General features: G+C 51.1%; 47 protein-coding genes and 1 riboswitch (2 of these 48 running past the window's edge). Of the genes, 13 read left to right on the plus strand and 34 right to left on the minus strand.

Annotation, left to right across the window (positions count from 1 at the left end; genetic code table 11):
- From JNE38_RS29770 to JNE38_RS29835, 14 genes are all read right to left on the minus strand, one after another.
- Nucleotides 1–262 carry the 5' end (the start) of a VanZ family protein gene (locus JNE38_RS29770; RefSeq protein WP_203354617.1) on the minus strand. The gene continues 278 nt to the left of window position 1, outside the view, so only the first 262 of its 540 coding nucleotides appear in the window; it begins with the start codon at nt 260–262; the stop codon falls past the left edge of the window.
- Between the two features lie 7 nt (nt 263–269).
- Nucleotides 270–1,154, minus strand: coding sequence for a D-alanyl-D-alanine carboxypeptidase family protein (locus tag JNE38_RS29775; protein WP_238933512.1), 885 nt, complete (start codon nt 1,152–1,154; stop codon nt 270–272).
- A 94-nt stretch (nt 1,155–1,248) separates the two neighbouring features.
- Nucleotides 1,249–2,349 (minus strand): sensor histidine kinase, encoded by a 1,101-nt coding sequence (locus JNE38_RS29780; RefSeq protein WP_203354618.1) that lies wholly within the window; start codon nt 2,347–2,349, stop codon nt 1,249–1,251.
- Complete coding sequence (locus tag JNE38_RS29785; RefSeq protein ID WP_203354619.1) at nt 2,339–3,025, minus strand: response regulator transcription factor; 687 nt, start codon at nt 3,023–3,025, stop codon at nt 2,339–2,341. The genes JNE38_RS29780 and JNE38_RS29785 overlap by 11 nt, the downstream gene beginning before the upstream one ends.
- Nucleotides 3,026–3,420: 395 nt before the next feature.
- Nucleotides 3,421–4,809 (minus strand): class II fumarate hydratase, encoded by a 1,389-nt coding sequence (gene fumC / locus JNE38_RS29790; RefSeq protein WP_203354620.1) that lies wholly within the window; start codon nt 4,807–4,809, stop codon nt 3,421–3,423.
- 126 nt (nt 4,810–4,935) lie between these two features.
- Complete coding sequence (locus JNE38_RS29795) at nt 4,936–5,613, minus strand: MgtC/SapB family protein (RefSeq protein ID WP_203354621.1); 678 nt, start codon at nt 5,611–5,613, stop codon at nt 4,936–4,938.
- Between the two features lie 199 nt (nt 5,614–5,812).
- Nucleotides 5,813–7,174, minus strand: a complete 1,362-nt coding sequence (locus tag JNE38_RS29800; protein ID WP_203354622.1) for an MATE family efflux transporter — start codon at nt 7,172–7,174, stop codon at nt 5,813–5,815.
- Between the two features lie 120 nt (nt 7,175–7,294).
- Nucleotides 7,295–9,004, minus strand: a complete 1,710-nt coding sequence (locus JNE38_RS29805) for an adenine deaminase (RefSeq protein ID WP_203354623.1) — start codon at nt 9,002–9,004, stop codon at nt 7,295–7,297.
- A gap of 18 nt (nt 9,005–9,022) precedes the next feature.
- Complete coding sequence (locus JNE38_RS29810) at nt 9,023–10,084, minus strand: ABC transporter ATP-binding protein (protein WP_203354624.1); 1,062 nt, start codon at nt 10,082–10,084, stop codon at nt 9,023–9,025.
- 15 nt (nt 10,085–10,099) lie between these two features.
- A complete protein-coding gene (locus tag JNE38_RS29815; protein ID WP_203354625.1) occupies nt 10,100–10,888 on the minus strand; it encodes an ABC transporter permease in 789 nt (262 codons plus the stop codon).
- A gap of 5 nt (nt 10,889–10,893) precedes the next feature.
- Nucleotides 10,894–11,715: an ABC transporter permease gene (locus JNE38_RS29820; RefSeq protein ID WP_203354626.1), complete on the minus strand. Its 822-nt coding sequence runs from the start codon at nt 11,713–11,715 to the stop codon at nt 10,894–10,896.
- Nucleotides 11,716–11,741: 26 nt separating this feature from the next.
- Nucleotides 11,742–12,674, minus strand: a complete 933-nt coding sequence (locus JNE38_RS29825) for a nucleoside hydrolase (RefSeq protein ID WP_203354627.1) — start codon at nt 12,672–12,674, stop codon at nt 11,742–11,744.
- A gap of 86 nt (nt 12,675–12,760) precedes the next feature.
- Complete coding sequence (locus JNE38_RS29830) at nt 12,761–13,834, minus strand: ABC transporter substrate-binding protein (protein ID WP_203354628.1); 1,074 nt, start codon at nt 13,832–13,834, stop codon at nt 12,761–12,763.
- 272 nt (nt 13,835–14,106) lie between these two features.
- A complete protein-coding gene (locus JNE38_RS29835; protein WP_203354629.1) occupies nt 14,107–14,463 on the minus strand; it encodes a DUF2294 domain-containing protein in 357 nt (118 codons plus the stop codon).
- Between the two features lie 215 nt (nt 14,464–14,678).
- A riboswitch (SAM riboswitch) is annotated at nt 14,679–14,782 on the plus strand.
- A gap of 131 nt (nt 14,783–14,913) precedes the next feature.
- Here JNE38_RS29835 and JNE38_RS29840 point away from each other — a divergent pair.
- The 6 genes from JNE38_RS29840 (at nt 14,914) to JNE38_RS29865 (ending at nt 19,797) form a co-directional block, all read left to right on the plus strand.
- On the plus strand, nt 14,914–15,744 hold the full coding sequence (locus JNE38_RS29840) for a MetQ/NlpA family ABC transporter substrate-binding protein (RefSeq protein WP_203354630.1): 831 nt from the start codon (nt 14,914–14,916) through the stop codon (nt 15,742–15,744).
- A gap of 37 nt (nt 15,745–15,781) precedes the next feature.
- Nucleotides 15,782–16,819 carry a methionine ABC transporter ATP-binding protein gene (locus tag JNE38_RS29845; RefSeq protein WP_203354631.1) on the plus strand — a complete coding sequence of 346 codons (1,038 nt, stop codon included), beginning with the start codon at nt 15,782–15,784 and terminating at the stop codon, nt 16,817–16,819.
- On the plus strand, nt 16,819–17,481 hold the full coding sequence (locus JNE38_RS29850) for a methionine ABC transporter permease (RefSeq protein ID WP_203354632.1): 663 nt from the start codon (nt 16,819–16,821) through the stop codon (nt 17,479–17,481). Before JNE38_RS29845 ends, JNE38_RS29850 begins: the two co-directional genes overlap by 1 nt.
- An 88-nt stretch (nt 17,482–17,569) precedes the next feature.
- Nucleotides 17,570–18,946, plus strand: a complete 1,377-nt coding sequence (locus JNE38_RS29855; protein WP_203354633.1) for an FAD-binding oxidoreductase — start codon at nt 17,570–17,572, stop codon at nt 18,944–18,946.
- A 120-nt stretch (nt 18,947–19,066) separates the two neighbouring features.
- Nucleotides 19,067–19,510, plus strand: a complete 444-nt coding sequence (locus tag JNE38_RS29860; protein WP_203354634.1) for a hypothetical protein — start codon at nt 19,067–19,069, stop codon at nt 19,508–19,510.
- The gene (locus tag JNE38_RS29865) at nt 19,498–19,797 is read left to right on the plus strand and encodes a YxcD family protein (RefSeq protein ID WP_203354635.1); all 300 of its coding nucleotides are present in this window, start codon (nt 19,498–19,500) and stop codon (nt 19,795–19,797) included. The genes JNE38_RS29860 and JNE38_RS29865 overlap by 13 nt, the downstream gene beginning before the upstream one ends.
- A gap of 73 nt (nt 19,798–19,870) precedes the next feature.
- On the opposite strand, the gene JNE38_RS29870 is transcribed toward JNE38_RS29865, so the two are convergent.
- The 7 genes from JNE38_RS29870 to JNE38_RS29900 form a co-directional block, all read right to left on the minus strand.
- Nucleotides 19,871–20,755, minus strand: coding sequence for an IS3 family transposase (locus tag JNE38_RS29870; RefSeq protein ID WP_203354636.1), 885 nt, complete (start codon nt 20,753–20,755; stop codon nt 19,871–19,873).
- The gene (locus JNE38_RS29875) at nt 20,695–21,021 is read right to left on the minus strand and encodes a helix-turn-helix domain-containing protein (RefSeq protein WP_203354637.1); all 327 of its coding nucleotides are present in this window, start codon (nt 21,019–21,021) and stop codon (nt 20,695–20,697) included. Before JNE38_RS29875 ends, JNE38_RS29870 begins: the two co-directional genes overlap by 61 nt.
- Before the next feature lie 142 nt (nt 21,022–21,163).
- A complete protein-coding gene (locus JNE38_RS29880; RefSeq protein ID WP_203354638.1) occupies nt 21,164–22,882 on the minus strand; it encodes a GMC family oxidoreductase in 1,719 nt (572 codons plus the stop codon).
- 174 nt (nt 22,883–23,056) lie between these two features.
- Nucleotides 23,057–24,025 carry a siderophore ABC transporter substrate-binding protein gene (locus tag JNE38_RS29885; protein ID WP_238933770.1) on the minus strand — a complete coding sequence of 323 codons (969 nt, stop codon included), beginning with the start codon at nt 24,023–24,025 and terminating at the stop codon, nt 23,057–23,059.
- Nucleotides 24,026–24,158: 133 nt separating this feature from the next.
- Nucleotides 24,159–24,917, minus strand: a complete 759-nt coding sequence (locus JNE38_RS29890; RefSeq protein WP_203354640.1) for an iron ABC transporter ATP-binding protein — start codon at nt 24,915–24,917, stop codon at nt 24,159–24,161.
- Entirely contained in the window at nt 24,911–25,855 is a 945-nt protein-coding gene (locus tag JNE38_RS29895) for an iron chelate uptake ABC transporter family permease subunit (protein ID WP_203354641.1), read from the minus strand. Before JNE38_RS29895 ends, JNE38_RS29890 begins: the two co-directional genes overlap by 7 nt.
- On the minus strand, nt 25,852–26,805 hold the full coding sequence (locus JNE38_RS29900; protein ID WP_203354642.1) for an ABC transporter permease: 954 nt from the start codon (nt 26,803–26,805) through the stop codon (nt 25,852–25,854). Before JNE38_RS29900 ends, JNE38_RS29895 begins: the two co-directional genes overlap by 4 nt.
- A 254-nt stretch (nt 26,806–27,059) precedes the next feature.
- On the opposite strand from JNE38_RS29900, the gene JNE38_RS29905 reads away from it, so the two are divergent.
- Nucleotides 27,060–27,665 carry a PadR family transcriptional regulator gene (locus JNE38_RS29905; RefSeq protein WP_203354643.1) on the plus strand — a complete coding sequence of 202 codons (606 nt, stop codon included), beginning with the start codon at nt 27,060–27,062 and terminating at the stop codon, nt 27,663–27,665.
- 57 nt (nt 27,666–27,722) lie between these two features.
- On the opposite strand, the gene JNE38_RS29910 is transcribed toward JNE38_RS29905, so the two are convergent.
- A complete protein-coding gene (locus tag JNE38_RS29910) occupies nt 27,723–29,093 on the minus strand; it encodes an MATE family efflux transporter (protein ID WP_203354644.1) in 1,371 nt (456 codons plus the stop codon).
- Nucleotides 29,094–29,291: 198 nt separating this feature from the next.
- Between JNE38_RS29910 and JNE38_RS29915 the strand changes: the two genes are divergently transcribed.
- On the plus strand, nt 29,292–29,651 hold the full coding sequence (locus JNE38_RS29915; RefSeq protein WP_203354645.1) for a response regulator: 360 nt from the start codon (nt 29,292–29,294) through the stop codon (nt 29,649–29,651).
- Nucleotides 29,652–29,672: 21 nt separating this feature from the next.
- Here JNE38_RS29915 and JNE38_RS29920 read toward each other — a convergent pair whose 3' ends face one another.
- Nucleotides 29,673–35,669, minus strand: coding sequence for an AAA family ATPase (locus JNE38_RS29920; RefSeq protein ID WP_203354646.1), 5,997 nt, complete (start codon nt 35,667–35,669; stop codon nt 29,673–29,675).
- A gap of 125 nt (nt 35,670–35,794) precedes the next feature.
- On the opposite strand from JNE38_RS29920, the gene JNE38_RS29925 reads away from it, so the two are divergent.
- A complete protein-coding gene (locus tag JNE38_RS29925) occupies nt 35,795–36,385 on the plus strand; it encodes a cupin domain-containing protein (protein WP_203354647.1) in 591 nt (196 codons plus the stop codon).
- Between the two features lie 148 nt (nt 36,386–36,533).
- On the opposite strand, the gene JNE38_RS29930 is transcribed toward JNE38_RS29925, so the two are convergent.
- From JNE38_RS29930 to JNE38_RS29960, 7 genes are read right to left on the minus strand one after another with little or no spacing between them, the layout of a single operon-like run.
- Nucleotides 36,534–39,002 carry a GAP1-N2 domain-containing protein gene (locus tag JNE38_RS29930; protein ID WP_203354648.1) on the minus strand — a complete coding sequence of 823 codons (2,469 nt, stop codon included), beginning with the start codon at nt 39,000–39,002 and terminating at the stop codon, nt 36,534–36,536.
- On the minus strand, nt 39,002–40,267 hold the full coding sequence (locus JNE38_RS29935) for a TRAFAC clade GTPase domain-containing protein (RefSeq protein WP_203354649.1): 1,266 nt from the start codon (nt 40,265–40,267) through the stop codon (nt 39,002–39,004). Before JNE38_RS29935 ends, JNE38_RS29930 begins: the two co-directional genes overlap by 1 nt.
- A 12-nt stretch (nt 40,268–40,279) precedes the next feature.
- Nucleotides 40,280–40,915 (minus strand): beta-mannanase, encoded by a 636-nt coding sequence (locus JNE38_RS29940; protein ID WP_203354650.1) that lies wholly within the window; start codon nt 40,913–40,915, stop codon nt 40,280–40,282.
- 19 nt (nt 40,916–40,934) lie between these two features.
- Nucleotides 40,935–42,224 carry a vWA domain-containing protein gene (locus JNE38_RS29945; RefSeq protein ID WP_203354651.1) on the minus strand — a complete coding sequence of 430 codons (1,290 nt, stop codon included), beginning with the start codon at nt 42,222–42,224 and terminating at the stop codon, nt 40,935–40,937.
- The gene (locus tag JNE38_RS29950) at nt 42,221–44,569 is read right to left on the minus strand and encodes a hypothetical protein (RefSeq protein ID WP_203354652.1); all 2,349 of its coding nucleotides are present in this window, start codon (nt 44,567–44,569) and stop codon (nt 42,221–42,223) included. The genes JNE38_RS29945 and JNE38_RS29950 overlap by 4 nt, the downstream gene beginning before the upstream one ends.
- A gap of 29 nt (nt 44,570–44,598) precedes the next feature.
- Nucleotides 44,599–47,988, minus strand: coding sequence for a tubulin-like doman-containing protein (locus tag JNE38_RS29955; protein ID WP_203354653.1), 3,390 nt, complete (start codon nt 47,986–47,988; stop codon nt 44,599–44,601).
- 13 nt (nt 47,989–48,001) lie between these two features.
- Nucleotides 48,002–49,792: a vWA domain-containing protein gene (locus JNE38_RS29960; protein ID WP_203354654.1), complete on the minus strand. Its 1,791-nt coding sequence runs from the start codon at nt 49,790–49,792 to the stop codon at nt 48,002–48,004.
- Nucleotides 49,793–49,972: 180 nt separating this feature from the next.
- Between JNE38_RS29960 and JNE38_RS29965 the strand changes: the two genes are divergently transcribed.
- Genes JNE38_RS29965 through JNE38_RS29975 form a run of 3 tightly spaced genes read left to right on the plus strand, consistent with a single transcriptional unit; the run spans nt 49,973 to nt 52,809 of the window.
- Nucleotides 49,973–50,122, plus strand: coding sequence for a hypothetical protein (locus JNE38_RS29965; protein WP_203354655.1), 150 nt, complete (start codon nt 49,973–49,975; stop codon nt 50,120–50,122).
- Nucleotides 50,119–51,054 carry a hypothetical protein gene (locus JNE38_RS29970; protein WP_203354656.1) on the plus strand — a complete coding sequence of 312 codons (936 nt, stop codon included), beginning with the start codon at nt 50,119–50,121 and terminating at the stop codon, nt 51,052–51,054. Before JNE38_RS29965 ends, JNE38_RS29970 begins: the two co-directional genes overlap by 4 nt.
- A 15-nt stretch (nt 51,055–51,069) precedes the next feature.
- A complete protein-coding gene (locus JNE38_RS29975) occupies nt 51,070–52,809 on the plus strand; it encodes an SH3 domain-containing protein (protein ID WP_238933513.1) in 1,740 nt (579 codons plus the stop codon).
- A 111-nt stretch (nt 52,810–52,920) separates the two neighbouring features.
- Here JNE38_RS29975 and JNE38_RS29980 read toward each other — a convergent pair whose 3' ends face one another.
- Nucleotides 52,921–53,853 carry an esterase/lipase family protein gene (locus JNE38_RS29980; RefSeq protein WP_203354657.1) on the minus strand — a complete coding sequence of 311 codons (933 nt, stop codon included), beginning with the start codon at nt 53,851–53,853 and terminating at the stop codon, nt 52,921–52,923.
- Nucleotides 53,854–54,081: 228 nt separating this feature from the next.
- On the opposite strand from JNE38_RS29980, the gene JNE38_RS29985 reads away from it, so the two are divergent.
- The gene (locus JNE38_RS29985) at nt 54,082–55,713 is read left to right on the plus strand and encodes a family 10 glycosylhydrolase (RefSeq protein WP_203354658.1); all 1,632 of its coding nucleotides are present in this window, start codon (nt 54,082–54,084) and stop codon (nt 55,711–55,713) included.
- A 78-nt stretch (nt 55,714–55,791) separates the two neighbouring features.
- On the opposite strand, the gene JNE38_RS29990 is transcribed toward JNE38_RS29985, so the two are convergent.
- The 3 genes from JNE38_RS29990 to JNE38_RS29995 form a co-directional block, all read right to left on the minus strand.
- Nucleotides 55,792–56,889, minus strand: a complete 1,098-nt coding sequence (locus tag JNE38_RS29990) for a nitric oxide synthase oxygenase (RefSeq protein WP_203354659.1) — start codon at nt 56,887–56,889, stop codon at nt 55,792–55,794.
- A gap of 110 nt (nt 56,890–56,999) precedes the next feature.
- The gene (locus JNE38_RS31030) at nt 57,000–57,125 is read right to left on the minus strand and encodes a hypothetical protein (protein WP_275296667.1); all 126 of its coding nucleotides are present in this window, start codon (nt 57,123–57,125) and stop codon (nt 57,000–57,002) included.
- A gap of 212 nt (nt 57,126–57,337) precedes the next feature.
- Nucleotides 57,338–57,671 carry the 3' portion of an ABC transporter permease gene (locus JNE38_RS29995; RefSeq protein ID WP_203354660.1) on the minus strand. It continues 458 nt past the right edge of the window, so 334 of the gene's 792 nt are visible here — the last part of the coding sequence; the start codon falls outside the window, past its right edge; the stop codon is at nt 57,338–57,340.

Below are 57,671 nucleotides of genomic sequence, written 5' to 3' on the forward strand. Positions count from 1 at the left end.
CAATGAAGTTCACGATTCGCACGCCTTCGCTCATGTTCGCTAGGTAGTTTCTGATTTCATGGAAAGGAATGAGGTTTCCCCGGATCAGCAAACGCTCCCAGATCAGCTCCGGGTGCGATAGACTCAAAGACATCGAGGCAAACAACGCTTTCCATTCAATCGGTCCAAATTTAAACAAAAGGATTTTGACGACAAGCCATAGATACAGGATAAATGCGATGCTTGTAACAGTTGCCGTCCACATTGCAGCACCTTTTTTCATCGATGGATCAAAACCCCTTTTCCAACAGTTTTTTCGTTTCTGTAAAACGCGCCACTTCGGTGTCCGCACCCATGATGACAGAGATCAGTCGGCGCTCCCCCCGCTTGGCCGTGCCTGTAAAGCAATAGCCCGCCTCGTCCGTAAAACCTGTCTTAAGTCCGTCCAAGCCTTGCACACGAAGGGACTCGTTGTTCGTCAATAACATCAGATTGGTGTTGGATACCTTTTCTTTGGTTGAGCTCAGCTGTACCCGCGTCTCCGAGGTCAGCTGAATGATTTCCGGGAAGTCATTGACCAGGCGGAAAGCCAGTTGTCCAACATCCCTGGCCGTCATCTGATTTTGACCATAGCTGTAGACCAGCCCCGTCGCATTTACAAAACGGGAAGACAAAAGTCCGAGCTCTTCTGCTTTTCGGTTCATTTCCTCTGCGAAATCGGCCGTACTGCCTGCGAGATGTTCACCGATCGCCACGGCGGCATTGTTCGCGGACCCCACTGCCATTGCCTCGTATAAATCGCTCAGCGGGTACGCCTCTCCCGCTGCCAGACTCACTCTCGCCCCCTCAGCCGTCGCTGCATTTTCGGAGACATGCACCAGATCGTCCCACGAGACGCGACCTTCCCGGATCGCTTCCAGCAGCAGATATTCCGTCATCATTTTCGACATGCTCGCTACTGGATAAGGTGTATCTGCATCCTGTTCGTACAGGACTTCGCCGGTCTGCGCATCCACCAAAACGGCTGCCCGCGCTTGGAGCGTGAAGAATGCCCGATCCCACCGACGAAAGACGCTATCCTTTTCCTCTCCCGCAAAGATCCAAGCCCACATGGATGAAATCCCCGCCAATATGCTAAACAGCAGAAATACTCTGCCCCACCTGATCCTTCTCACGAAAAAAAGCCTCCTCACACGTGTTCTCTCACTGCAAGGATAGGCTTTTGGATTAAACAAACTCAAAATCGTTTCTAAAGAAAGAGTAAAGAGATTATGAAGCTCGAGGCAAAGTGACGGTAAAGGTCGTCCATTCGGGTGTACTCGTCACGGAAATGGTTCCGTGATGCAAGTCGATGATGCTCTTGGCGATGGCCAGCCCCAGTCCCGATCCCCCTGTCTCCTGGGAGCGGGAGGCTTCTACCCGATAGAAGCGTTCGAACAAATTGGGAATCGCCTCAGGCGGGATGGGACTGCCGTTGTTTGCCACCGAAAAGGCTGCACCATCCGGAGCCTCATACAGCCGGACGGCAATGATCGTGCCGTCTCCACCGTATTTGATCGCGTTGGAAATCAGGTTTTCCAGCACCCGCACGAGCTTGTCGGTATCGCCCCACATCTCCACCTTTTCGTCGGGCGTGTCTACCTGCAGCTGCAAGCCCGCTTCATGTGCAGCGATCCGAAAGCCTACCGATACCTGCTCGACCAGCTCCACGAGGTCAAACTGTGTACGGTTCAAATAGGCGCCACGGTTGCGGACCTTGGTATACTCGAACAAGTCGCTGACCAGGACGTTCATTTGCTTGGCTTTTTCGTAAGCGATGTGGGTGTACTGTCTGATTTGCTGCTCATCCTGGTATTTGCCTTGCTCGATCAGTCCCAGATACCCCATGATCGAGGTCAGCGGCGTCCGCAAATCATGGGAGACGTTCGTGACAAGCTCGTCCTTGGATTGCTCCAAGCTCCTCTCCTCTTCCATCGCATCCAGCGTGCTTTTGACCAGCGCATGGATGCTGTCCACTACATCCCCCAGGCTGCCATTGGGTCTGATGGATATTTGATGATCGTAGTTCCCCTTTGCGATGTAATGAAGCTCTTCGATGATTCTCTCCATCTGCTTTTGCTCCCAATATTTGCGGATGCGGACGATCGTCCAGGCAGCAAACAAACCGGTCGCCAAGAGCACGATCGGAATCTTGAAAGTCTCGATGCCAAAGGTGCTGCGGATCTTCCAGACGTACTCTTTGACTTCGGGGATTCGATACAGGTAGTTGTTGGCGAAGAATGACGCTGTCTGAAACACCGCGAAAAAGATGAGCAAACCGAGAAACAGGTCGAGCAGGATCCTCAGGAAGTCCCGGACGTTAAGCTTCAATTTTATAGCCTACCCCCCAGACCGTCTGGATCACCTTTTCCCCATTTGTCGCCTTCTCCAGCTTTTCACGCAGATTGCTGATATGCACCATCACGGTCTTGTACGACACGTAATTATCCATCTTCCAGCATCGGTCAAAAATCTCTTCCGAACTGAAGACACGATTGGGATGGCTGGCAAGCAAAAAGAGAATGGAAAACTCCAGCGCCGTCAGCTTGATCGGAATTCCTTCCTTGGTCTGTGCGACATGGCTTTGCTTATCAATGATGAGGGGTCCTACCTCGATCACATTGTCCTTTTGCTGCATGGCATTGCTGTAATTGGCGCGTCGCAAAAGAGACTTGACCCGTGCGATGACTTCGAGGGGATTAAACGGCTTGGCTACGTAGTCGTCCGCCCCTGTCATCAGCCCCATGATCTTGTCCATGTCGTTTGTTTTGGCGCTCGCCATGAGGATCGGGATTTGAGAATGCTTGCGAACGCGTTTGGTCACTTCCAGGCCATCGAGTGCAGGCATCATGACATCGAGGATGACGAGGTGAAATTCCTTTTGATCGAGCTTTTCGAGAGCTTCCAGCCCGTCGAATGCCTTCTCGATTTCATAGCCTTCATTGCCGAGATATATGGCCAGCAGATCCACGATTTCCTTGTCGTCGTCTACAATTAAAATTCTCATAGCCTCTTTCTCCTATTTCCGATAATTGTAAGTCCACTATAGCAGAGAAAGGTAAAGAAAACATAAAGAGGGGGGAAAGATAGAAATCATCTGATTCTGGCTGTTGAGGAGGGTCGGGCGGAAAAAGGAGAACACGATTCAGGTTCATAGGGGCACCCCTTGGAAGCTGTTTCTGGCCAGCTCCGTTCCAAAAGCGGAACGGCGTCCAAAAGCGGTTTGGACTGCGGGTATCTCAAGTTGGACGCTCGGGCGTGTTCCGCTTTTTCCACTCCGCTTGGGTCGTGCCCCTAAGACCTTGCGCTTTTTTCTCCTTTTTCCTGGGGATCTGGATAAAAACAAAGACCGATAGCAAGTGCTACCGGCCATTACCTGGTAATGCTTTGGGTTACTCAACCCTACTCTTTCGGATGTATCATCTGCTCCGGACGGACGACCTGATCGAATTGCTCCTCGGTCAGCAGATTGCTTTTGATGGCTGCTTCCTTGAGGGTGAGGCCTTCCTTGTGGGCGAGCTTGGCGACGGCTGCTGCATTTTCGTAGCCGATGTGCGGATTGAGAGCCGTCACGAGCATCAGGGAGTTGTTCAGGTTTTTCTGGAGGATGGGCAGATTGGGCTCGATTCCCACTGCGCAATTGTCGTTGAAGGAATGCAAGGCATCCGACAGCAGCATGGCAGATTGCAGGAAGTTGTAAATGATCACGGGCTTGAACACGTTGAGCTCGAAATTCCCTTGGCTCGCCGCAAAGCCGATCGCCGCATCGTTGCCCATGACTTGGCAGACCACCATCGTCATGGCTTCGCTTTGCGTGGGGTTTACTTTTCCCGGCATGATCGAGCTTCCAGGCTCATTGGCAGGGATCGTGATTTCACCAATCCCGCAGCGTGGTCCACTGGCCAGCCATCTGACGTCATTGGCGATCTTCATCAGATCGGCTGCCAGAGCCTTCAAGGCACCGTGGACATGCACCAATTCATCGTGGCTGGTCAACGCGTGAAACTTGTTGGCTGCTGTAAGAAACTTCTTGTTCGTGACCTGGCTGATTTCGTCCGCGACCATCTCCCCAAAGCGAGGATGTGCATTGATTCCCGTACCTACCGCCGTCCCGCCTATCGCTAGCTCTCGCAAATACTCGGCGCTTTCCGCGATCATTTTTTCGCTTTTGGCCAGCATTTGCACCCATCCGCTGATCTCCTGCCCCAATGTCAGAGGGGTCGCATCCTGCAAATGCGTCCGCCCGATCTTGATGATGTCCATGAACGCCTCGCTCTTTTGGCGCAGCGTTTCCTTGAGGACAGCTACAGCTGGCAGCACATGATCCTCGATGGCGACCAGAGCGGCCATGTGCATCGCTGTCGGAAAGGTGTCATTGGAGCTCTGCGACTTGTTGACGTCGTCATTGGCATGAATGCGAGCGGCACTCCCTTTTTCCTCCAACAGCTGGTTGGCGCGATGAGCAATGACCTCGTTGACGTTCATGTTGGACTGCGTTCCGCTGCCTGTTTGCCAGACGACGAGAGGAAAATGCTCGTTCCATTTCCCTGCGATGATTTCATCAGCAGCCTTGATGATCGCTTCGGCCTTTTCCGGGTCCAGCTTGCCCAGCTTTTGATTAACCGCAGCTGCACTCTTTTTCAGGATGGCAAACATGTGGATGACCTGGAGCGGCATCTTCTGTCCGCCAATTTTAAAGTTCTGAAAGCTGCGCTGTGTCTGTGCGCCCCACAATTTATCTGCAGGAACCTGAATTTCTCCTATCGTGTCCTTCTCTATTCTATAGTCCATCTCTCATCCTCCTTTTCATCTATTACCCACCTTTATGATGTCCGGTTTTTGCCTATGCAACAAGAAAATGCAAAAAGACCCATGCCATCCCCCGCGGATGCATGAGTCTATCGATTCCTTGGCTTGCTATTGACTCTCAACCTCTACGGTCACGACATGCTCGACCGATTTGAGAGAGCTGTATATATCGGTCGTGTACGTATCCTCGGATGCGATGATCATCATTTCCAGCTTTTGCTGACCTTGATCCACATCCTTTACTTTGACCCGCTTGACCTGCAAATTCAAATGCTTGATCTGCCTGAAGACATCGTCCAGATTGACGAGTCCGTCCACGATGATCTTGATGGACAAATCCCGTTGGCGCAGAGAGCGCGGTCCGATCCATTTGAGTATCAGCGGGAACAGGTTGATCGCCAAAATGATCAGGATTGCCGCAGTGACTGCTTCAAAATAAAAGCCGGCGCCGACCGCGATGCCTAGTCCTGATGCCGCCCAGACCATGGAGGCCGTAGTCAGTCCGGAGATCACATCGTTGCTCCGGCGCAAAATAACGCCAGCCCCGAGAAAACCGACACCGCTGACAATTTGCGCAGCCAGGCGAAGGGGATCCATGTTGGTGTGCCCAGGCAAGGAAAATCGATGTACCGATTCAATGGAAACGATCGTGATCAGGCAACTCGCCACCGAAATGACCATGCTCGTCTTCACACCGAGTGGTTTGTGCTTCAGCTGCCTGTCCATTCCGATTAAAAGACCTAAAAATAGTGCAACCCCCAGCTTTATCAAGAAATCGTAGGCCATCCTACTTCTCCTCCCATCCGCACGTCATGTTAGCTTTTCTCCCACAACCTGATATAGAAAGTATATACGCTACTCCTAGAAAATAGGAGTAAAATTTTTCACGATGTTCACACCTATTGTAAACGCGCTTTCTGAGCTTCATGCAAAAGGCGGAAAATCCTTGTGAAAAAGGATCCTCCGCCGTGAGATAACGAGACCGTTATGGAGAGTCATGCAATCTGATCATCTTATTTTGCAGCTTCAGCAAACGCCCAAACAAGAACACGGCCCCTGCTGCCAGACCAGTGATCAAGCCAATCCAGTAACCGAATGCGGCCAGCGGAGTCAGCTGTGCCAGCGCATAGCCAAGCGGAAGCCCGATCACCCAGTACGAGATGAGCGCCACGACAAAGGTCACCGTCACGTCCTTGTAGCCGCGCAGGACCCCTTGGATGGGCGCCGCTACCGCATCGGAGATCAAGAACAGAATCGAATACATCAGGAAATGCTGGGTGAGACGGAGCACTCCTTCGTCCGTCGTATAGAAGCCCGCTACCTGTTCATTGAAGACTAGCAGCATGACCCCAAACAGCAGTGCCAGGACAACAGCGACTCCGATGCCCAAATAGCTGTATTGCCGCGCATCCCGGAATCGGTTGGCTCCGACCTCGAAGCCGACCAAAATCGTCAGCGCCATCGAAATGCTGAGCGGCACCATGTAGATGAACGAGGCAAAGTTCATAGCCGCTTGGTGAGCCGCGATCGTGACCGTGCTGTACTCGCTCATGAACAGCGTCACCGCAGCAAAAATGCTTACTTCGAAGAAAATGGAAAAACCAATCGGCAGCCCCAGCTTGAGAAGCTCCTTCCAAGCAGAGAGGGAAATCCGATAAAGCTTCGCGAACAGGCCGTACTCCACAAACGGATGCACACGCTGAACCACAAACAGACTAATCAACAATATGCACCAATACGTAATGGCAGAAGCATACCCTGCCCCCACCCCGCCAAGTCGGGGGAATCCCAGGTTCCCGAAGATCAGCACATAGTTCAGAAATACATTGATCGGCAGCGAAAACAGCGTGATGACCATGGTTACCCGGGTTTCTCCGAGTGCATCAATGAAACAGCGAATGACGGTATAAAGAAACAGCGGAATGATTCCGATCGCAATCGCATGTAAAAAGTCGCGCGCAATCTGATGTACGGTAGGCTCCAGATCCATCAGCTGCAGAACCGGATTTAGCACCAGCGCCCCGACGATGATGACGGCGACAGCAATGGCCACGGCCACATATAAGGCTTGAATCACGGTAAAGGGCACTCTCTCCCTGCGGTTTGCCCCGATCATTTGTGCCACCATGGGGGTCACCGCCATCAAAATACCCGTCAAGCCAGCTTGAACAGGCGCCCAAAGGCTCGCACCGATAGCTACCCCTGCCAAATCAACGGGACTCGCATGTCCGGACATGATTGTATCGAAAAACGTCATGGAAAAAAGAGCCAGTTGCGAAATGAGAATCGGCAGCAGCACGACCAAAAATTGTCGCCATTTTTCTTTGGTCGAAAAGGTTTCGTTCATTTTCTATTTTTCCTCGCCCTGTATGATTTTGTAAACACACAAAATACTATTATAGCAAAAATTTGTGAACTATGCTGAGTGAATAAAAAGAAAACCCGGGAAATCCTCCCGGGCCCGCTTTTACATCAACAATAACGGCACCACTTTGCCTGCATTCACATCAATCAGCCCGATATCCGTGATCTTCAGGGCAGGACTCACCGGCAAGGAATGCGTACTGATCGACATGATCGGGTTGTAATGCTGATACCCGAGGGACTCCATGGCGCGACGCAGCTGCTCGACTTCATTCGCCGTTTTTTCCAGCGGCTCCTCCGTCAGGATGCCTCCTACCGGCAAGTGGAGGCTGGCGATGACTTCCCCGTTTTCTACCACGTAGAAGCCGCCCTGATTGCGGATGACTTCATTCGCCGCCACCATCATATCGTGCGGATTGTGGCCGACGACCAGAAGATTGTGGTTGTCATGCGAGTAGCTTGTCGCCACGGCTCCTCGCTTGATCGTATCCCCGCTGATCAGCCCGTAGCCGCGATTGCCGTTTTTCCCATAGCGTTCAAACACGGCGATCAATCCATAAGGGCTTTCCTGCCAGCAAAGCTTGCCATCCGCCACCTCGACGATCCCGCGATGGTCCTCGGTAAACGTGGATCCGTTCTGCACCAGCATCACGCGGCAAGGATAGCGGTTGTCCGGAGCGTCTGTGCGAACCTCAAAATCCGCCTCGGTCAGAGGCTCCAGCTGGATGCTCTCGTAAAAATGAGGGGGAAATTGCCGCTGCGACGCCGTCTGGCGGTATTCCTCCTGCGCATCGTACGCTTTTTTCCCGTTCTTGTACACTTGATCAATGGTCAGCTCGCGCAAGTCGGATACCAGCAGAAAATCGGCAATCTTTCCAGGCGCGATCGCTCCCCGGTCATGCATGTTCATTCTTTTCGCAGGGGTATAGGTGCTCGCATAGATCGCACGCTCCGGCTCCATCCCCATCGCAATCGCCTTTTTCACGAGATGGTTCAGATGCCCGCGAGCGTGCAGCGAATCCGTCATGACGTCATCTGTGACAAAGCAGAAATGCTCAGAAACGTCTTGCTTGATCAAATAGTCCATGACTTCCTCGGTCATCGATTTCTCCTGAATTTCGAGGAACATCCCTGCTGCGATGCGGGCCTCCATTCCTTCCGGCGTTTGATGCGTATGGTCTGAATCGACCCCCGCGAAAAGCATCTGGTGCAAATCCAGATCGAGCAGCTTTGGCACGTGTCCCTCGATCACCAGATGCGGATACTCTTTGCGAATATGTCGGAGAATTTGGTTCGTCTTGCAGTTCGGGTCAGAGATTACATCCACGTAGTTCATGATCTCTCCCAGGCAGATGATCTCCTCCGAGCGCAGCAGCTCATCGATGTCCGCGATCTCTACCGATCCGCCTGTCGTTTCCATCGCCGTCGCGGGAACCGAGCTCGGAATCGCATACTTCATGTCGACGACACAGTCGCGGCTGGCCCGAATCATTTCCTTGATCCCCTCGATGCCGAACACATTGGCCATCTCATGCGGCTCTGGTACGATCGTGGTCACCCCGTTTTGAATCAAGCCAAAGGAAAAGGTCTCAGGCGTGACCATCGTACTCTCAATATGCAGATGGATGTCCACCAGCCCCGGAATCAAGTAGCGGCCTTTTCCCTCCAGAACATCACGTGCCTCAAACGAATCCGTACCGCGCTTTCCTATATAAACAAACCTTCCATCCAGAACAGCTGCGTTTCCTTCGATAAACCTTTTGAAATAGCTGTTGTAGACCTGCACATTCTGAATCAGCAAATCGACCTTCATGAAAAACCCCTCCTGTCGTTAGTCCACCAGCACCAGTTTGTCTTTGGGGAACAGCAGATTGACCTTTTGGCCGCTCTTGTAGGGGGTCTCCATTTCTTGATTCACCGTGAAATCTCCCAGATCGGTCTCGACGACGTATTGGTAGCTGCGTCCCAGGAACGTGCTGACTTTGACGCTCCCTCTCAAGCGATTCATAGCGTGATCCTGCGATTCCTCTGTTGTCACAATCAGGTCATCCGGCCGCAGGGCGCATTTTTTGCCGGATGCACTCGCTGTACCCGGATGATTCGCCGCGATGAAGGTGTGCTCGCCTACTCGCAGGCTGATTTCCCCGTTTTGCGTAGACCGCTCTGCAAACGTAATGAAATTGGTAAACCCAATAAAGCGGGCGATGAACTCCGTCTTCGGATATTTGAAAATCGTCGCAGGATCGTCCAATTGCTCGATAATCCCTTTGTTCATGATCGCCACCTGATCGGAAATGGAGAAGCACTCCTCCTGATCGTGGGATACGTACACAGTCGTGATGCCCAACTCCTGCTGAATGCGGCGGATTTCGACCCGCATGTTGATGCGCAGGTTTGCATCCAGATTGGAAAGCGGCTCGTCAAACAGCAGCAGGTCCGGCTGGATGACCAGCGCACGGGCAATCGCTACGCGCTGTCTTTGCCCACCGGAAAGCTCTTTCGGATGACGCTTTTCAAACCCGTTCAGGCTGACAACATCCAGAATGTCCATCACACGTTTCTTCACTTCGGATTCGTTGACTTTTCGCAGGCGCAGACCGAATGCTACGTTGTCAAACACGGACAAGTGCGGAAACAGCGCATAGCTTTGAAACACAAATCCGAAATTGCGCTTGTTGACCGGAACGCGGGTGTAGTCTTTTCCATCAAACAGGAACTTCCCGTCCTTGGCTTCGAGAAAGCCAGCGATCAAACGCAGTGTCGTCGTCTTCCCGCAGCCGCTCGGTCCCAGCAAGGAAATGAGCTGGCCTTTTTCGATATTCAGATTGAAGTTTTGCAAAATGTACTGATTGTCGTAGGCAACCGATACGTTTTCCAGCGTGAGCAATGCCATGATTTGATGCCTCCGTTATCGTTTAGTAAAGTAGGAAAGCCCCATGAGACGTTCGATGATGAACATGAGAATGGCCGTCACGATCATGAGCAGCACGGAAATAGCGGCAATCGTCGGGTCAAAGTTGTTTTCCACATACGTCAGCATCTGGATCGGCAGCGTGCTTACCCCAGGTCCGGTCATAAAGACGGAAATATCTACGTTATTGAACGACTCCAGAAAGGCGATCAAGATCGCGGCAATAATTCCGGAGCGAATATTCGGAAGCACGACTTTGAAGAACGTCTCCAGACGCCCTGCCCCCAGACTCAGCGCCGCTTCCTCGACAGCAAAATCAAAGTTGGACAAGCTGGATGCGACTACCCGAATAATGAAAGGCAGCATGACGACGGTGTGCCCCACAAGCAGTCCTGCGTAAATCGGCAGGTCGTAGACCACGATGACGTACTTGAGCATCGCAAAGCCCATGACAATGCCCGGAATCAGGACAGGAGAGATGAAGATCGCATTCAACGCTGCCTTGCCCTTGAACTGAAAGCGGCTCAGCGCATACGCTGCCGGAATCCCCAAGATGAGCGCCAGCAGGTTGCCGATCAACGAGACGAACATGGACGTCTTGAAGGTCGTCATGAACATCTCTACCTCAAAAATGTTTTCATACCAGCGCCAGGAAAAGCCCTCTGGCGGAAACTTCAATACCGTTCCCGGTTCAAATGATGTAAAGGAAATGATGATGAGCGGCCCCAGCAAAAACAGAAACACCAGAAGCGTAAACAGGGCCAGCCCTCGATTTTTCTCCTGCATAGCTTCTACCCCTTCGGATTTAATTTCGTCGCCAGTTTGTTCATCAGGAAAATGACAACAAAGGTAATGACAATCATGATGGTGGCAATGACGGATGCCATGTACCAGTCATTCAAGGTAATGGCATTCTGGTAGAGGAACGTGGAGATGACCCGCTGCTTCCCACCCAGCAATGCCGGTGTCGTATAAGCGGTCAAGCTCCCTACGAATACGAGAATGCTCCCGATGATGAGTCCCGGTACGCTGAGCGGCACAATGACCTTGCGGAACGCGGTAAACTTGGACGCTCCCAAGCTTTCTGCGGCCTTGATCAGGTCTGGATCGATGTTTTCCATGACACCGACCAGCGTGATAATGATCAACGGCAGGAACAAATGGATCAAGCCGATCATCATCGCGGTCGGGGTATACAATATTTCCAACGGCTTTTCAATCAGTCCCATGGAAATCAGGGAGCTGTTCAAAAGCCCTTTTTTTCCGAGAATAATCATCCAGCTAAACGAGCGAACAACCGAGCTCGTCAGCAATGGGAAGATAGCCAATGCCAGCAGAATGCCTTTTTTGCGAGCACCCAGCTTGGAGATGTAATAGGCTGCCGGGAAACCCAGCAGTATGCACACAATCGTCGTAACGAGACTTACCTGCAAGGTTGTCAGCAGGATTTTGATAAAATACGGATCGGTCAGAAACTTGAGATAGCCTTCAACGGTAAAGCTCCCTTCTTGAAAGAAGGTGGACGCAATGGTCATCACGATCGGGATGATCATGAACAGCGTCAAAAACAAAACGCCTGGCAGCAACAACAGATAAAGACCCTTTTTTTTCATTCCATTAACTCCTGTTCCCAGTATCGTCAGGCTTTCAGGGCGCGGATAAAACGCTCAAAGAACGCTTCGGCATCCACGGCCAGACAGACGTTCATGTTCGGCTCCTTGTTCAACCGATTCTGGAAATCGCAGACGGTTTGCCCATCACACAGCTCACTTCTCGTTTCAATATCCACATACAGCTTTTTTGTCGTCACCAGATTGCGGTTCAAGGCGACTCCCACCGCGAGAGGATCATGCATCGCGCAGGCTCTGACGCCATTGCGCTCAAAATATCGTTCGAGGTAATCCGACGTGCTCTGTTTTACGTAGCGGGCAATCGGCGTGTCGCCAAGCTCGCGGATATGATCTTCGTTTAGCAAAACCTTTCTCGTCACATCCAGCCCAACGAGCGTCAATTCAGGAAATCCCGCGTGGAAAACGACTTTGGCCGCTTCGGGATCGACGTACATGTTGTATTCAGTGGTCGGCGTGACATTCCCGTGTTCACGGACGACGCCTCCCATGAAAATGACTTCTTTGACATGATGCACAAGCTCTGGACATTTGCGTACGGCCAGCGCCAGATTCGTCAACGGGCCTGTCATGACGAGCGTGACGTGTCCGGAATTCGCAAGTACATTTTCGATGATGAAATCTGATGCAAAGCCTTGGGTCGGTTGTGTCTGGATCGGCACATCGCGCAGCGCCCCGCCCAGGCCATCCTCACCGTGAACACGATGCTCAAAAAACACCTTCCGCAGCAGCGGCTGGGATGCTCCCTGCACGATCGGGATCTCTTTCCCCACCTGCAGCAAATCGAGAATCTTGCACGTATTTTCCGTCGCTTTTCCGAGAGAGACGTTGCCGTTTACGGTCGTGATCCCGATCAGATCAAACTCCCCGCTGCGTACCGCGAGGATGATCCCCAGCGCATCATCGATGCCTGTGTCTACATCCAGTATGATCTTTTGCTTCATCAGTGGGCCTCCCTAGCATTTGGTGAAGGCGACAAGGGCATCGCTCCTTTGGCGTACACCCTTGTCGTCCTATCTATTTTTCCTGCTTATTGGGTAATTTCACGGTTCCAACGGTCAATCCATGCTTTGGAATGCTCGTTCACGAATTTCATGTCCAGCTTGTGCAGCTTGCTGATGGTTTCTTCGCCATACGTTACGCCTTTTGCTTCCTCGTCAGTCAGCTTCACGCCGGTGTTTACAGGGGAATCGACTTTCGCTTTTGCGGATTTCTCCTGAACTTCCTTGCTCAATTGCCAGTTGATGAAGTCTTCTGCGAGCTCTTTGTTCTTGCTGCCTTTTACGATGTTCACGGTGTTCATGACCGCGTAGCCGCCCTCTTCCGGTGTCACGAACTTCGCTTCTGGAACAGCCGCCTGGATGTCTTTGAAGTACATTTCCATGATCGGGCCTGCTGCGATTTCTTCTTGGCTGAACATGTTTACATATTCAGAGGTCTTGTCGTAGTATTTCACGACGCCTTTGTTCGCTTCTTTCATTTTCGCGAATGCTTGGTCTTCATTGAATTCTTTGCTGCCTGCCACTTGGGAAGCCGCATCCAGAATCATAGGGCCAGTCGTCGACGTAATGTTTGGAAGTGTCAGCTTGCCTGCCACTTCAGGGCTCCACAGATCCTTCCAGCTCTTGATTTCCGTTTTGATCACGTTCGGATTATAAGCGATCCCGAATTGTCCGATGGTGTAGGCTGGTCCGTACTCTTCACCCAGCGGCGCTTTTGCGATGTCGTAGATCTCTTTCAGGTTTGGAATGCGGCTGCGATCGATTTTTTCAAAGGCACCGCTCTCGATTCCTTGCTGCGCATAGTAGTCGGAAAGATAAATCAGATCCACATCGGAGCTGCCTTGGCGAATTTTATTCAAACGCTCTGCATTGTTCCCGATTTCCAGAACAATTTTGACGTTATGTTCTTTTTCAAACGGCTCATACACTTCTTTGCGGAAGAAATCCTCGGAAAAACCCCAGGTGGAGATCACCAGCTTTTTCGGCTCGCCGCTCGCTGCTCCGCCAGCTGCATTTTCTTTCGGCTGCTCGCTGCTGCCGCACCCTGCGAGCGCCATTGAAATCATCGAAAAGGAAAGAACTCCTGTTAACCACTTTTTCATCTTGTATTCCTCCGTTTTTGGTTTCTCTTTCAGATAATGGAGCACGTATTCTAATCCAATTGATTGTTTCCCTCGGCATCATTGGTCTATTCGCCATCACACCTTTATCTAGAAGAAAATGGTAAAAAAAGAAAAGAAAAGTACCCTTGATTAGAACATTCATTCTAAACAAGAGCACTTTTCTTCGTAAACAAAGAATAGCGACACCCGTTTTGCCGTTGCCGCCGGTCTTCCCCTCAGATAGATCCAAAGGGAAAATCCGAACGACTCCGTCAGGTATTCGATTGTGATTCAGCCAAAATGACGTTTGTGATCGCCAGCTGTGTGGCAGCGTCATAATCTCTCAGTACAGCTTCCATGTCGAGATTCATGTCTTCCTCCAAACGTTCGCGAAGCTTCTTCTTATATAGAAGCGACATTCGGAAGTCCACCTCGAGCTTCAGAGCAGGAGCCTCGCCTTCCAATGCAGCCGAACGCGGTGAGCGCCGATGCTTGGCATAGAAGGTAATCATATTATTTTCGATAGTTACTCTCAGTAAAGTTGTCCCAAAGCCGAACAACTCCTTAGCTATCTCGTTGTAGATCGCAGATAGCTTTTTTCTGCTTTCGTTTGTGTCCTGTATAGTCATGACATCACCTGCGAGAGTAAGTATCAGGCTTATTGATTTTTTCTCATTATACATATGATAAACGCTTCTATCAAGCAATCATTCGTATTTTGATCAATTTACCAACATTCAGAATATAAAAAAGTTGTCGAATAACATTTGACACGTTTAAAAATGCGAGCTATAATCCAACTATCCAAATAAGAATTACCACTTATTTAACTGCATATCTCAATCTCTTATAAAGAGAGGCGGAGGGACTGGCCCCATGATGCCTCGGCAACCTACCCGAACACGGTATGGTGCCAAATCCAGCGGAAGAAATTCCGGAAGATAAGAGAGGAATGAGTGACTGACCAGCTGCGACAGTTAACGACGACCTCTTCTTCCGGGAAGAGGTTTTTCTTAATTCCAACGGTTTTTATTTTTCAAAACATAAACACTCATTAGACAAAAGGGGAGAAACACATCATGAAAAAGACAGGAATTTTGCTTAGCTCACTATTGCTCGCAGCATCCTTGCTGACTGCTTGCGGAGGTAAACAGGAGGCTGCTCCGGCTGCAGGAGGGACCGCTGCCGAGCAAACGAAAATCAAAGTCGGCGTAACCGCTGGACCTCACGAAGAAATCCTGAACAAAGTAAAAGAAGTGGCGAAAACAAAAGGTTTGGAAGTAGAAGTCGTTGTATTCAATGACTACGTGCAGCCAAACCAAGCTCTCGATAAAGGAAACCTGGATGCAAACAGCTTCCAAACCATTCCGTTTCTGGACAAATTCAACGAAGACCACAAAACCAAGATTGTCGAAATTGGCAAAACAGTAACTTTCCCAATGGGTCTTTACTCCACCAAGCACAAGAAAGTGGAAGAAGTCGCTGAAGGCGGCGTAGTGGGTATCCAAAACGACCCAACAAACCGTGCTCGTGCACTGTTGCTGTACCAAGCAGCCGGTCTGATCAAACTGAAGGATGGCGTAGGCAATAAGGCCACTCCATTGGATATCATCGAAAACCCGAAAAAATTGGAATTTAAAGAACTGGAAGCTGCTTTCCTGGCACGCTCCCTGAACAACGTAGAATTAGCGAGCATCAACACCAACTTTGCGATGGAAGCAGGCTACAATCCGAAAAAGGATTCCATCTTCTCTGAAACATCCGATTCTCCATACGTAAACGTCTTGGCTGCAAACGAAGCAAACAAAGACAACCCTGCACTGAAAAAACTGGTTGAGATTTATCGTTCTGAAGAAGTGAAAAAATTCATCGACGAACACTTTGAAGGAGCTGTGCTCCCATCCTGGTAAGCTACACTAACTATCGAACAACAAGGAGACTGGAGAGATGATACAGCTAACCGACATCCATAAGTCGTATACGGTGGGAAACAAACAGGTTCAAGCCTTGAAGGGCGTATCACTGAACGTGGAAAAAGGACAAATCTTCGGCGTGATCGGATTCAGCGGAGCAGGGAAAAGCACCCTGCTTCGCACGATCAACCTGCTCGAAAAACCGTCCAGCGGCTCCGTCGTAGTCAACGGTCAGGATATGCTTTCGCTGAAAGAAAAGGAATTGCGCCAAGCCCGCAAAAAAATCGGGATTATCTTTCAGCATTTCAACCTTTTGTCCTCCTATAACGTCTTTGACAACGTAGCCGAGATTTTGCGAATGAACCGGGTACCCAAAGATGTAATCAAGCAGAAGGTAGAAGATCTCTTGCGGTTGGTGGGCCTCGAAGATAAAGCAAACTCCTATCCTTCTCAGCTATCGGGCGGACAAAAGCAGCGCGTCGGCATCGCCCGTGCCCTGGCTACAGATCCGGAGATCCTTTTATGCGATGAAGCCACCTCTGCACTCGATCCGCAGACTACCGACTCCATCCTGGAGCTGCTTCTCGACATCAACCGGAAATTCAATTTGACCATCGTGCTGATTACACACGAAATGCAGGTCATTAAAAAAATCTGCGACAACGTAGCCATCATGGAAAACGGTGTGGTCATCGAACAGGGCTCTGTGCTCGATATTTTCAGCAATCCTCAGCAGCAGACTACTCGCAACTTCATCAAAACCATTTTTGATGACGATGTGCCACATGAAATCTTGTCGAAAATCAAGCAGACAGGCCCTGCAGCGAAAATTCTCCGGGTCGCATTCCGTGGAGACGCCGCACTCGATCCTGTTCTCGGCACCTTGTCTGCTCGCTTTCCGGTGAGCACCAATCTATTGTACGGCTCCATCACCTCGATCAAGGGAACGGCGCTCGGGATTTTGCTCCTGCATATTTCCGGCGAGGAAAAGGACGTAAATGAAGGCATCGAGTTCCTTCGCCAATCTGTATACAACGTAGATATCGTGGCACGAGAGGGGGTTACCCGATAATGGATCGCTTGGCAGAAATGATTCCTGTCTTTGGACAGTCGTTGCAAGAAACAGTCATCATGGTCGGCTTCTCCTTGTTCGTCGCCACATTGATCGGCATTCCGCTCGGGATCCTGCTCGTGATTACACAAGGCAATCATCTGTTTCCGAACAAATGGATCTATCACATCCTGAATACCATCATTAACGTCGTGCGCTCCCTTCCGTTCATTATCTTGATGGTGGCGATCATTCCTTTTACGGAGCTGGTCGTTGGGACATCCATCGGAATCGAGGGGGCCATCGTTCCACTGATCGTGTATACGGCACCTTACATCTCCCGTTTGATGGAGACAGCCCTGCTCGACGTTGACCGCGGTGTGATCGAAGCGTATCAAGCGATGGGTGCTTCCCGTACCCAGATCATTTTCCGCATCATGCTTCGTGAAGCCCGTCCCGGTATCGTACTTTGCCTGACGATCGCCACTATCGGTCTGATCGGTGCGACCGCGATGGCAGGGGCTGTAGGTGCAGGCGGCCTCGGCGATCTCGCCCTCCGCTACGGCTACCAGCAATGGGATATCGAAGTGATGGTCATCACGGTTATCATTCTCGTCGTTCTCGTCCAGCTGATCCAATCCCTCGGCAACTGGGCAGCGAGAAAACTGAAAAAGAGCGCGTAAAACACGTGAACCTCTAACTGTCCAACGGTTAGAGGTTCTTGTACTATCGCAAACCGAAGAAGAATACAGCTAATGGAGGTATTTCCTTATGGGCAGCATCCCACAGACATTACTCGAGGATCTGAAACGAATCACAGCAGACGATCGTGCCACGACGAACGAGACCATGCTTCACCAGCACAGCAAAGATGAGTCCCATCACACCCCCGTATTGCCGGATGTGGTCGTTTTCCCCACCTCCAAAGAAGAGGTTTCGGCTATTCTCAGATACGCAGGCGAGCGCTCTATCCCTGTCGTCCCCTTTGGCGCCGGGTCCAGTCTGGAAGGCCATTGCATCCCTCTAAAAGGCGGGATCTCCATCGATTTTCAGCAAATGAACCAGATTATCGAGGTGCGTCCCGAAGATTTTCTGGTCCGGGTTCAGCCCGGTGTCACCCGTACCCAGCTCAATGCAGCACTGAAAAAGCACGGCCTCTTCTTCCCTGTAGATCCAGGTGCAGACGCTACCATCGGAGGCATGACAGCGACCAATGCGAGCGGCACCACCAGTGTGCGCTATGGCATCATGCGCAGCCAAGTCCGTGATCTCGAGGTCGTCATGGCGGATGGATCGATCATTCGCACCGGTGGATTGTCCGCCAAATCATCTTCGGGCTATCATCTGACCGGATTGTTTGTGGGGTCGGAAGGGACACTCGGTGCCTTTACAGAGATTACCCTCAGAGTGTACGGAATTCCCGAGACCGTGGTTGCCGGCCGCGCCACATTCCCCACAGTAAAGGCAGCAGTCGATGGAGCTATGTCCCTCTTGGCAGCCGGAATCGCCATCGCTCGTGTCGAGCTGGTGGACAGCACCTCGATTCGCCAGGTCAATCTGCACAGCGAAACGGACTATTTGGAGCAGCCTACCTTGTTCCTCGAATTTCATGGCAACGAAGCCGGTCTGGCTCACGATGTCGCCTTTGCCGAGGAGCTGCTAGCTGAAAATGGCTGCGTGGACTTTTTAGTTGAAACAGATTCCAAGAAAAGGGCAAAGCTATGGGAAGCTCGACATCATATCGCTTACGCCTTTAAGCACGGCTATCCAGGAAGAGAAATGATGATCACCGATGTGTGCCTTCCCCTCTCGGAACTGACCGATGCTGTGGTGTACGCGCGTGAAGTCATCGATCAAAGCGGATTGGCTGGCGGTGTCCTGGGCCATGTCGGGGATGGCAACTTTCACACCAGCCTCATGTTCAACAAACAAGATCCCGCCGAAGTGCAGCTCGCTGAAGAGGTTAACGTCAAGATCGTCGAATATGCCCTGCGAAAAGGAGGAACCTGCACAGGGGAACACGGCATCGGGATCGGAAAGAAGAAATATCTCCAGCTGGAGCATGCCGATACACTTCCTTGGATGAAGCTGATCAAACAGCAATTCGATCCGAACAACATCTTGAATCCGGGGAAAATTCTAGATTGACAGTTTCCGCCACTACCATTTTTCCATATTGTTCACGGAATGTTTGGTGGAAATCGATATGATATTAGTGTACACTTATGTCCATAGGGTCATATCAAAGAGAGGGGCTACTACAAACACATGAAAAAACTGCTCATGCTTTTGGTTGCCGTAACACTCGTTTTCGCATCTGGCGGATTTATCGATCACGCAGACGCAAAAGGCTACAAATCCGGTAAAAAATCCTTCAATTCCAATACGGCTCCGACGAACACACAAACACCGACTAAAGGTGATTCGAATGTAAATGCTTCTACCAATAAAAGCACGACTACTCCTACCAGCACCCCTGCGACTGCAGCTCCAAGCAAAAGCGGCGGCTTCATGAAAGGTCTCTTGGTTGGTGGACTGGCAGGTATGCTGTTTGGCGGACTGTTCGGCAATATGGGGGCACTGGGCGCCATTTTCGGCTTCCTGATCAACATGCTGGCGATCGTTGCCGTGATCGTCTTGATCCGCAAAGTTTTCGTTTACTTTAAAACGCAGCGCCAGAAGAAACAGGAATTGAACACATGGAAAAGATAACGTTTGATGAACAAGTACTGATCAACGCCATCTGCCTGCATGTGGCGAGCAAGAAGCAGATTCAACCGCAGGAAGTCGAGGTTGAACTGATGTGGGACGAGGAGTACGGTTTTTCTGCCGAGGTCTACACCATGGGTAGGAAGCAAGTCTTCATCGAGATCAACTTGATCGAAGCCATTCGTTTCTACCTGGAGACGCAGCTTCAGCGCAATCCGTATTCTGCCGGCATCGAGCTGGTACTGGATGACGAGGAAGGGATCCTCGCCTACGTCACCTACCAAAGCTAAATCATCAACAATAAAGCCAATTCGAACACTGGTCAAGACCCCATTTAGTGGACAGTATGAAAAACCCCGGTCGCTAGGCCGACAGCTGACGTCTGAATTCAACAGGCGTCAGCTTTTTTAATCTTCGTTGTGGTCGACTTTGATTGTAGAATTGAATATATTCTTCAATTCGCCTTTGTGCCTCATCTACACTTCGGATATCATAGGGGTAGAGCCCTTCCGTTTTGAGATGCGAGAAGAAGCTCTCCATCGAGGCGTTATCATAACAATTGCCTCTCCGAGACATGCTGATTTGGGCGCCAACCTTCGGCAGCATGTCGTGGTAAGCGTAGGACGTGTACTGGAATCCTTGATCGCTGTGAACGATCAGTCCAGTCACGTCTTTCGTTTTTTCAAAAGCTTTCTCAAAGGTCCGCAGGACCAGTTCATTGTCGTTACGAACTCCCATGTGGTAGGCTACAATCTCGTTATTAAACAAATCCTTAATAGCAGATAGGTAGAGCCAAGTATCCGCAACACGATATTGTGTGATATCCGTTACCCATTTTTGATTCGGTGCACATGCTTTGAAATCACGTTGTAGGGCATTCTCGGCAACTCGTCTCCCTACAGACGAAACATAATGACTTCGATATTTGCGGCGAATTCGAGAACGAAGTCCCATTTCTTGCATTAGTCGAAGTACCTTCTTATGATTGACCCACACCCCGCAATCTTGCAGGAGAAATAGTTGAGTTTGTCTATATCCATATTTTCCGTCATACTTCCTATACACTGCCTGGATGAAGTCTTTTACGGGCTTGTTCCTATCCGTTACTTGTCGTTTTAGGTAAGCATAGTATCCACTTCTTGAGACTCTAAACAACTTGCAAAGTTCACTTATGGTATATTCACCAGCTACTTGTTTGATCGTTGCATACTTATGGACTGCACCTCCTGCATCCAGATTTCCAAACACTTTTTTAGCATCTTATTTTCCCTCTCTAACTTCTCCAGATATCGGTTCGAATCGATGTATTCCTTACGGCGGCCACGTTGATCCAGAAGCCCAAACTCTCCGAGTTTCTTATACTTCCGCATCCAAATCTTAATTCGTCCTTCATCATGGATATGTAACTTCTCTGCTATTTCTCGATGGGAAACACCATCTAATTTCATCTGAACCGCCTGCAACTTTAGCTCTTCACAATAATGTTTAAACTTTTGGCCTTTCTTTGCTGGCATAAAAATGCACCCCCTAAAGTTTTCATCGGTAAACCGTAGGGGTTTTTCCAATGTCTACTTTAAGGGGTGCACATCACACAGAAGCCTGTGGACGAATTGGCTTTTTCATTTGCTTATGGGGTTGCCGTGCCTTTCCCCGCTTTTAATCCTCTTCGTCGTCGTCTTCCTTCTGAATGAAACGAGCCGCATTCAAGCCAATCATTTCAGCCGCAATCGACGTGTTGCCGTCTGGCAGAATCGGCGAGATAGAGAGGTCGGCAACCTTGAGATTTTTCGTGCCAAATACATTCAGGAAGCCGTCCACTACCCCTTCCTCAATCGTCTCCGCCATCCTGCACTGTCCGCCAAAGTGAAAGAAGTTGGAATACGAGCCTTTGACATAGGCCTCCAGCTGTCTTCGCTTTTCCGTCTCGTCTGGCATCAGAAAGATATTTTCAGGAGGGTACACGACTTCATGGATGCCGCTTCCCGGAGTACGCGCTTGCTTGATGATGTTGTACATATTGATGTATTGATCCACCAAGAAATTCAGATCGTCGGGATTTTGCAACGGGTTGAATGAGAACGATGGGGGCGCTTCCGGATCGCTATGTGCCGCCATAATCGTCCCTCTGCTCTTTGGATTCAAATCCAGCATGCCAAAACTCATGATGTTGGTGCCTTGCAGGACATTCAAATTCCATCCGTTCGCAAACACATCCTGAGCGGGGAGGAAAAATGGCACCGGGGCACCAAATATCTGCAGACGACGGCCTTCCAGGCTTGCTGGATGCTCCGCTTTGAATGCCCCCAGGGCCAGGGGTTGATCGGGGTCCGCCTGCAGGATCGGCACCAGCTGCGATGTCTCTACCCGGACGCCCATGCCGACATACGCATGGGTTTGCATGTTGTGACCCACGTTCGGGCTTTCAATCAACGTTTTGATCCCTGCCCGAGTCAGATCCTCCGTCTTTCCGATCCCCGATCGTTGCAGGATCACTGAAGAAAAAAAGCCCGCAGAGACGATAATGCCTTTTCGCGCATACCTTCTCAGGGAAACTCCATTTTTAACAAAATCCACACCAACCGCGACGTACTTTCCGCGCTTCTTTTTATCTTGAAAGACGATTTTGTCTACCGTGGTCTTTCCAAAAATGGCTAGCTTTCTGCCACCAACCCCAAACTGGTCTGATTGAAACTGGTTTCCTGGAGTGACGATCTGGGCGTTTAAATAGCCAGTAGCCGTCGAGGAGCGCACAAATTCGCCGTTGACCTCCCGCTGATTATACTGTCCTTTGTAAAACGTGCAGTCTCTAACACCCGTATTGTAATCCTGGACGATGGGGATGCCCAACACCTTTGCTGTCGCGTTGGTCAGCCTTTCAATCAGCCCATTTTCCGGAATGATTTGCTGCCTGATAAAAATCGGGCCATTTGTGCCTCTCTCGCCCGGGTTTTGGGTTTGTCCCGTGTACGTTTCATTTTCTTTAAACAATGAACGGATCTTGTCGTAGCTCCATTGATCTCCGACGAGGTCTGCCCATCTGTCATACAGCTCCCTGCTCCCCCGGACAGAATACATATCGTTGATTTCTGAGCTTCCTCCGAGAACCCGGCCGTTTTGCGACAAAAGAGGACGCCCGATCATCGCTTCTATGGTGGAAGTGATGTTATTCGCGTACCTGTTATCGCTGGCTAAAAAGATCGCTTGTTCAATGGAACCGCTGGTTAGCTCAGCCGTCATGTCGGTCCCTGCTTCCAATACCAATACCGAGGTCTTTTTATCATCCGTCAATTTTTTGGCAATGACCCCACCGGCCGTTCCCGCACCAATGACGATGTAATCAAAGATTTGCTTTTTGGATAAATGGTTTTTCTCCATCCTCCATTCCTCATCTCCCTGAAGCTGTGCTTCCCATTTTCTTTACTCTATGTACAAGTTTCGGCAATGGCTTGGACAAACGACTTGAGGCACTTACACTTTTTTGTCCCCAGCAGCAAAAATTCCACCCCCAGGCATTTGCCCTGAGAGTGGACTCGCTTTTAGCTTGTTTGATTATTTCAGGTCCGCCAGCACTTCATTTGCCATGCTGGCAGTGGAAACCAGTCCGCCGCCGGAGAGATACCAGTAGTTGGCATCCAAGTAGATGATGTTTCCGTCTTTAAATGCTTTCGTATTTTTGATCAGGTCGTTTTCAATCGTTTGCTTTGCAGAAACAGCCGCATCCTTGTTTTTGGAAACGATGCCGCCATCCACTACAAACAGGTAGTCAGGGTCTTTCTCTACTACGAATTCTGGGGAGATGCTTTGGCCGTGCGTAGACACTTCCAGATTGCTATCTACCGGAGTGAAGCCAAATACGTCATGTAGGATACCGAAACGGGAGCCTGGTCCAAATGCACTCAGTTTGCCTTCACTGGTCATGACGATCAGTGCGTTCTTACCGTTTGCCTTTGTTTTGTCAGTCAGCGCTTTGATGGACTCATTGATCTTGCCCAGTTCCTCATCTACCTGTGCTTCTTTTCCAAAAATGGTGCCAAGAGTCTTCATATTCGTTGTAAAGGAATCCATGTAGTTCTTCGTATCGACGCCCAAGAAGATGGTTGGTGCGATTTTGTTCAGTTCTTCATAAGCCTCTTGTTGACGACCGGAAATGAAGATGACATCCGGCTTCATTGCGTTGATTTTTTCAAAGTCCGGCTCTTTCAAGCTGCCGATGTTTTTGTATTTCGCATCTTTGAATTTCTCCAAGTATGGAGGCAGGTTGGATTGAGCTACACCGGTTACTTCAATTCCCAATTTATCCAAAGAGTCCAGTACACCGTAGTCGAATGCTACAACCGTCTGCGGGTTTTTCTTCAGCTTTGCTTCACCGAGTTTGTGCTTGATGGTCACTTCTTCAGAAGAAGCCGCCGACGCCTGTGCATCTGCAGAAGCTGCTGGCGTCTGTGCTGGAACTGGCGACGCACTGTTTGAACCGCACGCAGCTGTAACCAATGCTAGCAGCCCCGCCATCAAAGGCATAATCCATTTCTTTTTCACTTCTATCACCTCTACGTAAATTTGGGTTTTATCTAAAATTACCGATGGATGGACCATCACAATAATTTTAACGAGAGAAAAAGATTCTCATTCTCAAGTAAAAGAAAAAACAAAATCAGGCATAGTACACGCAGATTTTGTTTTCATCGATATCCTCGATTTGGATATCCATGTCATAGACCTCTTTCAAGGTCTTCGCACTGATGATTTCGTTCGTGGCTCCTTCTCTGACGACCTTGCCGTCCTTGAGAGCGACGATGTAATCCGAGTAGACGGACGCAAAGTTAATATCGTGAATCACAATAACCACGGTTTTCCCCATTTCATCTACCAAACGTCTCAGAACTTTCATGATCTGAACGGAATGCTTCATGTCCAGATTGTTCAGAGGCTCATCGAGGAGTATGTACTCGGTATTTTGGGCGACAACCATTGCGATATAGGCACGCTGTCTTTGTCCGCCGCTAAGCTGATCCAGGTACTTGTGCTGAATGTCTTCCAGCTCCATGTAACGGATCGCCTCGTCTACATGCTTCCAATCTTCTTTGGTGAGGTTCCCCTGCGAATAGGGAAAACGGCCAAAGCTGACCAGCTCACGGATTGTCAGACGAACGGTGATGTGGTTCGACTGTTTGAGAATCGAAATCTTTTTGGCCAGATCACTGCTTTTGCACTGGCCGATCTCTTTTCCCTCCAAAAGTATCTCCCCCTGATCCTTCGTCAAAAGACGGCTGATCATGGATAGCAGGGTGCTTTTACCAGCCCCGTTTGGCCCGATAAATGACGTGATTTTTCCCTTGGCGATGCAAAGCGACACATTTTCCACGACATTTTTGCTGCCATACTGCTTTGAGACATTCCGGATTTCTACCATGACTTATTCTCCTTTAGCAGAAGATAGATGAAGTAAACTCCACCAATGAAGTTGACGATGACGCTCAGCGTCGTGGAGAACGTGAAGACACGTTCGACAATCAGCAGGCCTCCCACCAGAGCTATGATGCTGATGAGCGCAGAGCCGACGATCAGGTGCTTGTGCTGATACGTCTTCATGAATTGGTGTGCCACGTTGACGACCAAAAGACCCAAGAAGGTGATCGGACCTACCAGAGCGGTAGCAATCGAGACGAGAATGGCGATGATAATCAGGAAACGCTTTACGACAAAATCGTAATTCACTCCCAGATTGATGGCCTGGTCCCTTCCCAGTGACAAGACGTCGAGGTATTTGACGTACCTCCAGAAATAAATCCCTACGGCAATGACGAGCACAAAGCTGATGATCAACAGATCCGTGTTGACGTTGTTGAAGCTCGCAAACATCTTGTCTTGCACACGCAAAAATTCATTGGGATCAATCAACAGCTGCAAGAAGGTTGAGAGACTGTTGAACAGGGTCCCGAAGATCAAACCGATTAGCAGCAGGAAGTAAATGTTCTGTCCTTCCCTTTTAAACAGCCATTTATAAAGCAGTCCTGCGAACAGGATCATCAAACCTACGGAAATGAGGAAGTTCACATTTTTGCTCATGAGTGTCAGGCTTGTCGATCCAAGCGCAAAAATCACGAGCGTCTGAATGAACATATACAGGGAATCCAATCCGATGATGCTGGGAGTAAGGATTCGGTTGTTCGTAATGGTCTGGAACACCAGCGTGGAAAAAGCGATGATGCTTCCAGTCAATACGATCGCCAAAATCTTTTTCAACCTCCGGGGGAGAACGTAATCCCAGTTTCCGCCCGCATCGATCATCAGGAATACGGCTATCAGAACAAGGGCAACAATCGTCAGGCCTATCATCTTCGCTTTCATCGGTCATACGCCTTTCTTCTCATGAGTAAGAAAATGAATATCGCGCTGCCGACAACACCGACCATCAAGCCGATAGAAATTTCGTAAGGGAAGATAATGAGGCGACCCAAGATGTCGCAGCACAGAACGAACACAGCCCCCAGCAAAGCCGTATGAGACAGGTTCTTCTTCAGGTTATCGCCCAGGTAAATCGTGACGATATTCGGAATGATCAATCCCAGAAATGGAATCGTGCCTACCGTGAGAATGACGAGAGAAGATACCATTGCCACGATAACGAGGCCGATGTTGACCACTTGTTTGTAATTCAGCCCCAGATTGATGGCAAATTCCTCACCCATTCCCGCGATCGTGAACTTGTTGGCAAACAGGTATGCGATGATGACGAGCGGGATGCTGAGGTAGAGCAGCTCGTAGCTCCCTTTCATGATCGAGGAAAAGTCTCCGTGCAGCCAAGCTGTCATGTTCCGGATGAGGTCGTATTTGTAGGCAAAAAACATCGTAATCGAACCGACGATATTGCCAAACATCAAGCCCACCAGCGGAATGAAAATGGAGTCTTTGAATTTGATCCTGTCGAGAATCTTCATAAAGATGAATGTTCCCAGTAGTGCAAACACGAAGGCCACGAGCAGCTTTAGCCACGGACTGGCGTCGGTAAACACCATCAATGAAACCAGTATCCCGAACCGGACAGAGTCTTCCGTGCCTGCCGTTGTCGGCGATACGAACTTGTTCCGCGTCAGCTGCTGCATGATCAGACCTATGATACTCATGCTGACACCCGCGATGATGATACTGATCAATCGTGGGATTCTGCTGATCCACATCACCTGCGTCTTCTCTTCCGTGAGATCGAACAGTTCCAGTGGGGAAATGTCTTTCACACCGATAAACAAGGAAGCTATCGACAGCAGGATGAGTGCTATTACTAAATATCTCTTCTTCATCGCTTTCCCTACTTTTCCCCATCCAGAGCTTTTTCTGATCTGTATAAAGAGATTCATTCTCATCAATAAAGAGATTCATTCTCAATTAGACCTTCTGTTGCTATATTAGCACTTCTTTATTGGGTATGAAAGCATTTTTTTGTTAGTCGGCTACATTCTTTTTTCTCGACGCATGCGGCCATTCGCTCTTGACACAATACGATATATCGCTTAATTTTAATGCGATATATCGTATTTGATGAGGAGGACTTTCATTGCGGAAACATTTTGATGCAAAAAAACCTCGTAAAAAAGAGTTTTCCGCTGATTTCAGTGGGGCTCCATTCTGGGAAAGCGGCGAGCGCCACTACTATCGCCATGGAGGCGGCGGTGGGCGCGGAGGCGGACGTGGCAAGCGTTTCTTTGGCAGAGGGGATGTGAAATACGCCCTTCTGGAGCTTCTGTCTGCAGCGCCCATGCACGGGTATCAGATGATGAAGGGACTGGAGGAAAAGTCAGGTGGCTTGTACACACCAAGCCCAGGGTCTATTTACCCCACCTTGCAAATGCTCGAAGATCGCGATATGGTCCATGCCACGGAAGTCGACGGCAAAAAGGTTTATTCCATTACAGAGGCCGGTCGCTCGTTCTTGCAGGAGCGCCCTGTGGAAAAGCCGCGCGATTTGGTCCATGACAGCGCCCGCGACATCCTAGTTGGAGAAGCTGAACTGCAGCAGGACCTGAATCAGCTCGTCGAATCGCTGAACAGGCTGCATGGAGAATCGCTGCAAGATCCGGCCAAGATGACCCGGCTCAGCTTTTTCCTCAAAAAAGTACGCCGAAAACTGGAAGGACATTTCGAAGAGGGATCCGACCAATGAGATTCAGCCAATGAAAAAAGGATCGGCTATTTTCCGATCCTTTTTCTCATTCTGACGTTATGAATGGTCGACAAGACTTTTGCGTTCCCATACCCGGCTGCGCCAACGGAAGAACATCACAATACCCCGAATCCATTCGTCGGTCGCAACAGCCAGCCACACTCCTGCCAGCCCCATATTGGCATGGAACGCCAAGACATAACCTAGCGGCAGACTGACCCCGACCATCGAGATCAATCCCATATAGACAGGAAATTTGGCATCGCCAGCGGCTCGCAATGAGTTGATCAAAATAATGTTGAAGACGCGTCCCGTTTCCAGAAATATGCTCAACAGGATGACCTGCGTGCTGATGCGCAGGATTTCCGGATCGCTGGTGAACAGCCCCATGATCGGCTCTCTGAATACGATGACGAGAATGTTGATGATGACGGTACAGACAAACCCCCAACGCAGGCTCACCCAGACTCGCCGGTACGCCTCTTCCTTTCTCCCTGCTCCCACCAACCGTCCGGTAATGATCGCCGTCCCCATTCCGATAGCCAGGCTGAACAGGTAGATGAACATGCTGAGATTGAGAACGTACTGTCTGGACGCCAGCGCGGCCGCTCCCAAAAATGTGACGTAGTACAAAAAGATCGCCTGACAACCGTTATACGTGATTTGTTCAAATGCGGAAGGAATCCCCACTCGGCAAATTTTACCCACGTATGATCGAGTAATCGTGAAGTAATCCTTGAGCTGTACCTTGTATTCGATCAGGCGGTAATACGTCCAGAAAAACACGATCAGGCCCAGCCCCCTGCTGAGGACCGTGGAAATAGCAGCCCCTTCTACCCCAAGCTCAGGGAAGCCCCAGCTCCCAAAGATCAGCAAATAGTTGCCTAGCACGTGGACGATGTTGATTCCGAGTGATATCAGCATGCTTTCCCGGGTAAAGCCATACGTGCGAACCATGCTTGCCAGCGTATTGATGATCGCCTGGATAAACAATCCTCCCCCGACAATGGCCGTATACGACTGCGCCAGCCGGAGAATCTCACCCTGCAGGTTCATCGTGGAGAGCAGAGCATTTCCAAACAGCAGAAAACCGATGCTGATCAAAATCCCGATCATGAGGTTCAAGGTAATGGCGATAGCACCGATCTTGGCTGCCTCATCGAGCTTGCGCGAACCGATGTACTGCGCTACTACGATGGATGCCCCGTGACCGATTACCTCCAGAACCAGAATGGCTATGAAAATAAATTGATTGGCTGCACCGACCGCGGATACAGCGTCATCGGACACGCCGCTGAGCATAAAGGTGTCCGTAATTCCAATGAGCGTAAACAAAAACAACTCCAGAAAAATGGGCCAGGTCAACGAGAACAGCCTGATTCCTTTCGCTTCCTCATTACTTTGCACCTGTACAGTTTGGGCGTCCATGATGTCACCTTTCATTTGGCATATGTAGCGCCATTTTACACCCTTCGCCCAACTGTTTGTAGAGTTTGTGTCGTATCTTTACACGAAATTTATCTCTGCTTGTTTTTTCTGACAATCCTCTTGCGGCGTTTTTCCCGCCAATGTTATTGTAAGAGAGGTTTATCCCACTATTTGGCTATACACACTCCAGGAGGTACTATGGCTCGTATACTTATTGCTGATGACTCCGTAGTCGTTCGAGAATATCTAAAGGTAATACTGGAACGAGCCGGACATCAGGTAATCGCAGAAGCAACCAGAGGAACCGAAGCATTCCAAAAGTATATCGCCTATCAGCCAGATCTGGTCACCATGGATATCAATATGCCAGATATGAATGGGATCGAAGCCGTCAAAAAGATTATGAGCCGCTTTCCGGATGCGAAAATCATAATGGTAAGTACACACGGGTTGAGGCCCCTGGTTTTTGAAGCGGTGAAGGCCGGAGCCATTCATTACATCATTAAACCGATAAACGAAGAAAAACTGCTTGTTGCCATTGAAAATGCCCTTATCTGACATTCAGAAAGGGCATTTTCTTTATACTCGCTGCAACATGTGCTCCTGCTCCTGCAGGGGGATTCGAAAGAGAAAGCGTGTGCCTTTCCCCTTCTGGGAACTGATCTTGACCGTTCCGCCTAACCGTTCTACCTCTCGTTTGACAATGGAGAGTCCCACTCCTCTGCCTGAGAGCTCACTTACCGATTCTTCCTTCGTGCTTACGTTCTCCTTAAACAGGGAATGGAGCCATTCCTGCTCGCTCCACGCGTACTCCCAGCCCTTTTCCTTGCCAATGGCCTTGATACTCTCCAGATCGACGCCTTTGCCATCATCGGAAATAGTCAGGAGCATCACCTGGCCCTCCTGCTTGATCTGACAGCGGATGGTTCCCCAGCGTTCTTTTTGTTGTGCCATCCGCTCTGCTTCGTCTTCAATTCCATGATCCAGCGCATTGCTGAATACGTGAACCAGACTGCTGGCGAAGTTTCCGAATCGCTCTGGATCTACCCATACATCCTCTGCTTCGATTTGCAGCGGATAGATTCGTTTGTCCAGACGTGCTGACACTCTCGCCACGTATTCGTCATAGCGGGACAAAAGCTCTGCGAACGGACGATTGCGCAGACGCTTAAATTCATGCAGCAGCTCGCCCTGGCCTTCCCTGTGCAAATACGTGGACAAATGCTCTGAAAAAGCATTCCATCGATCTTTGGAGAAGGAGACCGTCTGCTCCTTCTTTTCCAAAAAATCATTGCCCAGCTGCTGCCTCATAATATCCAAGTCACGCTGAATGGCCGAGCAAATCGAGTCCACCCCGTTTTGGATCTCATTCACCACTTCGGGAGCGTGGGCTTTGTTTTTCGCCAGCTGGACGAGTGTGGATTCCAGCTCATGGAGCTTCTCCGGTGTATGAATCAGATAGAATTGACTAAAGTCACCTTTGAACTGGTGGAGACGGCTAATCAGCTGGTAGAGCTTTTCTGCCGGCTCGCCTCCCTCTGCCCACATGTCCTTCCAATCCAATGTAACAAAGGAATTGAAGCTCTGCAGCACGGTTTCAAACAGGTCCAGGCTGATCGCAACGGTCACGACCATTTTCAGAACCTGCCATTCCTGCTCGACCTTGTTTTCCAGTGCGCGCTGCTCGCTAAGGTCAGTGAGGATCAGCATCAATCCGCCTGAGTATTCTCCGCGCCCCTCATCGATCGATTTGCACTCTACCTTCAATGGCAGACCGTTCACCACGATCTCCGTTGGGAACAAGCTAAGGTACAGTTCCCTTTGCGCTCCGTTTTCCAGCCCGAAGTACTTGCCAAGCAGCGATTCAATGAATGCCTGATCCTCTTTGCTGTCCGGATACAGCAGCTCTGCTACGGACAACCCCGCCAGCTCTTTGCCAAATATCCGAACGCATTCCTGGCTGTACTCGGAATGGATGAGCAAGCCTTTGCAGATCGATAAGAAGCCCTGGCCTGCATTGTTCAGCAGGTTTTTATTGGCGCGAAGGAGGTTCTCAATCTCTTCTGTTCGCTCCGCTACGATTCGCTCCAAAGATTGATTCCATTGCTCCATCTGGTGGTACAGCCGAGCATTTTCGATGAAGGTCGCAATCTGGGAAAACAGCAGGCGCAGCAGCTCCGTTCTGCCTTCGTTGAATACATGCGTGGACTCGTTATTCTCCAGGTACACGACGCCTACCATCTTGCCTTGCTGCCACAGCGGAGCGCATAAAATCGACTTCGGCATGTTTTTTGTAATGTACGGATCCTTGAAAAAGATCGCTTCGACATAGGCTTCATGCAGGACCAGCATCTCTTCCGTACGCATCACGTAGTTTACGGTCGCAACAGAGAGCAGACCTCCCTGCTCGTACGGAATAGACTGCAGAATTTCAATATCTTCATCAATAGAGCCCGCCGCTTCGATGAACCATTCACTCTCGTTTTTCAGAATGATAAACCCACGCTGTGCCCCGGCATTGCTCATGACTGTTCGCAGCATCGTAGCCAGCAGCTTGTCCAGTTTGATTTCGCTTGCGATCATCTGGGATGACTTGATGACCGTCATGAGATCGACCATATCTGGCGTATGTCCCGTTACGGTTATATCGGATCCAGTCTGATTGCTTCTTCCCAACCTTTCGATAGAAAGGTGGTGCTGCGCTTCGAGAGCCTGTGCCTTTGCGACCGCTCCCCACTGCAAATACCCGAAATGAGCCTCTGACAGGTAAATTTCCCCGACGGTTTCCATGCCCAGACTCAAATAGTGCTTGGCAGCCAGCTCATAGGCCAGCGCTTCGTTTTGCAAGAACCCATATTTCTTGGCAGACTGAATCGATTGCTCGTAGTAAGGGGTAGCAGCTTGGGCCTTACCCGATACAAGCATCCACTCCGCTCTCATTAACAAGTATTTATGATCGAAGTTTTCCGCACAGTTTGCGGCCCACTTTTTCATCCTTCTCAGGTTGGCTTTGATTTTTCTCGCATATTTCTGCCGGTCGGCCCAGTTCGCCCGCGGGTAAAGTCCCGTCAGGGCGAGTGTCTGGATAAAAACGTGCTCGCTGACCAGTATTTGCCCGCTGACAGTCTCCATCCACCGCTCGGCTTCCGTGGTCATTTCTGCTGCTTCTCGGTAGTTCCCAAAATGCAGGTGCACCATCGATTTGTAGTAGTGATACATGTATTTCTTGTAGTTGGTGCCATCAGTCTGCAGCGCCTGCACGTAAGCGGCTTCGTCAAAGTCCCCGTCACAAAAAACGGTTGGATCGCCGTCCTTACTTATCGTAAAACAGTGTAAAGCTTGCCTCAGCAACAGCAGCCGATCATCATGGTCGACCACCTTGAGCTGACGGATCAAATCCGCATAAAGATCGATCTGCTGGAGCAATTCATCGATCGGAGAGCCGCAGTACACCATCGCTTCCAGCAGCCCGTGAGCGTTGTAGGCAACGTAGATATTTCCTCCGCTCTCCAGTCCATGCTGAATCGCTTTCTTCAACAGCGGAATGTTGGTCTTGGCATGGTCGCGCCAGTGGTTAATCATGATCGCAAAAGCCCCATACGCTTTGGTCATCGCGATCGGGTCGTGAAAGCTGTCTGCCACACTGCACGCCAAAAGTCCGTAATCATAGCCTTCCTGATACTTTCCAAACTGGGTTGCCTGAACAATCCCGTACCCGGTATACCCGTTGGCAGAAGCCACATCATTGCCATGCACGAGCGACAGGTGTAGGACGCGGAGTATGGTCAGCGCAAACCAGTTCATATCGACAAAGTACGAAGAAGGACCGGCGTAGCTGATGATGTTCATGGCCATTCTGTAGTTTTCTTCTGGGATATTCGGCATGTAGAGCAGCTCATCCGCTTTTCGTCCCTTAAGCTTGCGTTTGATTTGCCACATTTCCTTGATGATGTCCAGCTTCCCCGGTTTCTTCGGAATCGAGACGCCAAGCAGCTGCAGGGCTTGATTTGCAATCTCCACCACGAGCTGGAACTTCGCCAGAGAGGTGTACATATGCACCTGAATCTCCAGGATCCGCACTTGTTCGGCATTGGTCTGGGCGTATTGCTTGACGAGAGCAAACAACGATTCTGCCGCATCAAAGTTGTTGCACAAGTACTCCGCTTCCGCCCTCATCGTATAGAGCTCGACGGCCAGCTGGCGATTTTGCTCCCAGCCCTCTTCCCGAAGGACTTCTGTCCCCTGGCGGAAAAACCGCAGAGCCGCATCAAAAGCCGTCGACAGCTTCGCCCGCTGACCTGCGAGCAAATGACAATGCGCCGCGTGCAATCTTTCCGTCTGGTCATCCATTAATTCCGAGCCCTGGTACAAATGGTTGCATATCTCAAAAAGCAGATCTGACTCGTAGGAATGCGACAGCTCCCGCATCATGCGCCCCAGCTTCAGGTGAACCATCTTTCGTTCGACCTCAGACAGCAGGGAATACGCTGCTTGCTGAATGCGGTCATGAAGGAACGTGAAGTGGATTTTCATATGCACCGCCGCATCCTCTTCCTCCAGCGCGGCATACGCCAAATAGCTGTCGCCATCTAGCGGATAAAGCAATCCCTCTTCCACTGCCGGCCATATGTGCCGGATGGTCTCCGATTCTTTTTGATTCCTCGCTTTGGCGACCATATGCAAATAAAAGTGATTTCCCAAACAGGCGGCATAGGCCAACAGCTTTTGGGTCAGCATCGGCAGCAGCCTCATGCGTTCAACCAGAAAATCAGCAACATTGTCAGCCGTCTCCAGCTTCTCGATTTCCTCCAGATGCCACGTCCATTCGCCTTCATCAGCTGCATACTTCATCAGACCCTTGTCGTACAAGGATTTCAAAAACTGGCGCGTAAAAAACGGATTGCCTGCTGTTTTCTGATGCACGACGCGCGCCAGAGGCAGAGTTGACTGCGGGTCAGCTTGAATGGAATCCGCCAGTAATTGAGTAATCTCACGGACCTCCAGCGGATGCAGGGAGATTTGCCGCAGGATTCGATTTTGGCTTCCCAGCTCAATCAGCGCGCTCATCATCGGATTCATCAGGCTGCCCTCCTGCTCCCGGTGCGCACACAACAGCAGGAAGTGGCTCACCTGCAGGTCGCTGATCATTTCCTGAATCAAAAACAGCGAAGACGGGTCTGCCCATTGCAGATCATCTAAAAACAGTACCAGCGGATGCTCCGGTTTTGCCCAGATCCTGACAAACCGCTGCATCACCATTTGAAAGCGATTTTTGGCCTCCGTCGCCGGCAGCTCGGGCACAGCCGGCTGTTTGCCGATGATCATTTCCAATTGCGGTATCACATCGACAATCACCTGGCCCATACCCTGCAGCGCTTCCAGGATCGTTTCGCTCCACATGTGCAGCTCTCGCTCATTCCCCGCGAGAATTTGCCGGATCAAATCCTGAAAGGCGAGCAGAATTGCCGAATAGGGCACGCTCTGTTTGTATTGATCAAACTTCCCTGAAACAAAGCGACCCTTTCCCTGCAGAAACGCTTTCTGAGCCTCTCGTACAAGGGCCGTTTTGCCTACTCCCGCATTTCCGCTGAGCATGATCAGCCTGGTCGCACCGTTGCTTATTTGCTCGAACGCTTCGGTCAACAGCTCTAATTCCGGTTCCCGCCCATACAGCTTTTCTGAAATATGCAATTGATTCGTTCGATCCTGCTCGCCCAGAGGAAACGTCTGGATGGATCCATCCTCCCGCAGCAGCTCCAGGCATTTCTCCAGATCGGCGATCAGCCCCGAGCTGCTCAGATAGCGGTCCTCTACGTTTTTGGACAAGCACTTCAGCACCAGATCCGATACAACATCCGGTATCGCAGGATGACTCTGGCTCGGTGGTACAGGCTTTCGAGCCATGTGGGCATGAACGAGCTCCAGCGCATCGTTCGAGAGGAAAGGAGGCCTGCCTGTCAGCATCTCGTACAAGCTGATCCCAAACGAATAGAAGTCAGAGCGATAATCGACGGTCCGGTTCATTCTCCCTGTTTGTTCGGGAGAAACGTAGCGTAAATTCCCTTGCCATTCTTTCGGGTTCATCGCGCTTTGGTACTCTCGGTACAGTCGTGTAGACAAACCAAAGTTAGTGAGCTTAACGCCATAGGTCTCTGGGTGGACTGTGATATTGGCAGGATTGATGTCTTTATGTACAACGCGGCTCTGGTGGATGAGCTTCATCGCCCGAGCAAGATTCAGCGCGATCGTGAGAATCTCTCGGATCGACAATTCTCGGGTATTCATCAGAACGGAGAGCGGCAAACCACCGTGGTCTTCCGTAATCAGCAATGTCTCCCGATCATTGTGAACCAGCTCTACGACTGCCTCGACAGCATCTGACCGTATGGAGTCCAGGATCCGATATTCATGCTTCAGCTTCCATATCGAATCGTTTCTCGGGATTCCCTTTTGCTGCGTCTTGATGATTACAGGCAGATTGTCTACGATCCGGAATGCGCGGTAGACGCCCATATTTACGTGGTTTGAGACGAATTCCGTAATCCTGTACCCAGGCACCAATAACTTGCCGCTCATTCTTTTCACTCCATTTTAATAGGCCTTTGGTCTTATCTATTGTTCATGGCTTTCGAATCATCTATATTTAAACTATATTCTGACATAAAACACCATTTATCGAAATAACTATTGGGAGGATAGCTATGGCAAATTTGAGTCGCACCGTTGGAAATCCCCATAACGGGGAAAGTGTCACCTTCATAAAAACCACCGAAGAAACAAATGGGGAGTACCTGCTGTTTCGTACAGACCTGCCACCCAATATTGGAATCTTCTTACACTATCATACCGAACTTGTGGAAACCTTTGAAGGTGTTAGCGGGAAATTAGATCTCACTGTTGATGGAAAAAAGATCACCCTGCAAAAGGGCGACAAAGCCGTCGCTCCGTTGGACAAGCATCACTTCTTTCAAAACAACACCAACGAAATGGTCAGCTTCAACGTAGAAATCAGGCCAGCCGCTCAATTCGAAGCCTTTGTTCGCTGCGGCTACGGACTTGACACGGATGGGAGAAGCTTTTACATGCCCTTTCTGAAGCAATACCTCCCGAAAAACATTTTGCTGTTGGGCACGCTGTTTGAAATGGGAGCATTCTATGTCCCTTACCTTCCGCTCTCCCTGCAAAAAGCGATCTTTGGCATGCTGGCCAAGCTCTCCGCCTGGACAGGTGCAGCAAAGACACTGGAAAAGTATTACATTCCTTCCCCAGAAAATCAACGCATTTCGAGCTAACGAAAAAGCACCCTGATAGCTGAGCGCAACAGGATGCTTATCACGATGATGGACGAGTCCCTCATCCACGAACACTCCGACCTCGCTTTGGGCAAGTCGCGGCCTTTATCCTATACGTTTTTATTCCAGAGTAAGGTCGGACGGTTCACTAGAATTCATGGGTTCGACTCACGGGACGAATTTGCGGTTCCATCATGAGCTGATAGACAGGAACAAACTCTACCTCCTCTGTCACACGCGGCTGTTCGGCTGTCTGCCCCCCTGGCGGTGTAACGGGCGCGTCTGGTGTCGCCGGGACTGCATCGGGCATGAACAACAAAAAGCTCGCTGCTGCCCCTGACGCAAGTAACACGATTACGCTGAACAGCGCTGTCGATTTGCGTTGGAACAGCTTCATCAGCGGATTTGCCGTTTCGCTGCGCACTTCCTCCAGCAGCTTGCGGAAATCTGCATGGCGCACGGAATGCCACCGCTTTTTCCATTCCTTCTCGCGCAATCTTCTACCCCTGTTTTCAAGCAAAATCCTTTTGATAGCCTGACGATAGCCGGGAGAGATGGATTTGCCTGTGAAAAACATCCGCTCTGTCATGCTCCACTGAATAAACGAAAACAGCACTTCTTCCCCGCCGTTGTCAAAAACGAACCTCAACATATCGGAATAGGCAAAGGAATCCTGCCCTTGCAGATCAGTCTGATAGTAGACGAGCGCTACCAGCGGATAGCTTTCCGGCATGAGCGGCCTCTTTAACAGATTGGCGATCAGCTGCTGCAAGAGAGCCATTTCTTTTCCATCCCATTTACGAAAGAACACCTCTGGCAGCGGAGCTTCCCGATTGCCTGCAAGCGAGGATAATTGACTGATATGCTCCAGCTTTTGGCGGCTTTCCAGATCCAGCTCTCCGAAGAAGGTCTGCGGCTTTTCTTCCAAAAGGGTCATGATCTTGCCGAAATCATCCCAGGACAAGCTGTCCAGCGCAATCAGCTTTAGGAGGGACTTGTCCAGCTCATCGAGCAATTCGTCAGCAAACCCGCCCATCTGATCCTGTCTCTCCAAGAAATCATGAATGGTGAGAGCGGTTTGCAGCTTTTGCTGGTCCCGCCCAAACAGACTGATCACTTTTTCCCGAACAGCTGTCATAAAATACGGATTTCGCAAGGCTGTCGGAGCCGTTTCGGCCCAGAACTCGATTTCTTGCAGGACCTGATCGATTTGCGAGAAGGACGCCAGACGTTGTGCGAGATAGTCCTCAAATAACGGCTTTACGACCTCTTTGTAGCCCAAAACGGAGCGCATCAAAAAGCCAAACAGCTCTCTGCAGCCGGACAGTTGCTGGTAGATATCCGCCACGTAGTCATGTTTCCGTGCTGTCTTTCCTTGTAGCAAGACATTCATCATGAACGCGATGAGCTCCGTGGAAGTGCGTTCTTTTGGGATGGCGCTGTACGCTTTGAGCATGTGGCTGACGGTCTCACGGTCCGGAAGCCTTTTGCTTTTCAGCGCCTCGGCTTCCTCGCGAAAAAGCGCATCGCGCAGATTCAGGAGTCGTGTCTTGCTCTCCAGCCGGTCCTGGCCGAGGTAATGCTGAAGCACCTGCCACATGCCAGCGGGGTTTTGCTCATAGGTACCGAGCCGTCCTTTTTCCATCAAATACAGGGCACAAAGCTCATGATAAGTAGCCAGCCTCAACAGATGACCTGAATCGGCGCCAGCCAGCACCTCCTCACAGAACTCGTGAAAGGATGCGAGTGCCCGCGGTTCGTTCAGATGCTCCCACGCAAAATCCAGATAGGCGTGCGCGCCCTCCTGCCAATCGACTTGATGAATGCGCTGATGGGCCAGATCGAACAAATAGTCCTTCTCCGTGATGCCTGTACCTGGACGGATGCTTCCCTTTACCACGAACATGACGTGGATATGCTTCTTGCTCTGCGGCTCATTGCTGTATGTGAGAAAGCCAAAATGCCTGCGCATCTCATAAGGCAGGCAGCGATACAACACCTCCAGCAAACGACGGGCATCCGCTGCTGCGGCTCCCACTTCCCCATCCAGACTGATATAGACCTTGCGTTTTGACGAGAGTGACGACATCACGGCGTAGAGCAGTTGCTTGAATATCCGTTCATCGATTCCGATGCGGTGCAGCCACTGTTTCTGATCCTTGGATACACCGGCGTGGTAAGGAAGATCGTTCAGCGCCGGCAGCTCTTTTCCTGACGTTTCGTCGTGGACACTGACAAACGCGTGCATCCCGAAAATTTTGGCCGGCTCTTTCATGAAATCGTCATGGCGTTCTTCAGGGATGATGTAGTTATGGCTAAAGAAGGTGTTGCGTTGACCGGTAAAATCGGCCCCGACGAATACGCTGCGCCCGATCACAAGCTCTCCAGATTCAGCTCGAAAGGAAACGAGCGCTTCCGGGTAGAGCGTCAGATCACTCTCTCCTCGCTCCTGCAAGCAGCGAGGCGCATCGTAGACGCAAAACGGGTGGAGCGTCTTTTTAACGAATGAGTTGTCCAGACCTGCTGATTTGGCAATCGTATCGTATCCTTCGTTAGAACGGAATATCCCTTGTCGCCCGCGGGTGTAATATTGCTGCAAAATGGGCTTACGGTTCACTACCGCTCCCTCCCCTCGATGTAATCCAGCTGATGCAGGAGCCAGATGAACGGCTCATCGACCCGGATCGGTGTCACGACTCCGCTCACCTTTTGATTGACCGGATTGCTTCCCAGCGCAGATACAGCGAAATAGGCCGTATTGGTAAAGTAGACTTCCAGTGCGTCCTTGAACGGTCGATCCACCTTCTCGATAAAGCGGCCGATCTCCCCGTTGATGTTCTCGAATTCCGTCATGTTCAAATACTCTTCATGGACGAAATTGCGGAAGACATTACTGTTAGACTTGATGTACTCGCCATCGTCTTCCTTGATCAGATGCAGCATATCGCTCTTGGTCAGGACGACCGCCGTCGGAATATTTGTCTTGCTGTGCTCCTGGTAGCCGATGAAGTTCTCAAACAGCGTGATGACGACCTCTCGCGGCTCATCGTACCGAGCCGTAAATTCCCCTGGCTCATCACCTGCCCGCAGCATGACTCTGTCGCGGATGGTCCTGATTTGCAGCGGATCGACGAGAAACAGGATGCCCGACGAGTTTTTCACGTGAGCTGCGTACAGCTCCAGGTACTCGCGATCGACCATGCCCTCACCTGCTACGTCGAAAAAGACGAGGATGAGCGGCGCTTTTTCACTGTCTTTGAATATGAATTGGAAAATAAACGGCTCCTGCCGCTTTTCCTTTTGCGTCGAATCGAGAAGCTGGCCTCTCTCAAACAGAGGCGCTTCGTAATTCTCGCGGAATTTCCGGCTGATTTGCGCATTGAGCGGCATGCAGGCCGCCTCGAAGCGATTGGCTGTCGTATTTTGCAGCGTGTGGATGAGCGAAGTCATGTACACAGATTTTCCCACCTGCGACGCCCCTACAATGGAAATGATGTTGCTCGGCGCTTTCCCCGCCGTGATCGGCAGCTCATTGTGGCACTTGGGACACAGCCTGCGTTTGGTAACGACTCCGTACCGATCCGTCACACCCACGAGAACGTTTTCTACATACAGATGGCTTTCTTCCGGAATGCTCTGTGGGTCAACAATGGCCTCCAGCTCCTCAATCGCATCCAGCCCAAACTTGTCCCGGTATCGGTTCAGATTCTCGTCTTCCTGCAGTGCGTAATCCTCATCGTCCTCGCGGTGATGGGCGGCACGAAACACGACTTGGTCAGGCGAATATTTGGCAAAGCAGTACGGGCACACAATATCGTAAAAAGGAAGACGCTCCACTGGCGGCTGTTTCTTCTCAAACATGCTTTTCAAAAAGGTCAGCATGTCGCTCCCCTCCTATTCGGGAATCAGTTCGTACAATTCCCCGTATTTTTTTCCGTCCGTAAAGAAGAGGCGGATCTCATCTTTTTTCCTGACCTCAATTTCCGGCAACAGATTGACGCCTGGCTGCATATCCCGAATAAAGGCGTACTGGGTACCGTCATCCTTGTTCGCAGGGATCGCGCCTTCTTTTTTGACATAGCACAAAGCTTCCTTTGGGATCGGAATCTCTGAAAATATGCGAATCTGCAAGGACTGGTAGGAACTGAACCAGTTTCGACCCCGCTTGAACGAATAATAGATCTTTGCCTTCCCGGTACGGACGTGAACGATGTGCGCTTCTCCCCTTGGCAGGAGCATGACAGGCTTGCCGTTTTCCAATCGACAAGGGAAAATGCGGTACGTGTATCTCCCAATGCCTTCATTTTTCTCCCGCAGACCTTTATGGGCCTTGTATTCCTCGCGGGTATACAGTTTGAGCTGTCCCCCGCCAAGCTGATTTACGTCGAATGGTTCATCATAGCCTGAGCGGTGGACATACACGCAAGGGACATCCTCTGCCCAATGCCAATTGATCACGTACTCATCGCCTTGCAGCTGACAGACGACATCCTTGATGAAGAGCGCTGTTGTGTCTTCCCACTTGATCATCTTTCATCATGCTCCTACTCTACAGATCAAAGCGCTTGCTGGTGCGACTGCCGGACTCCAGCATCCGCTGCGGTGAACGTTTTCCCTGTCCCAAACGGCTTTTGAATGACGTCTGGCCGCCGTCCGCTGAAGCGGGGACAAACGCGGTGAACAAGGTCATCACAACTGCCATCAGCGCCAAGGCGACCAACCTGATCGTCGTATCGAGCCACTCAGACGATGTGAGGGCTGACTCCAGCAGAAGACCTGCGGGAAGTCCTGCTGCCGCTCCGCCGATGGTGAAGCTTTTGGCCAGGTGACGGTTGTCAAAAATCAGCCCCAGCGCCAATCCGAGCAAGCCTCCGATGATCAGTATGCCGAGGACTCGAATGATGGCAAAAAACGTGCTGTCTGCTATCGCGCCAGTCCGTTCCGTCACCAGGTTCCGGTCTTGGCGGCTCAATTCGTAGATTTGTCCAAAGATGCCTGACAGCTCTTCGGCGTGATCCACGTTAAAATAGGTGCCTCCCGTCTCCTCGGAAATCCGCTTCATCAGGTAGGTTCCGTCGGCATCGATCTGGCTCATGCCTACGGTGTGAATGTGCATGTTTGCTTGCTTGTACGGTGCCAAGGCAGTTTGCAAATCTACATTGCTGTACCCATCCGACATGAGCACTACGGTGCTGTTCGGACCCAGCTGCTGCGAAGCCTGCAGCTGTTCGAGCGCCATTCGCAGCGCTTTATCGATTTGCGTTCCACCGCTTGGACCCGGGTGGTTCTGCAGCTTTGCGATAACGGTGTCCTTGACGCTTTGATCGCTCAACTGAACGAGCGGCTGCAGGACTTCGGTTTGATCATTAAACGTTATGACTGCAATTTGCATATCGCTGTCCATCTTGCGAACCACATCAGATGCCGCTTGGAACAATTGATTGCTCGGATCCGATACCTTCATACTGTCAGAGGTATCCAGCAGCATCACGATGTTATCGGTGCCGCTCGAACGCTGATACGAAAAGCCGTAGAGAAGCTGCAGAAGCATCGCCGCCACACCCACCATCACCAGCGTGCTCGGCACCAGCATCTTCCACGATGCCCCCACGTACCGCTGCTTCCAGCCGTGTCCGTTCAGACGGGGGGATATCATTTCCGCGACCAGACACATCAGGCCCACAAACAGGGCGTACTGCCCAAAATACAAACCCATCAGCAGCCATTGCGGCAGCTCTGTGGAAAGGCGGGAAAGGATCACTTCTCCGACCACAAAACCAATTACGCCGCCAATCAGGCTGCATACCATCATGAGCAGACTGAGCTTTCTTTGACTCATGACAATTCCTCCTTTCCTTGGCGGTGAAAGACATATCCGCTTTCCACGTAGGAAGAATGGTACTTCTTGTTGTTCCGGTAATACATCAAGTCTTCCAGGCCAAATCCACCCATCAGATTCATTTTTTCAATGCCGCTCTTCCTAGCTTCATGAATGCAGCCCTGCTTATAGGTGCGCGTGCCTTCTGCTTCACGAAGCACATACTGGACGAAATCGTTGTTGAGATCAGCAAACCAGTATTTTTCTTCGTATCGGTGCTTTTGCAGAAAATGAAAGACCTCCGCATGCACCGCTGCCCGTTCTTCGAGGACAAGGGAAAGATCCTGGAACAGGTCTTCTTTGGTCAGCACCGTCCTGTTGTCGTAAGCCGCCCCGACATTGGCCCTCGCCAGCAGCTCTGCCTCAAAGGAAAGGGAGAAAGGCGATCGAGTCAATATCTCGGTGCGGCAAAAGGCGCAGAGGCGTTCGAGCAACCCGGAAATGCCGTGCTGAAACAGGAGCGAGCCATCGCCGATGTAACGGCCGTCCAGATAAAAGCCGCTGCCGCGTTGCGCTTCCTGCGAACGGATCGTCTCTGTGACGACGGATTCATAGTACTCGTCCATGTTTTTACCCAAGTAGTCGGCTGCCTCCTTGACGCTCTTTTGCGCGATGGCCCTCAGCTCTTTTTGCAGCCCTTCCAGCTGTTCCACTTGTTCCCCAATGCGCTTATGAAGCTGCTTCGCCTGCTGCTCATAATCCAGCAGCAGCTGCAGCGTCAGCTCCCACTCCAGAATCTCTGCCTTTTTGTTGTACACCTTGGCGAACAAATGACGGACAAAGGTCCTGACACGCTCTTTGTCTCTCGTAAAAAATCCGCCTACCCGCAGTTCTTGCTGTTCGACCCGTTCGTAATAAATGTCATCCAGCTCCGCTTTTGCCTGCTCCAGCTGCCTTTGCGTCTCTTTGATCCCCGTGCGCAGCTCATCCAGAAGATTGGCGCCGCTGGACACCTCCGAGGTAAGCTGGAAAGCCGCATACAGCCCGTACCGCTCATCTTCAATGATCTCCCGCTGGATCACGTCAGCTAACGCTGTTTTTCCAACAAGGCTGTCCATTTGCCTTCTCGCGGGATGAACGAAATGGCTCTCGAAAAAGGACTGGCTGTTTCCATCGAATAGCGCAAGCTCGGCTTCTCGGAGATTCATGCTGCCGAGCTCACCGTAGCTGACACCGGATGTCATAAGTCCGTTCATTTCCATCAAAATATCTTCGTCCGGAAGCACCGTGCTTACCATCCGCTGCAAATCGTGAGCCGTCAGACCCAGCTTTTCCCGCGCTTTCGTTTTCGGAAGACTGTCTCCTTCCTGCAGCCGCCCCCAGTAACGATCAAATACGGCAGCGAGCGTCGTCAGCGCTATCGCACGGGTAGGACGCTTTACCCTGGATAGTCCGGCAGTGGCAAAGCTGGCTCGCCCGTCATCTACCGTGATGCTGCGAATAAACTGCAGCTTGTTGTAGCCTTCGCTGCTCTCGCTAAATGCCGTCTCCGCTTCTTTGTTGTTCAGCAGGACCAAATTGCTGATCAGCTCGTCATTTTCAGCCAGTCCGCCATCCAAAAACAGACCCTGCTCAGTCTTGTCACTGAGCAGGTAGGCGATGGAAAACAGTGAAGCTTGCGTATGCAGAACAGGCAGCTTGATTCCGTCCCCTGTCACCATCAGATTGGCTTGGTAGCGATAGTCACTGCGCTGGAATTGAGCGACCTCTTCCAAAAACTGAACCCCGAGTGCCGAGGAAAAGCCAAAACTGTCGCCGCCGCTTTTCTCCTGCAAAAGCACATAGAGATCCGTCGAGACGTTTTTGAACATCTCCTGCAAATAGCTTTTGAGCAGCAGGGTCAAATCTGGCAGCAGGATGTTGGCCGGATCGTCAGAGCGAGTCACCACTGCGACATTCACTTGTTGAAAGGAAGCAAAATGCTTGCCCATTTCGGCGATCCGGATGCTGACCTGCTTCATGAGCTTGTTGATGTCCATGATGAGCGATTCATCCTGCATGAACCGCTCGTGCATGTCCCTGCGCATCGTCCGGTTTTCCGAATCCGGCTTTGGCAGCTTGCAGCCAAAAACCTGCGGGTGCTCCCACGTCTCTTCGTGGTGCGCATGGACGTAGAGAACTCCCTGACTGTTGTGCCACTTCTGGTCATTGATCCGGCAGACAGACTGCAGAGCTTCCATACTTTTGTCCCCGATAAAGAGAAACAGCACGGGATTTTGAATACTTCGCTGTCCGTGTCCGCGATCCAGTTGTCCTTCCAAATCCGCTGTGTACCCAGCTGCGAATTGCTCCATCAAATCCTTCATGCTTCCTCCCGCCAATCGGTGATTCTCTTTTATTGCAGCGTCTTGCGCATATCGTTTACTTTCGCCCACACTTTTTTGTAAAAACGGTACAGCTCCTCGCCATTGACGAAATCGTCGCGATCGTATTCCAGATCGTTTTTGGTTCCCTGGAATGCAGCAGCGATCTCATCGAGGCTCTGAACCAGCTTGGTCGTATCCTCTGCCAGGGTCATGGCATCGCTCCGTTTGGTTGCCTTGCGATTCAGTATCGCCATCTTTTTGGCGTCGAGAGTGCGGAATTGCTCAAAGAGGGCATATTCCACATGCCTGTTTACCTTCATCAGATTCACAAACGGGTCCCACGCCTCTTCCTCTTCATCCTTGTCGTAGACGTAGAGAGCGCCTTTTTTGCAAAGCGTTCCGGTGTACAGCGCCTCGATGAAGCGTGTCACGAGCTCTTCTTCCCCTTGAATCGCACTGACCATTTGCTCCAGTTCGGATATCTTTTGCTCGATTTCTTCGTACTTGCGCACTTCCTCTTGCATCAGACGGATCAGCTCAGGATAGCGAATGAGATTTTCCTTGGCCATGTCTTCGTTGGTGCTGCCGAAAATATCGCGAGTGAATTCACCCTCCAGCCCATCCTTCATGAAGCCTTTCAGTTCAGCCAGGAGGCGCTTGATCTCTCCCGGGCTGAGCTTCCCGCTGTCTTTAGGAAGCTGGTTCTCCTCCAGGTACGATGTCAGGCTAAAGGGCTTGGTAATGATGCATTCGTAACGGCTGCTGGTCTTGCTGTCGCTGCCTTTTTCGCGGATGCTCCCATAAGCCAGTGCGCGATCGAATAGGCGACGGATCCCTGCATTGTAGGCCTTGATCCGATTGTTTTCATACGTATCTCCCCACGATTTCTCAGGGATTGGCGACGGCAGGTACGCCCAGTTGTTCTTTTCTGTCTGCACGAGATGTCGACCGATCCCTTCACGCTCCAGAATCGTACGCTCGTAGCTTTCCTCGTACACCTTCAGCGGCGTGTAGACAAACAGCGGAATGCCGTTCTTGGTATTCAGCCAGAAAATGCGGTTTTTGACTTCGCTTTCTTTGACCGTGAAGCGGGAACCGCTGATCGCCGTATCCTGATAGTTTTTAATCCCCTTTAGGATCGCCGGCGCCTTCAATGGCACCGAGACGAAGCCCCAAGATGGGAAGTGCATGTTGCCGAGATGGTTGCTCAGATGGAAGACGGGGATCGCCTCGTCATCCAGCTTGCTCGCAATCTTGCGCTCCACGATTCGGTCCAGCGTCTCGTCCTGGCCGTACTTGATCACCAGGAAATCTTCCATAGACTTGGTGATCAGCTCACCGAATTTCTCCGATAGGAAGTCTGAGATTGAGCTGACGATATCCAGCTCCTGTTCTTTGACCCATTGGTCGGATCGCTCTAGAAGCTCACTTGTGAAATCGCGGATCAAGTCGTCGGCATCCTTTTGCTCCAGGATGTTTCCAATGACCTTGGCGATGTCCGGCACGTTTACGATGTTCCAGTAGTACGTTTTGTTGCCGGTGCGATCGCTCTCTTCCCCACCGTTGATCAGGATGTCGCCGTTCTTTTCAAAGATTTGATTGAGCGTATTCAGCACCTCTGTAAAGACGCTGTAGATCCGGTTGTTCTCCGCATTCAGGAGACGATGCAGCTCTTCGTAGAACTCGATCATCTGCTCCAGCTTTTCTTGATCAGCCAAGAGCTGGTACTCGTTTATCTTCGCTTCAATGTAGATGTTCTTCTTTTTCTCCTTGGAGATAAAAGCGCTGCGGGCATCGCCCAGCTTTTCATGGGCGGTCTCGCGCGCTCCCTCGATCTCGCGCGGGAAGCTCTCCAGATTCGCCTTCAGGCTTTCTACGTAAGACAGGATCATCTTCATCAGGCAGAAGCCTTTGTCCGATTGGATCAGACGGGATGCGTAGAAAGGACCTTGCTGCGGGTGCAGGAATACGCGCTTGATCATGTCGCCAAAGACTGCGATCAGCTCTCCCGGCAGCTGCTTCTTGGCCTTGATGTACTGCTCTCTCGCTTTTGCCAGATAGCCTTGCTCCAGCTCGTGATCGACGCTCACGACCTGCTGGCTGATGACGTTGCTGTAGTTCATTCGCTCGCTGTTTTCATAGCCTGGCAACGGCTCCGGCACGCGCTCCTCGAACTTGCGGGAGATCGAGTCGATATCGATGCCGAGCTTGCGGGCGAATTTCTCCGCGTCCTCCTGCGTAGGCGCTACGGTGAACATCTTCTCCATCTTTTTAAACAGGCGATAAGCCAGATAGGTGGTCATTTCCTCGATCGGCAGTACCGCAGACGAAGCACCGATCACGTTGTACTGGTAGTTGGCCGCGTACGCTTTCGGCATCTGGTTGATATTGGTGCGGATGTTGCTGATATAGTCATGAATCGCAAACTCCTCGCCGGAACGCTTTTCTTCGCTGGCCATGAAGTTCGTGATGTTCTCCGCCGTCACGTTCATGCAGTAGTCGTAGGCGTTTTCCAGCGCTTTGCCTTCCAAATTGGTCGCGGAGATCAAATGGCACAGGTTGAACGGCGGCATAGGCGATTGTACGTTTAGCACGCTGCCGTACTGCTGGCGGAAGCGCTCGCCTCTCTCGTCAGCGTTCATCCAGTAATCCAGCTCTTTCAGTGCCGCGTAGCCGTTTTTCATGATGTAGTCCCGCGTATGCGAGCTGAGGCTCTTGTTGGACAAATTCACGTCAGGCGTGAACAGATAGCCCAGCGTATTGACCTTGTCCACCCCGGCGCTGCCGAAGTCGCGCTCCAGAATCCCGCGCACGATATAGGCGATGTCGAGGAAGCAGCCGCTGCCCGTACCACCGGAAATCCCGCTCAACAGGAAAACCGTCAGCTTCTTGCTGGTACCTTCGCACAGCATTTTGACTTTTTTCTCGATGGTCTGCACGACCTGCGTGATTTTCGTAAACAGGAGCAAGCGCCCTGCCTGTCTCACACCGGATGCGCCACTGATTCCGTCCGTGATCGTCAGCTCTGGAGACAGCCATTCGGTAATATACGGCTCCAGGATGCTGCGGTTTTGCAGCACGCCCCCGATCTCTGGATTGGACAGCAGGACGAACTCGGTTACCGGGTCGAGCCCGATGCCTTTGTACTTCTTGTTGCGGTCATGCTCGTTGGTCTCGAATGCGATGAACTCGATGTTGTCCGGCTTTTCCTTGCGCTTCTTGGAAAGATGGTCGACCGGCAGCTTGAAGCGTCGGTTCACTTGATATTTCAGGCGCAAAAGCGCGTCGATGCCTGTCCCACCCAAGCCGATGACGAGCATCGGATTGTCGATGGTGTCTACCCGAATCTTGTCGCTGACGATTCCTCCGCCAAGCGATACATCCAACTGCTGAATATGTTCTCTCACTACTGCTTTCATATGGGATCCACTCCTAGACGATGTAGTCTACAAAAACGGACTTATTGACGCTGCTCAGCGAAATCTTGATGCGATCGTTTTTCTTCAGTTCCTTGCCTTGGCTCATATCGAGGACGCGGCCTGCCTTTTCAATTCGGCAGCTCGAACGGTTCTCGACGATCAGCGTATCGTTTTTACCTGGCAGGAAGATGACTTTATCGGTCTCCTGAAACTCAGGTGCGAGCTGCAGCAATTGATGCAGCCTCACTTTTCCTTTAAAGGAATTGAGCTTTTTATACTGCGGATTGGATTTGTCACCTGTATCCTCATCCACAATCTCGATCGCCACCTGTCCCGCAAAACCTTTGTTTGCCTTTCTCCAGATCGAGAGTACGTACAGGACCACAGCAGCGACGATCAGCAGAATCACCGCGCCCCCGGCAACCATCAGCCACGGAAACGGCTTTTCACTGGCATCTGCCCCGGCAGTTGGCTGCTGCCCCGCAGTCGTGCCAGCCCCCGCCGCCGAAGAGGCATCGACGATGAGGGGCTGCGTCTCCCGATAAAAGCTGGCATCCTCTGCTTTGATTCTCAATTCGTACGAATGGTCAGCTGGAATCTGGAAGCTTCCCTCAAACCTGCTGCCTGTATTGGTCAAAGGCACTTCGCTTGTTTTTTGGTCGGTCTTGTCGCTTACGATCAGAGTCCCTTTCATCTGCTTGTACAGCTCCGGACTGTTTACATTCTGTCCGTTGCTCACCAGGGACGCCTTGACCGGAACGACATCACCTGCTTTGAAGGTCTGGGCCTTGACCGGCTCCATCAATAGCTGCAGGTCGTAGTTGTAGATCATGTTGATGTCGATCTTTTCCTTGGGCACCCCTTTTACTTGGAGTGACCAATTCCCCTGCTGCGGCCCCACCAGCTTGAGCATCGTGTAGGCACTGGAACGGGAGAGCCGGACTTTATCGGACGGGATTGCCGCTTCCTTGCCCGCCGGATCGAACAGCTTCACCTCTACCGACTTTTGCGACATGATCGAGATGTTGGCTTCCAGCACGTTCGCATTCGGAATGTTGATCGGCACTTCCTGAATCTGTCCATTGGAAGTGAAGCTTTTGATCGGCACGACCTTCAGCTTGAGATGATTGGCAAAGATCTCGCTCAAAATCGCAGGCAGCTTGTCTGCCGTACTCGTCTCGAAAAATTTCCCCCTCGTCTCTGAGGCAATCTGCTGGAGAGTCGTACGGTTCAGCTGTCCGTCCGCATTGAGGCCAATTGTGTAAATCGGATACCCTTTGCTTTTGGCCGTTTTTACCGCCTCCTGCAGGCGTTTGTCGGACTGGGCCTGAGAGGCGCCCGCTGCTTCGTTCAAAAAGTTGTTTCCGTCAGCCAAGAGCACGATGATCGGCGCGTTGGCTGGATCATGACCTGCATCGAGAATCTTGACCGCTTCGGTGACCCCTACGGAAATATCCGTGTAAGCCCCCTTTTGCAGGCTGTCAATGAACGATTTGATATCGTTCTTGTCCTGGTCCGAATTCACCTCGATCAGCGCTTTCTCGCGTTCAATCTTATCGGTGTAGGAAATGATTCCTATTTTGTTTTTCTGGGTCGATGTCATGTCTACGAACATTTTCATCGCTTCGTTGCTTACCTTGTTTTTATCGCTCTGGGTCATGGAGTTGCTGACGTCCACGACCAGCACGGCATCCATGCTGCTTCCACTGGTTTGTGCAAAACTCATAGGTGTACCTGTCAGGACAAAAACCAGCAGCAGTGCTGTACAAACCACGTATCGACACAACACGCTGAAACGTATCATTCTTTAGAACCTCCGCTACGCACAGTATTTGCGAACTATTGCAAAGAAAGTAAGTCTATGACACTATTACCACAAGATTCAGGGGGCCAAATAGCATAGATGATTGCCTCTATCACGTAATACGATACAACTTCTTTCTTTGTTACAGATTTCGACACTATCAATTCATGGGAGAAAAATATGGTAACCTACTTCCTGCTCGCTGCAGCTTTTGTACTGCTCGCTGTCCGTTTCACCAAGCTGCTTCAGTTGAAGCGGCGAAACCTCTCCGAAAGGGACATCGATCAACATCTTCATGCCTTGCTGAATGAAAAGAGGGACCGACCATGAGGAAGAAAATCGGGGTGCTGTTTCGAAAGACGCGAAAAACAGCCCATACCTTTGAACGCCTGCAGGCTTGCAAGCACTGCCATACGTATCACGTGCTATGGGACACGCACTGTGAGGAGTGCGGCCGGGAATACGAGCCCATCCGCAAGCGATCGGCTGCGGTCACACGCCGCTACGTGCAGACCCGCTTTTTGCTGCTCGCGCTTTTCATTTGTCTGGCTGCTCTTAGCGCGAAAACTCTCGCACAGCTGCTGATTGCCGGAGCGGTTGGCCTGCTCTTGTTGACTCTCTTTTTCCTGATGCAGAAAAAATATGGCTCCTATGAAAGAGACGCTCAGTTCCTCTCTTTTCTTACCCAGGAACAAGCTGCCATCAAAACCGCCCTCGTGCATCATCTCGAGGACGTGGGAGCGGATGTGAAAGCCCAGCGAATCAAGGATGCTTACGAAAAGACGCGTGAAATCGGGCATTTCATTTCATCGGACACGGTCAAAATACGCAAAATCATGTTCCTCAATCACTTTATCCTGCGCAAGGACATGGAGCTGGAGCTGGAGTCGCTCATCCCGAGCACGTACGACAAAGATTTCGTCGCGTATTTGCGCGAGGTGGTCAAGGTACAGCCATCCCTCGTCAAAAAATCGGTGCTCGATTACGTCAGACGCTACAAGTCCTATATCCTTTTGCAGGAAAACGGGGAGCAGCTGATGGGACAGATCGCAGGCGCAGCCCTGCGCATGAAGCCCTACATTACGCAGTACCAGGATCTGATCATCGAATTTATCGACTACATTCCGCGGGAACGGCTGCTGCGGCTGGCCAGACTGGCTCACGCTCATCGCCATGAAGGATGGGAGCTCTTGTATGCAGCGACGAAAAAACGAATCGATACGCAATACGCCTTTGACCCCGATTTTGCGGGCATTTTGTAAAGGAGTGAGCCACACGTGATCACTTCCGATCAAAAATCGATTTGGGTCCGCAATTTGATGCTCACGGCCGTTGTCGTCGCCCTGATCTTCGTGGCGCTGAAAATCGATGGGAGCCTCAAGAAGATCAAGCTGTATGATCAGGCCCTCGCCTACTACAAAGCGGACAACCTGCTTGCTGCGGAGCAAACCTTCTCCCAGGCTGATGAGTACTCGTCGATCGAATATGGTGAAAAAGAGTGGACTGCCTTTATGTCCGGCCTGACCTCCATCCGACTCCAGCTCGAGGGGTTCAAGCAAGCTGCCCAGGCTGCCATCGGAGATAAAAAGGAAGAAGAGGTCCTCGAAACCTATCGCCGCTATCAATCCTTCAAGCAGGAAACTTTGAAGCAGCAGGATAAACAGGCAGCCTCCTTTTTTCAGTCGGTGTCGGCCAAGCTCGGTCTGGAAAAGGGCTGGAGCGATTATTATCTGCAAGCCCTGAATCAAGCAAAAGCGCACATGCGAAAGGCAGATCCCGGCACGGAGAACGAGTCCTTTGTTCATACACTGGTCCTCATCCCGGATGAATTTTTCGGTGGAAAGGCACAAAAGGAAGAGGAATTGAATGCACTCTTTCAGCGCTATGAAACGGCAAAGCTGCAGAAGTTGGGCACGTCACTCTCCTTTGAAGATGTCATCACACGCACGGCCAACAGCATCAAGCAGTACAGGCAAGAGGGAATCACGGCTGAATGGCTGCAAAAACAGCTGGAGCGATACGCCCTCAGTGAAATCAACCAAGCCATCAAGGAAAAGGACCTGTCTGGTTTTGTGACCATGGCAAAAGCTTATCAGCAGATTAAAGATGTGCTCCCTGACGGCTCAGACGTTTTGGCGACAATCGAGGGCTATCTGGAAAATCGGGTCAAGCAGGCGGAGCAGTACGCCAAGGCCCATCAATTTACGAAAGCAATGGACTTGTACCAGATGCTCAGCGGACTGCTGGACACGTCCTCCCTGATCAAAGGGGTGGAAGAGCGCTGGACGGAATACGATCCTACCCGTCTGCTGCAAATGAAATACCCGGACAAAACCTTCGATTCTTTTGTAACAGGCCGTGATCATTGGGGTGCCAAGCAATACGCGATCGGTGTGGACGAAGCGGAGCATCACCTCTACCTCGCAGCAAAGCTTTCGGATGACGACAATCCGGTGTACATGGATCAAGCCCTGGACGTCGACGCAGACTTTACCCTCACGCTATCCAAGCTGCGGGATGGCAACGAAAATCCCATTCTTCTCGTGCAGACGGCTGGGAAGGAACGACCCTATTCGTATGTGGGGATCATGCCCGATTTATCACGGAATGCATTTCTAACCCGCTTCTCTATCGAGGCGGACGAATTGTCGGCAGAAGATGCTGAGCAGGTCATTGTAAAGAATGCGGCGGGCAAAGGGGAGAATGAGATTGCCTCTTTCCAGCTGGGGGAAAAAGGACTGGCGTACCGCGAGAAGCTGGCAGATCTTCAGCCCGACTCGGAAGAAGCAGTGGAACCTGATACGACCGGCTCCCAAAGCGAGGGGCAAAGCGGCGGCTCTGATGCAGACGCACACGGCAACTCCATCGCAGACGTATACGCTGGCCCCGGAAATGACTATGAAATCATCGGGCGTGTCTCCTTGGACAGCTCCATCCAGATCGTCACGAATTTGAACGGCTGGTATCAGATCCAGTTTGACGGGAAGGAAGGCTGGATTCTGGCTCCGACCCCATAAGAAAAAGCTTCTACAGGAGAAAAGGCTGCGTCCCTTTGCACTCCTGCGGAAGCTTTTTTTCTTTCAGTAAGAAGCCACAAGCTTCAGCGGGAGCAAGAGGGTCATGACTTCCTACTGAAGCTTGTATTTTAAAATCGATTCGCTCTTCGTCAATATATCGAGGTGATTGGCCTCCACCACGTATTTCTCCCCATTCAAAGCAAAAACACTATCCATCATCACATTGCCGTCCCCCATCTTGCTGTTGATCGATCCCACCACTCTACCGTCGACCCATTTCACCGGTGACAGAGACGGGACTGTCTTCAGGTATTGAATGGTGCTTTGCCCGATGCCCGCTACAAGCGTGACGGGTATCCCCCGCGCGGGAATCACATCCATCTGGCTGTTCAACTCATCCAGCACCCGGTTTTTTACGAGCATGTAGTCGTAGGGAACAAACATCTCCATTCCGTCTCTTTCTTCCAGCAAATAGTCTCCATACGCCCTTGCCGGTGCCAGATCAAGCAGACTGGGGAAATTCCGATGGAGTGCCTCGATCTTGTTGCGAGGAAGACCGCGCTCCAAATACGCCAAATAGACTGCCATATACAGCTCGACGAGGTTCTTTCTAGGCGCAACCGATGCTGGCAGCTTGCCCCCTGCCCAATAGCAATAGCTGACTGGCGAGCCCGCATTCGGCGTAGCCAGGATGATCAGCTGCGCTACATCTCCCAGGTACGTATCGCTTTGCACATAGGATCTCGCGACGAGCCCCCCCATGCTGTGGCAAACGACATTCACCATGCCATAACCCGTGACCTGCTTCGCCCAAGCGATCGTCTGCACGAGATATTCCGCCGTAAACGCAATGGGCTGCCTCCAGTCGTAAAAAGCGATGAACAGCTCTTTCCCCAACCGGTACCCCATGTTTCCCAGCATGCTAATCACGGGCTCGTACGCTGTTTTCGCCAGACCAAAGTTCCAATCCCCTGTCCCCGATACGATCTGATCACTCATGGAACCAAACAACCCAGGGACGAAAACAATCGGCATCTTTTGCATGTTCGATTCCTTTCTTTAAATCTGCTGCAGGAAAAAAACCTCTATGTCTTTGCCTATTCGAAATTGGCTTGGCTGGTTCCGTTTCTCTTTTTTTACTCCTCGGAAATCTATGAAATTGATACAATTGTCCCCTCTTTCTATCGAAACAAAGCGCTATAATAAACGTCTAAACCTTATGTAAAGTTCCCCTTTTGTACGCAAAACAATACTTGTCGGAGGATTGGCAAAATGAAGTTGCGCAAGTGGTTTACGCTTTTGCTCATGTTCGTCCTGTGCATGCCCGCGATGGGCCTATCCGTGCAGGCACAATCAACACCCGAGATCAGCATTTACTTAGACGGACAGCAGGTCAAAAGTGACGTCGCCCCCTACATACTTCCCAAGATAAACGTCACAATGGTGCCCCTGCGGGTAATCAGCGAGAGTCTGGGCGCCGAGGTTTACTGGGATCAAAGCAAGCAAACAGCGACGATCCTGAAACAAGACACCGTATTGTCCATGACAGTGAATCAAACCTACGCATTGGTCAACGATAGCACCGTGCAGCTGGATGCGTCGGCGCAAAACAAACAGGGGCGGGTCATGGTTCCTCTCCGCTTTGTTTCTGAACAGCTTGGCCTAAAAGTGAGTTGGGAGCAAGCCACACGGACGATTACACTGCGGACAGACGCCATCGACATCGACACGCCATCTGATGGGGAGATCGATATCCCCGTAACAGAACCCGATCCAACCCCGGTTCCGACTACGCCTGTCGACACCGGCAGCTCCCTGCGCGGTGTATGGATCTCCACGGTATTCAATCTCGACTGGCCATCCACCGGCTCTTATGGCAATCAAGCCAAGCAGAAGCAGGAGTACGTCCAGCTGCTGGATGAGCTGCAGGGCATGGGCATGAACACTGTTTTTGTGCAGGTGCGTCCTTCTGCCGATGCGCTGTATCCGTCCTCGCTCGTACCGTGGTCCAAAGTGTTGACGGGTACCCAAGGCAAAAATCCGGGATACGATCCGCTCGCGTTCATGATTGAGGAAACACACAGACGCGGCATGGAGTTCCACGCTTGGTTCAATCCATTCCGTGCAAATACAGACGCCAAGACCGATCAGCTGGCAGCCAATCATGTCGTAAAGCAGCACCCTGACTGGATTGTCAATTCCAGCAGCAAGCTGTACATCAATCCGGGAATCCCACAAGCACGCCAGCAGATCATAAAAGAAATTATGGAAGTCGTGCAGAAGTACGACATCGACGGGGTCCATCTGGATGACTATTTCTATCCGTCCAACGGCACCTTTAATGACGATGCCACCTACAAGACGTACAACAGCAAAAAAATCGCGAGCAAAGCGGACTGGCGACGTGATAATATCAATCAGTTCGTGCAGCAGCTGAACAGCTCCATCAAAAGCGTGAAGCCAGGCGTGCAGTTCGGGATCAGTCCGTTCGGCGTATGGCGCAATAAAGCCGTCGATCCAACCGGCTCCGACACGAAAGCTGGCGTCACGGCGTACGACAACATGTATGCAGATGTGCGCACCTGGATCAAGCAGGGCTGGATGGACTATGTCACTCCGCAGATCTATTGGAGCCTTTCCTTCGCGCCCGCCCAGTACGACAAGCTCGTCACCTGGTGGTCTGATGAAGTTCGCGGGACCAATGTGAAGCTCTATATCGGGCACTCTCCATACAAGCTCGGGACGACAGAGGCTGGCTGGCAAAACGCGCAGGAAATCATCAACCAGCTCGACTACAATACGCTTCATCCTGAAGTGCAGGGCAGTGTATTCTTCAGCGCCAAAGACTTGCGCAAAAACCCGCTCGGCCTCATTCAGGCCATCAGCAGCTACTACAATCGCTAAGCTCACATCCAATGGATAAAAAAAGAGCCCCCGTTTTTTCCGGAAGCATTCCTGCTTACTCGGTTGCGGGGGCTCTCGTTATTCATAGGGGTACTGCGGCTTCTCCTGATAGTGGAAGTTCGGGGATTTCATCCGGTTCTCATAGGAGCTGTGGAAAATGTGTGTGGCGGCCGGAGAAATGGGTGGAATCAGCCACGTCCAATCGCCTGTGACGGCGCGGTCCTTTTTCTTTTCTTTCTCCTCAAACCGCTGAAATTGTTGACTCGCCGTATGGTGATCGACGATGGACACCCCTTTTTCCTTAAAGGAATGGAGTACGGCAACATTCAACTCCACCAGCGCCTTGTCCTTCCAGAGCGTCGATTCTCTGCTGGTATCCAGGCTCATGAGCTGAGCCACTCTCGGAAGCAAGTTGTAGCGCTGCTGGTCAGCGAAGTTCCTCGCGCCAATTTCCGTCCCCATGTACCATCCGTTAAACGGAGCGGCCAAGTAATCGATCCCCCCGATTTCCATGCGCATGTCAGAAACGATGGGGACCCCGTACCATTTCAGATGCAGATCGGCAAACGCAGGGAGATCCGGGTGCACGATCGGGACCTCAATCACCAGCTCGCGCGGAATCTCAAAAAATCGGGGCCTTCGATCGCCCACCTGAACGACCAGTGGGAGAATGTCAAAATGGGTTCCTTCACCCTTCCAGCCCAGACTTTCGCATAGCTTCGTCAATTCGAATGACGCCGGATCTCCCAGCACACCGTGCTCGGTTTCGTATCCGGCATAACGGATCAGCTGGTGATTCCAGATGCGTGGCTGCGGATTCCCCTCTTGATGCTGAGCAAAGACCGTGATGGCCGGCCGAATCTTTCCTGCGTTCGAGGCGTATTCGATATGGCGAAGCAGCGCCTCTGCCATTTCTTCCTCTGTCTTTGCCCCGCGCGCATCAAAGACGTGCAGCGTTTCCCAGAAAAATCGACCGATGCAGCGATTGCTGTTGCGCCATGCCATTTTCGCCCCATGCCGCAGTTCTTCCGACGTATGCTCGTACGTACCTTGGTCTGCAATCGATTTTCGCACTTCCGTCAGACGCTGCTCGATTTCCTGCGGTGTTTTCTCCAGCTCGCCGTAGCACGTGCGGATGAAGCGCTCGGCGGCTTCCAACATATCATGACGTTCCATAGTGTCCTCTTTTCACACACAGTTGTTGTCCTTATTATAATTTTGGAATGCGTGTATTACCAACGTCCCGGCAGATACGTCACAGTTCTGTCAATAACGAGCCGACTCGATTAGGAAGCCTCCTCTTTTCTCAACCCTCGAACCGCGGGAACAAAGTAGGTCCCGATGCCAATCATGACAATCAGGATGCCGGAGATGGCAAACCACGTGGCCACTCCCAAAAGCTCAGCCATCATGCCTGCAATCAATACAAAAGCGACGTACCCGGAAGTCGGCAGAATTTCTTTGCGCCCTAGCTGCTCAAAAGAACCGAGCCAATCATCATTCCGACTCCGAAAGAAAACTCGACTACTCCCGCCACATACTGGGTCGCTTGGCTATCTCCGCAAAGGAGCTGATTCTTAAAAAAAGTGGCCCCGCATCGGGACCACTTTCGCTCATTTCTATGCTATTTCCACGGGATCAGCTTACGCTCCAGCCATTGCAGGACACGGTTGAACGTCAAGCCGAGCAGGGACAGAATCAGTACCCCTACCATGAGCTTGGTCGTAATCATGAGGTTCCCGTAGTGCAGCACCATTGCACCGATGCCTTCCTGCGCCGCTACCATCTCCGCAGACACGAGCAGCAGCAGGGACGTCCCCGCCGAAAGCTTCAAACCTGCGAAAATCATAGGCAGCGAGCCTGGCAGGATCACTTTGCGAATGACATTCAGGTGATTGGAGCCAAATGTCACGGCAGCCTTGATCAGCATCGGGTCGACGTTTTTCACGCCGGAAAAG

Source organism: Brevibacillus choshinensis, from assembly GCF_016811915.1.
Taxonomy (GTDB): Bacteria; Bacillota; Bacilli; order Brevibacillales; family Brevibacillaceae; genus Brevibacillus; species Brevibacillus choshinensis_A.

Coding starts and splice junctions, on each gene's coding strand:
- JNE38_RS29795 (WP_203354621.1), bottom strand. CDS start 5,613: ATGGCCTACGATTTCTTGATAAAGCTGGGGGTTGCACTATTTTTAGGT.
- JNE38_RS29885 (WP_238933770.1), bottom strand. CDS start 24,025: ATGCCTTTGATGGCGGGGCTGCTAGCATTGGTTACAGCTGCGTGCGGT.
- JNE38_RS29950 (WP_203354652.1), bottom strand. CDS start 44,569: ATGAAGGATTTGATGGAGCAATTCGCAGCTGGGTACACAGCGGATTTG.
- JNE38_RS29800 (WP_203354622.1), bottom strand. CDS start 7,174: ATGAACGAAACCTTTTCGACCAAAGAAAAATGGCGACAATTTTTGGTC.
- JNE38_RS29875 (WP_203354637.1), bottom strand. CDS start 21,021: ATGCCAGCAAAGAAAGGCCAAAAGTTTAAACATTATTGTGAAGAGCTA.
- JNE38_RS29850 (WP_203354632.1), top strand. CDS start 16,819: ATGGATCGCTTGGCAGAAATGATTCCTGTCTTTGGACAGTCGTTGCAA.
- JNE38_RS29945 (WP_203354651.1), bottom strand. CDS start 42,224: ATGAGTCAAAGAAAGCTCAGTCTGCTCATGATGGTATGCAGCCTGATT.
- JNE38_RS29970 (WP_203354656.1), top strand. CDS start 50,119: ATGAGGAAGAAAATCGGGGTGCTGTTTCGAAAGACGCGAAAAACAGCC.
- JNE38_RS29840 (WP_203354630.1), top strand. CDS start 14,914: ATGAAAAAGACAGGAATTTTGCTTAGCTCACTATTGCTCGCAGCATCC.
- fumC (WP_203354620.1), bottom strand. CDS start 4,809: ATGGACTATAGAATAGAGAAGGACACGATAGGAGAAATTCAGGTTCCT.
- JNE38_RS29860 (WP_203354634.1), top strand. CDS start 19,067: ATGAAAAAACTGCTCATGCTTTTGGTTGCCGTAACACTCGTTTTCGCA.
- JNE38_RS29960 (WP_203354654.1), bottom strand. CDS start 49,792: ATGATACGTTTCAGCGTGTTGTGTCGATACGTGGTTTGTACAGCACTG.
- JNE38_RS29900 (WP_203354642.1), bottom strand. CDS start 26,805: ATGAAGAAGAGATATTTAGTAATAGCACTCATCCTGCTGTCGATAGCT.
- JNE38_RS29825 (WP_203354627.1), bottom strand. CDS start 12,674: ATGAAGCAAAAGATCATACTGGATGTAGACACAGGCATCGATGATGCG.
- JNE38_RS31030 (WP_275296667.1), bottom strand. CDS start 57,125: ATGATGGCTGAGCTTTTGGGAGTGGCCACGTGGTTTGCCATCTCCGGC.
- JNE38_RS29855 (WP_203354633.1), top strand. CDS start 17,570: ATGGGCAGCATCCCACAGACATTACTCGAGGATCTGAAACGAATCACA.
- JNE38_RS29935 (WP_203354649.1), bottom strand. CDS start 40,267: ATGCTGACCTTTTTGAAAAGCATGTTTGAGAAGAAACAGCCGCCAGTG.
- JNE38_RS29785 (WP_203354619.1), bottom strand. CDS start 3,025: ATGAGAATTTTAATTGTAGACGACGACAAGGAAATCGTGGATCTGCTG.
- JNE38_RS29990 (WP_203354659.1), bottom strand. CDS start 56,889: ATGGAACGTCATGATATGTTGGAAGCCGCCGAGCGCTTCATCCGCACG.
- JNE38_RS29810 (WP_203354624.1), bottom strand. CDS start 10,084: ATGGCATTGCTCACGCTGGAAAACGTATCGGTTGCCTACGACAATCAG.
- JNE38_RS29835 (WP_203354629.1), bottom strand. CDS start 14,463: ATGACTATACAGGACACAAACGAAAGCAGAAAAAAGCTATCTGCGATC.
- JNE38_RS29980 (WP_203354657.1), bottom strand. CDS start 53,853: ATGCAAAAGATGCCGATTGTTTTCGTCCCTGGGTTGTTTGGTTCCATG.
- JNE38_RS29865 (WP_203354635.1), top strand. CDS start 19,498: ATGGAAAAGATAACGTTTGATGAACAAGTACTGATCAACGCCATCTGC.
- JNE38_RS29895 (WP_203354641.1), bottom strand. CDS start 25,855: ATGAAAGCGAAGATGATAGGCCTGACGATTGTTGCCCTTGTTCTGATA.
- JNE38_RS29965 (WP_203354655.1), top strand. CDS start 49,973: ATGGTAACCTACTTCCTGCTCGCTGCAGCTTTTGTACTGCTCGCTGTC.
- JNE38_RS29880 (WP_203354638.1), bottom strand. CDS start 22,882: ATGGAGAAAAACCATTTATCCAAAAAGCAAATCTTTGATTACATCGTC.
- JNE38_RS29940 (WP_203354650.1), bottom strand. CDS start 40,915: ATGATCAAGTGGGAAGACACAACAGCGCTCTTCATCAAGGATGTCGTC.
- JNE38_RS29910 (WP_203354644.1), bottom strand. CDS start 29,093: ATGGACGCCCAAACTGTACAGGTGCAAAGTAATGAGGAAGCGAAAGGA.
- JNE38_RS29890 (WP_203354640.1), bottom strand. CDS start 24,917: ATGGTAGAAATCCGGAATGTCTCAAAGCAGTATGGCAGCAAAAATGTC.
- JNE38_RS29920 (WP_203354646.1), bottom strand. CDS start 35,669: ATGAGCGGCAAGTTATTGGTGCCTGGGTACAGGATTACGGAATTCGTC.
- JNE38_RS29845 (WP_203354631.1), top strand. CDS start 15,782: ATGATACAGCTAACCGACATCCATAAGTCGTATACGGTGGGAAACAAA.
- JNE38_RS29805 (WP_203354623.1), bottom strand. CDS start 9,004: ATGAAGGTCGATTTGCTGATTCAGAATGTGCAGGTCTACAACAGCTAT.
- JNE38_RS29955 (WP_203354653.1), bottom strand. CDS start 47,988: ATGAAAGCAGTAGTGAGAGAACATATTCAGCAGTTGGATGTATCGCTT.
- JNE38_RS29985 (WP_203354658.1), top strand. CDS start 54,082: ATGAAGTTGCGCAAGTGGTTTACGCTTTTGCTCATGTTCGTCCTGTGC.
- JNE38_RS29830 (WP_203354628.1), bottom strand. CDS start 13,834: ATGAAAAAGTGGTTAACAGGAGTTCTTTCCTTTTCGATGATTTCAATG.
- JNE38_RS29815 (WP_203354625.1), bottom strand. CDS start 10,888: ATGCAGGAGAAAAATCGAGGGCTGGCCCTGTTTACGCTTCTGGTGTTT.
- JNE38_RS29915 (WP_203354645.1), top strand. CDS start 29,292: ATGGCTCGTATACTTATTGCTGATGACTCCGTAGTCGTTCGAGAATAT.
- JNE38_RS29820 (WP_203354626.1), bottom strand. CDS start 11,715: ATGAAAAAAAAGGGTCTTTATCTGTTGTTGCTGCCAGGCGTTTTGTTT.
- JNE38_RS29925 (WP_203354647.1), top strand. CDS start 35,795: ATGGCAAATTTGAGTCGCACCGTTGGAAATCCCCATAACGGGGAAAGT.